This is a genomic window from Hymenobacter busanensis (assembly GCF_008727865.1).
GTDB classification, from domain to species: Bacteria; Bacteroidota; Bacteroidia; order Cytophagales; family Hymenobacteraceae; genus Solirubrum; species Solirubrum busanense.
Genome location: NZ_VTWU01000007.1, coordinates 1 through 57,671, shown reverse-complemented (window position 1 = coordinate 57,671; position 57,671 = coordinate 1). Strand labels below are relative to the sequence as shown.

Genomic DNA, 57,671 nt, shown 5'->3' with positions numbered 1-57,671 from the left:
ACGCAACGCCGCTGGGCGCCAGCGCCTACAACGCGGCCAAAGCAGCTCGTTCTTGCACTACTTGGCGGCACCAGCGCCGCAGTGTAGTACCCGCAGCGCGCCCGCTGCAACCAGGAGGCGCCGGTTCGCGACTACCAGCTACCGTTGCGGGTTTGCGCAGGTGCTGCACCACGCACTTTGCGCCCATCGGTGCAGCCCGCCCGGCTCGTGGCTACGAACCGGGCGGTTACTTTTGCACTCCATGCCGTTTCCTTCCATGACCCTCCCCCGCCTGTGGCTCACGCTAGCCAGTTGCGCCGTGGCCGCGCCCCTCGCCGCCCAGTCCCTCACCGTCGGTAAAAAAGTGGCCCGCGCCCTGGAGCAGGTGCAGCCCGCCGACTTCAAAGCCCACGTGCAGTACCTGGCCGACGACAAGCTGCTGGGCCGCCAGCCCGGTCAGCCCGGCTACCAAATGGCCGTCGATTACGTGACGGCGCAGTTGAAATCCTTTGGCGTGCAGCCGGCCGGCGAAAACGGCAGCTACGTGCAGCGGGTGCGGCTGCGGCGGGCCTTCGTGAAGCCCAACACCCGGCTGGCGCTTCGCGATGCGCAAGGCCAGAGCCAGCCCCTGACGATGGGCACCGATTACACCGTGTACCCCAATCCTGAAGTACCGAGCCTGCCGGTGCAGGCGCCGCTCGTGTTTGCCGGCTACGGCATCAGCGCGCCCGAGCTGGGCTACGACGACTACCAGGGGCTGGACGTTACCGGCAAGATTGTCGTTGTCGTTGCCGGGGCACCGCGGCCGTTTCCCTCGACGGTGGCCGCCGCCAGCCAAAGCGCCCTGACGGTGATGCGCAACGCGGTGCAGCACGGCGCCGTGGGCGTCATCATTGCCGCCTCCAAACCGAAAGCCATGTTGTCCGACCTCAAACGCGGCGCCTACAGTGTGCTGGGCACCGATGGCAAAGTGGCGGCTTCGCGCAGCTACGTGCCGGGCGGCGCGTTCAAGCTGCTGGGCAACGTGACTGCGGCCACGTTTCAGCGGCTGCTGGCGGCCGCCGCCGTCGATACGGCGCAGGCGTTTGCGGCGCTGCGCAGCGGCAAGCCGGCTTCGGTAGCCCTGCGTCATTCCCTCGACGCCGCCGTGGAAGCCCGCTACGAAGAACTGGACACCTACAACGTGGTGGGTCAGCTGCCGGGCGCCGACACCCGGCTGCGCAGCGAGTACGTGGTGCACTCGGCCCACCTCGACCACATGGGCATTGGCGCGCCGGTGAAGGGCGACTCGATTTACAACGGCGCCCACGACAACGCCACCGGCGTGGCTTCGGTGCTGGAAATTGCGCGGACCTACGCGAAGCTGAAAGGCGCTGACCGGCCGAAACGCTCCATTCTGTTTGTGCTGCAAACCGGCGAAGAGCTGGGGTTGCTGGGCTCGGCCTATTTCGCGGCCAATCCCACCGTGCCCAAAGCCAACATTGTGGCCGACGTGAATACCGACATGCCCACCATCATTGCGCCGCTGCTCTCGGTGGTGCCGCTGGGCGCGCAGCACTCCACCCTCGACGAGCCCGTGAACCGCGCCGCGGCCTACCTGAACCTGGCCGTGGAAGCCGACCCCGAGCCCGAGCAGAACCGCTTCATCCGCTCCGACCAGTTCAGCTTCGTGATGCAGGGTATTCCGGCCCTGCACATCAAGTACGGCAACAAAACGGCCGACGGCAAAAACGACCTGGCCAAGACCGTGCAGGCCTGGCGCGCCGTTACCTACCACAAGCCGCAGGACGACATGAGCGGCACCTTCGACTTCGAGGCCGGCAAAAAGTACGTGCAACTCAACTTCCTCATCGGCTACCAGGTAGCCAACGCTCCGCAGCGCCCCACCTGGAAGTCCGGCGACTTTTTCGGCGGCCGCTACGGCGCTAAATAGCTCTAGCTTACCTCACCCTTGAAAAGCCAGAATGCAACGCGCATTCTGGCTTTTCTACTTCCAATTACTGGCCCGTCCAGGAAAACAGCTCCCGGCGATGCTCGGCGTACACGGTGTCGAGAATAGCGCGGCTGGGGTGCAGGCCCAGGGTGATGCGCGTGCCCCGCTCGCGGGCGTAGGGGTTCTGCACCTCGGCCATGCGCCGGTAACTGCTGAAGTGCGCGGCCAGGCTGTCGGGCTCGTCGTCGACGAGGATGAGCTGGCGGAAGGCCTGCCGGGGCGGAAACCAGAACAGGTAGCTGCCGTTGGTACTGGCCGCCGCGGGCATGGCGCGGTGGCGGTTGAAGTAGTTGATGGCGCTGGCCTGGCCGTAGTTGGCGCACAGAATGAGCGTGCGGGCGCGGGTGGAATCGGGCAGCGCCCGGTACACCTGGTAAGTTTTGTCGGCCATTTCCTGCCAGCCCACCATGTCGGCATAATCCTGCGGCAGGGCGTGGTTTTGGCCATCTTCCCAGCGCATGAGGCCCAGGCCGGCGTATTTCTTGCCCAGCTCCTGCATGCGCGCCGGCGGGTAGAGCGTGAATACAAACGGCAGCAGCGGCAGAATAATAAGCACCGGCACGGCCAGCAGTACCGGCTTCAGGTACAGGCCAAAACGCCAGCGGCGCAACAGGGCTTCCCACCAGGCCGCGCCCGCCGCAAACAACGGCGGGTAGTAGCCCAGCGCGTAGTAGTTTTTGCCGTGCAGCCCGGTGAGAATCAGCAAGCCTGCCAGCCACACCCAGGCCAGCACGCGGTAGGGCCGCAGCGGGCGGTAGAGCCACAGTGCCAGCAGCCCCGGCAGCCACACCCACACGGCCGGAAAGCACATCAGCAGCTGGTCTTTCCAGAAGTCGGCGGTGGCCACGTGCACCAGCTGCGACTCCTGGAGCTTGTGCATGTGGCGCAGAAACGGAATGCCGTGCGTGAGCTGCCACACCAGGCTGGGCGCAAACAGCAGCGCCGCCAGGGCCGCGCCGCCCCAGAAGTGCCGCGTGGCAAGGGCGCGGCGCAACGGGCTCAGCAGCAACGCCACGCCCAGCGCGGCAATGAAAAAGAACGTGGTGTACTTGTTCAGCAAGCTCAGGCCCAGCACCGCGCCCAGGGCGTACCAGTGGCGGGCATTGGGCTGCTGTACCTCGCGCACCAGCAGGTAGCAGGCCAGCGTGAAGCCCAGCACTTCCAGGGAATTGGGCTGAAACAGGAAGTTCAGCCGGGCGTAGCCCGCCACGAGGTAGCACACCCCGGCCAGCGCCTGCCCAAACCAGCCCGCCCCCAGCCGCTGCGCCAACCGCACCACCACGTACACCGTGAGGGCGCCCCAGAGCAACGGCCAGAACTTCACCCACACCCAGTCGCCGCCGAGGGCGTGGGTAATGGCAGCCTGCACAGCCGTAAGCGGCGGCACTTCCAGAAAGCCCCAGGCCAGGTGCCGGCCTTCTTCGAGGTAGAGGTATTCGTCGCGGTGCAGCTCGTAGGCGCGGCTGGCCAGCCCGTAGCCGGTTAGGAACTTGAGGACCAAAAACAGCAGGGGAATGGCTCTTTTCATGAATGCGGCGCGGGTGGGCGACGCAAGAAAGACAGAAAAGCACCATTCCTCGACCCGGAGCTGCGCGAGGAAGATTCGCTCATCTGGTCATTGCCCGCACATCGGTTAATACCTAGTCACTTGCAACACAACTGCATGCAACAATTTAAATTGTTGCATGCAGTTGTGTTGCAAGTCAGACTGAGTTCATCCGCATAAAACTGGCTGAGGCTATTGCTACGTGTGACCGGCGGATCGGCGGGCTTTGCCAGAGTTTTGGGCCAGACCTCTACCACTCGGGCAGGCGCACGGCGTCGAGCCAGGGGTGCAACACGGCGGGCTTGCGGAAGAGGTGAATGAACAGCACGCGCTCCTCCCCTACCAACCGCCACACTTCGGCGTAGAAATCCTCCAGCGCATACAGCTGCAGTCGGCAGCCGTGCTCGGCGCGGTCGGCCAGGTGGTGGCCGGTGCGGAGCAGGTGGTCGGTTTGCTGACCGAGCGTGAGTTGGGTGAAAGCAGCGAAATTCATACAGCACGGGGCGCCCACGGCGCCGGTAGTCGAAGATACAAAACCCGGCCGGGCTAGCTGGCCGCTGACCCGGCGAAACAGGGCCGAAAGTGCGTCAACACCCAGCACAGGCCCCGCGTGCCCATTCCGGCAACGGTTTCTTTTGTAACCTTGACGCGCGGCTCGTTCGCCGCCCACGCCCGCCGCCGATGCCTACGTTCCGCTTTCCGCACCCGCTGGTGCTGTTGTTTGCCTTCATTCTGCTGGCCGTGGCCGCCAGCTACGTGCTGCCCGCCGGCCGCTTTGCCCGCCGCCACGACACCGCCACCGACCGCGAAGTAGTGGTGCCCGGCTCCTACCAGCGGGTGGCGGCCACGCCCGTTTCGCCGCTGGCCGCTTTCACTGCCATACCCAAAGGCCTGCAGGAAGCCGCCGACGTGATTTTCCTGGTGTTTTTGGCCGGCGGTGCCTTCACCGTCGTCGACCAAACCGGGGCCCTGCGCCGCGGCGTCGATTGGCTGCTGCTCAAGCTCAGCGGCCGCGAGGTGCTGGTCATTCCGGTGGTGGCGCTGCTGTTTGCCACCATGGGCGCCCTCGAACACATGCAGGAGGAAATTGTGCCGCTCGTGCCGGTGCTGCTGGTGCTCATGCGCCGCATGCGCTACCCCGCCATTACGGCCGCCGCCGTGAGCCTGGGTGCCGCCGCCGTGGGAGCCGCCTTCAGCCCCATGGACCCGTTTCAGGTGGGCATTGCCCAGAAGCTGGCGGGCCTGCCGCTGCTGTCGGGCGCTGGGTTCCGCCTGGTTTTTCTGGCCGGGGCCTTGCTCATCTGGATTGGCGGCACAATGCGCTTCGCCCTAAAGCACCGCGTGCCCGCCGCCGCCGACCCCATTACGAGTACCGACGAGCAGGCCGATGCCGCCGAGCACGAGCAGGGGCACCGCCACGGCCTCGTGTTGTTGCTGCTGCTGGTTACGTTCGCGTTTTTCACCTACGGCGTGCTGGAGCTGGGCTGGGACTTTGGCCAGATGACGGCCCTGTTTCTGGCCCTGGGCATTGCCGCCGGCCTCGTGGGTGGGCTGGGCCTCACCGGCACCGCCGAGGGCTTCATCAGCGGCTTCCGCGACATGGCGTTTTCGGCCGTGCTCATTGGGTTTGCCCGCGCCATTTTTGTGGTGCTGGAGCAGGGCCAGATTGTCGATACCATCGTCAACGGCCTTTCGGCGCCGCTGGCGCAGCTGCCGGTGGTGCTATCGGCCCTGGGCATGCTGGTGGTGCACACGGCCCTGCACCTGCCGGTGCCCTCCACAAGCGGGCAGGCGGTGCTCACCATGCCTATTCTCACCCCGCTTTCCGACTTGCTCGGCCTTTCGCGGCAGGTAACGGTGCTGGCCTACCAATACGGGGCGGGCTTGTGCGAGCTGATAACGCCCACCAACGGCGCCCTCATGGCCATTGTGGCGGCCTGCGGCGTGCGCTTCGACCAATGGTGGAAGTTTGTGCTGCCGCTCTATCTGCTGTTGATTGCGCTGGCCATTGTGGCCATCGTGCTCGGTATTGCGCTAGGCATTTGACGGGCCTGTGGCCCTGTTTCCGGCGCCTAAAAACGGGTAGAAAACGCCCATTAACGCAACGGCCCGGCTTCGTACGAAGCCGGGCCGTTGCGTTGAAGTAAAGACAGGGCGCTACTGGTTTCTCAGCTCGTCGGCCTCGTACACTTGCGGCACCTTCTTTTTGCGCACTACCATCTGGTAGCGGGCACGGTGGGCGCTTTCGTCCCAGAAAATATCGGATACCACGCCGCGCAGGCGCGGTTGGCCGGGTTCCCAATTCACGGTTTCCACGGCGTCGCCGAAGCCAAAGGGTGGCCGGTCGATGGGCCGAAACAGTTCGGGGCGCACCAGGTAGTTGCGCTCGTCGTAGCGCAACGTTATCCATTCTTCGTCCTCCCCGATTTTCTCGAACACCTTGTCCAACGGCTCCACCCACTCAAAGGAGCGGCGGTTGGCAGGGTGAATGTAGGAATACCCGTAGGCGGGCGACCAGCCGTAGAGGCCGTACTGAAGCATGGGACGAGGCACAGGCAGCGAAGCAAAAAGGATAGATACCCGGAAAACACCCAACCGCGCGGGTGAGTTCGGCCGCGAAAATAGTACGCAGTGGCTGCCTCATCGAATTATCGGGGCTGAAATGGAGGCAGGAAGCCAGCTGGGACTGCACTGGTCAACGGCCCGGTTGCGGACCGCACGCAGCCGGGTGGGTTGGCCTTTCCCGGTTTTCACGGACGGGTTTTCCCAACTCACGACAATCTTCAGCAAGGGGCTCATTATGAGATAATACTGATTAATATCTTATTTTAACAATATCAATATTCGTTTTTCCTTTACCCCTATTCGCCATGGATGTCAATGCCGAAATAGCGGCCCGGGCTGCCGCGCACCTCACCCTCGTGCAGGATTGGCTCGAATGGGTGCACCTAGTTCGACCCATTGGCAAGGCGCCGGCCACGCTCCTCGATTTCTGCAACGGCCAGCCCGCCGCTTTGCCGCCGTGGGACGACTTGCCCCAGCCGCTGCGCCAGCGCGCCGCCGAGCTGCACGGCCAGCTGGTGGAAGCCTCCGAAGCGACGTGGAATGAGTTTATTGAGCGGACCCAGGAACTCTTGCACCTGCTGCTGGAACTGTCTTCGGAAGTAGGTTTCGCTCCCGACGACCACAAAAACCTGCTGCACGCCCTGAAATTATCTTCCGAGAAAGGCACCCCTTCGCTTTGGCGGCGCGAGTTGCGGCTGCTGCTCTACGCCTATCCCGCCCTGCGCTACCATATTGGCAAGGTGCTGAGGTTTCGCCCAACGCTGGTGGCGGAGCTGATGCACACGCTCGAAGACGGCAAACGTGCCGGCACGCTGCCCGAAAAGGCGAAGCACTGGCTCAGCACCCACGCCGCCCACGCCGAGGACGTGCTCATGCGCGAACCCCGGCAACTGGCCGATATGCTTGATGCCATGCAAGCCGCCGTGCCCTTTGCCCACGTGCTCAACAAAGAGCTGGCGGAAGTAGCCGCACGCCGCACCCTGCTTTGGCCCCACACCGCCCCGGCTGCCCCGGCCCCTACCACCGGCGAACCAAACCCGTGGGAGCGGGCGCGGGAAATGAACCTGCTCGGGCTGGCGCTGTCGGGCGGCGGCATTCGCAGCGCAACGCATAGCCTGGGCATTCTGCAGGCGTTGGCGGAGCGCGGCTGGCTGGCCCACTTCGATTACCTCTCCACCGTATCGGGCGGGGGCTACATTGGCTCGTGGCTCACGGCCTGGATCAAACGGAGCGGGTCGGTCCATCAGGTGCAGTCCCGCCTCAACCCGGCCCAGGCCCCCAATCCTCGCGGCGAAGAAGTGCGGCCCATCCGCTGGCTGCGCAGCTACAGCAACTACCTCTCTCCAGAAGCCAGCATTCTATCGACCGATGCCTGGACGGTGGGCGCCACGTGGCTGCGCAACGCCCTGCTCAACCAGCTGATTCTCGCGCTGGTGCTCGGCGGGCTGCTTTCCCTGGTCTGGACGCTCTACCGCGCCTGGGTGAGCAACCTTTTTCTACCCACAAACTCTGCGCAGCGGCTGGTGGTTGGGCTGGCCCTCACCGCCGTGCTGATGCTGGCGGGCGGCTTGCTCAACGGGCTGCACATGCGCGCTGGCTACAACCTCGATGCCACGGCCGCGCGCGGTTCGCGCCACAGCGGCTGGTGGTTTTCGCTCACGCTGGCCATGATGGCACTCGTCGGGCTGATGGCTACTTACCAGGGGTATTTTTTTCAGCCGCTGCCGTTTGGGCACATCGGCTACTGGTACGTGTGCGGGCTGGCTACCGCCATGCTGGTGTTGGTGGCCTTGGTGGGCCGCTACCACCGCTGTTTCTTCTCCCGGCCGGTAGCCGGAGCACTAGCCTGGGCGCTGTATGTGGGTGCGGTGTTGGTCAGCAGCTTCGTGGCGGCATATGTGGGCACGGGGGCCTGCGTGGCGGTGTGGCACGTGCTTCGGAACATTCACAGCCCTTACGTCGCGTTTGTAGTGGGCCCGCCGCTGCTGGTGCAGGTACTCTCCATCACGGCTATTCTGCGCATGGCGCTGCTGGGCCGCAATTTTCCCGACGAGCGGCGCGAGTGGTGGGGCCGTTTCGGGGCCATGACGCAGCAAGCCGCGCTGGCGTGGCTGGTGCTGGCTGGCGGCACGCTGCTGGCCCCGGTAGCAGTGCAGTGGCTGAGCGGCGAAGTGCGCTCGGCAGCGCTGTGGCCTGCTACCACTGCCGCGTGGCTGGCGCTGGTGGGCAAAGGCGTGCAGATGGCCCAAAGCGCCGCCACGCCCTCCCAGCCGGGTGCCAAAGGCACCGGCAGCTGGCACGATGTGGTGGCGCGCACCGTGCCCTACGTGTTTCTGGCCGGCGTGCTGGTGCTGCTGGCCTGCGGCGTGTCGGCGGTGCTGGCGCGCCTCGATACCTACTGGCCTACCGAGCACAGCACCATCCGCGCCCTCATTTCCACGGTTGTGCTGCTGGCGCTGGGCGCACTGCTGGCCTCCCGAATCGGCGTCAACGAGTTTTCGATGCACCATTTCTACAAAAACCGGCTCATGCGCGCCTACCTCGGCGCTTCGCGCCGCCGCCCCGAGCGGCGGGCCCATCCTTTCACCGGCTTCGACATCCGTGACGACGTCAAAATCAGCAGCCTGCGCACCCAGCCGGCGGTAACCGACCCAGTGGCAGCGCCCGACCTGCCCTATACCGGCCCGCTGCACATTCTGAACACCACCCTGAACGTGACCCGCAACGGCGAGTTGGCCCAGCAAGACCGCCAGGCCGAGTCCTTCGTGTTTACGCCGCTGTACTGCGGGTTCGATTTCTCCCGCGACGTGCCGGTGGCGGGCAAAGCCGGCGGCGTGCACCGCCCTGAGTACGGCTTCCGGCCTACCGAGCATTTCGCCTACGCCGACGACAACGGCCCCGGCCTGGCCACGGCGCTGGCCATTTCCGGGGCCGCCGCCAACCCCAACCAAGGCTTCCACTCGTCGCCGGTCACGGCATTTCTGCTCACCGTGTTCAACGTGCGGCTGGGCTGGTGGATGGGCAACCCGCACGGCACGGCCTACCGCCAAGCCGACCCGCCCACCGGTTTGTCGTATTTGCTGGCCGATTTGTTTGGCCGCGCCAAGCCCGACGACCAGTATGTGAACCTCTCCGACGGCGGCCACTTCGACAACCTGGGCCTCTACGAGCTGGTGCGCCGCCGCTGCCGCTACATTGTGGTGAGCGACACCGAAGAAGACGCCGATTACCGCTTCGAGGCCCTGGCCAACGCCATCCGGCGCTGCCGCGTCGATTTTGGGGTAGAAATCAGCCTCGCCCCCGAGCCATTGGCCCGCCGCCCCACGCAGGAGCAGGCATTGGCCCACGCCGTCATCGGCCACATCCGCTACCCCGACTGGCACCCCGACCACCCCGAAGCTCAGGGCTGGCTGCTGTATTTCAAGGCCACCCTCACCGGCAACGAATCGGCCGACGTGCGCGAATACGCGGGCCAGAACCGCACCTTCCCGCACGAAACCACCGCCGACCAGTTCTTCTCCGAGCCCCAGTTCGAAAGCTACCGCCGCTTGGGCTACTGCGCCGCCCGCGACATTCTGCCCGCCGTGGATGCCGGTGCCGTGCACGACAAGGCCGAGTGGTTTCGGCGCGTGCGGCGCACCCTGCAGGGCCACGACTTCTTGGCGCGGCAGCAGCACCGCCACCCCGCCCCGCACGGGCACAACGGCCACCACGGCCACTAGCGGCCTGACTATGCCTGCGCTGAAGTGGCCTGGTAGCGCGCCGCGTGGGCCAGTACGTTGTCGCGCAGGGCGGTACCGTCGTGCATGGCACTCAGCGCAATGCGGCGGTGGCGGCCGTCGTGGTAGTGCACCAGCAAGTCGGCCTCGCCTACGGGCTCGATAGCGGCCACTTCGATCCAGCACAAATGAGTGGAGCGCGAAAACGGCTTCAGCCGGTAGCTGATGCCGTCGTCGTGCAGGTGCAGGTAGCGGCGGGCATCGAGGCGGGGCATGTGAAACGCGAGCAGCACAAATAGCACCGCTACCGCCCCATACACCCACGGCAAGGCGTGAAACCGCACCGCAGCACCGGTCAGCTCGGCCTCGTGGTGGCGGTGCCAGATGTGGTATCCTTCCAACGCGAGGATGCCGGCGGCGGCCAGTTCCAGCCACGCCACTCGCTCGCGCAAGTGTGGGTGGCGCCGCAAGTGCCACAACTCCCGCACCAGCAGCACCAAGTAGGCCGCCCCCACCACGCACTCGGCCGCCGCTACCCACGTCCAGGCCTCGTGGCCGCTGAGCAGGTTGGGCAAGGCACCGATCAGGACCAGCGCCGGCGCTACGTGCATGAACCCCTTGGCCAGTTGGCGGCGGGCATGGCGACGATGGAAAAGCGTTAGCCGCTCGTCGGCGGGTGCGGGGTGGGTGGAACTCATGGCGCCGAAGCACGGCAAAATCGGTGGCTTGCACAACGACCCGGACTCGCTTCGGCCCCGGCAAGCCGCTTTTCTCAGTTGTAGAGCCGGTAGAGGCGGAAAAATGGATGCTCGATGGGCAGAATTTCGGTACGCGAAAAGCCAGCCTGCTGGGCGTAGCGCGCCAGCGTAGCCGGGCGCATCACGGTGCCGGTTTCGGCCGAAGGCGCGTCGGCCCGGCCCACGGGCAGGCAGTGCAGGATGCTGAACCCGTACATCAGCCGCTCGATGTCGTCGGCCTGCGCCGGGTCGAACGTCTCGGCCACCCGCTCGTCCATCACCAGCACGGCGCCGTGGCTGCCGGCCAAGCGGCGCATGGCCTGCAGCACGGCCACCGGCTGCGCCATGTCGTGAATGCACTCGAAGGCCGTAACGAGGTCGTAGCAGCCGCCGTCGAGCGGGGCCTCGGCGGCGTCGCGCAGGGCCACGTGCACGCGGTCAGAGAGGCCGGCGGCGGCCACGTTGGCCTGGGCCAGCGCCACCGAGTCGGCGTCGAGGTCGTAGCCGTCGACGTAAACGGTGGGGTAGCTCTGGGCCATGCCGATGCCCGACCACGCGGCGCCGCAGCCCACGTCGGCCACGCGGGCCGGCGGACTGCCCTGCAAACGGGCATGGATGTCGGCAATGCCGGGCAACCATTCCTGGCCTAGCTGCTGCAGGAAAAGAGTACGGTTTTGGGCGGCCTGACCGTCGCGCAGGTCGGGGCCATACGCGGCAAAGGCAACCCCGCTACCGTGGCGGTAGGCGTTGAGCAGCGCCGGCAGCGGGTGCACAATGCCGGCCATCAGCAAAGCCAGGGGCGCGAGGTAGTGCGCACTGTCCTCGCGGGTCAGCACTTCGGCCTGGGCTGCGGGCAGCGCAAAGCGCCGCTGGGCTTCGGGGGCGGCAGCATCGTCTACTTCCAGCAGTTTGGCTACGGCTTGCTGCTCCAGCCACTCGCGGGTGTAGCGGGCGTCGGTGCCGGTGCGGGCGGCCAACTCGGCAGCCGTTAAAGGCCCGTGTGCCAAAGCGCGGTAGTAGTTCAGCCGCACGCCCAGGTAAATGCTGAACATATCCATGGTGCTCAGCGTGGCTTGCAGCAGGCGGTCGGCAAAAGCTTCGGCACTGCCGACGGGAGCGGCGAGGGTTTCCATAGCGAAGCAGAAAGTGGGCGCCGTCTTCGGCCCGACGCGGTGGCCTGCTACCGATCGGCAGATTATATTCAATTTAACTAATATCAATTCCAGCACCAAGCGCACTTACCGAAGGCTAATGGCCGTCGTACACAACCTAAGGTCGAGCTTGGGAGTTAGATGGAGCTCCGCAACACTTCAACACCCTCATGCCTCTTCCTACTCCCCAAGCGCCGCGCCGCAAGGCGGCCGCGCCCGTGGCGGCCCTTGCCCCTGGCATGGGCGCCATTTTGCACCCCGCCGGCACCACCTTCCGCGTGTGGGCCCCGCACGCTGCCGCGGTAGCCGTGGTCGGCCCCTTCAACGACTGGAACCCCACTGCCCACCCGCTGCAGCACGAAGCCGATGGCTACTGGGCCGCCACCGTAACCGGCCTGCCGGCCGGCACCGAGTACAAGTTCTGGTTGAAAACCGCCGCCGGCCACGAGCTGACGCGCCACGACCCCTACGCCCGTGAGGTGACCCACTCCAACGGCAACTCGGTGGTGCACGACCCGGCCTTCGACTGGGGCGACAACCAGTTTCAGATGCCCGCCTGGAACGAGCTGATGATTTACGAGCTGCACGTGGGCACCTTTCACGCCCCCGACCCCACGCGCCCCGGCACGTTCCTCGACGTGGTGGACAAGCTGCCTTACCTGCGCGATTTGGGCATCAACTGCCTCGAAATCATGCCGGCCACCGAGTTTCCGGGCAGTCGCTCCTGGGGCTACAATCCCGCCCACCCCTTCGCCCTCGAAACCGACTACGGCGGGCCCCAGGCCTTCAAGCAGCTGGTGAAAGCCGCCCACGCGCACGGCATGGCCGTGGTGCTCGACGTGGTGTACAACCACTTTGGGCCCGGCGACCTGGATCTGTGGCAGTTCGACGGCTGGCACGAAAACGAGGGCGGCGGCATTTACTTCTACAACGACTGGCGCGCCGAAACGCCCTGGGGCCACAACCGCCCCGACTACGGCCGCGAGGAAGTGCGCCGCTACATCCGCGACAACGCCCTGATGTGGCTCGACGAGTTTCGGGTAGACGGCCTGCGCGCCGACGCCATTGCCCACATCCGCAACGTGGACGGCAGCAACGACCCCGCGCGCGACTTGCCCGAGGGCTGGGCGCTGATGAAGTGGATCAACGAAGACATCCGGGCCCGCATGCCCTGGAAAATCACCATCGCCGAAGACCTGCTCGGCAACGAGTACATCACCAAAGCACCCGAAGACGGCGGCCAGGGCTTTTCGGCGCAGTGGGACGCGGCCTTTGTGTACCCGGTGCGCGAGGCCCTCACCACGCCCCACGATGCCGACCGCTCGATGGCGGCCGTGGCGGCGGCGCTGCTCCAGACCTACAACGGCGACGCCTTCCAGCGCGTCATCTACACCGAGTCGCACGACGAGGTGGCCAACGGCAAGGCGCGGGTGCCGGAGGAAATCATGCCCGGCGACGCGGCGCACTGGTTTCCGAAAAAACGCGCCACGCTGGGCGCGGCTTTGGTGTTTACCGCGCCGGGCATTCCCATGATTTTTCAGGGCCAAGAATTTCTCGCCGACGGCTCTTTCTCCGACGACCAGGCCCTGCACTGGCCCCGTGCCGACGAGCACGGCGGGCTGGTGCAGCTCTACCGCGACCTGATTTCCCTGCGCCGCAACCGGCACGGCCATTCCCGCGGCCTGCTCGGCCAGCACACCCAGGTGCTGCACCTCAACGACGAGCAGAAGGTGCTGGCCTTCCAGCGCTGGGCCGACGGCGGCCCCGGCGACACCGTGGTGGTGGTGCTCAACTTCGCCGACCAGACGCTGGAAAACTACCGCATTGGCCTGCCGGCCGCCGGCCGCTGGCGGGTGCGCTTCAATTCCGACTGGCAGGGCTACGACCAGCAGTTCGGCAATTTCGAGTCGTTTGACACCGAAACCGAGCCCGGCGACTACGACGACTGCGCCCAGTTTGCGGAGGTTGGGCTGGCGCCTTATTCGGTGCTGATTCTTTCGCAGGAGCCCGGCTAAGGAGCCCGTGCCGGGCTTCGGCCAAACGAAACGCGGGATTTTACCGAGTGCGGAACCCGGTAAAATCCCGCGTTTTTTCCTGCGCAACACTGCCGGAAATCCTCCATCTTGCTGCTGATCCGCCTTACCCCCGTTCTGAATGCAGCTTCCTTCTTCCGCGCCCGAGTCCGTTGCGCCCAATACCCTGCTGGTAGAAGCCGCCTGGGAAGTGTGTAACCAAGTCGGCGGCATCTACACCGTTATCCGCTCCAAAGTACCTGCCACCGTGGCCGGCTGGGGAGACCGGTACTGCCTGCTCGGCCCCTATTTTCCGCAGGCAGCGCAGGCCGAGTTCGAGCCCTTCACCGATACCCAGGTGGCCGCCGGCCGCGACCCGGTGGCCCGCGCCGTGCGCCAACTGCGCGAGCAGGGCTACGAGGTGCACTACGGCCAGTGGCTCATCACCGGCAAGCCGCGCGTGGTGCTGCTGTCGCCGTTTCAGGCCTACTCGCGCCTCGGCCAGCTCAAAGCCGACCTCTGGCAAAACCACCACATTCCTACCCCCGACCACGACGACCTCCTGCACCAAGTGGTGGCGTTTGGGCACCTGGCCAAGGTATTTGTGCAGGCGCTCTGCACCGAAGTGGCCGAGGCCGACACCATCGGCAACCAGCCGCAGCAGGTGCTGGCGCATTTTCACGAGTGGATGACGGGCGGTGCCATTCCGGCCCTGCGCCGGGAGCAGTCTACGGCGCGCTTGGTTTTTACCACCCACGCCACCCTGCTGGGCCGCTACCTGGCCATGAACGACCCCAATTTCTACGAGCACCTGCTGCACGTGAACTGGGAGCACGAGGCCCGGCACTTCAACATCGAAACTGCCGTGCGCCTGGAGCGCGCCGCCGCCCACGGCGCCCACGTGTTTACCACCGTGAGCGAGTTGACGGTGCGCGAGTGCATGTACCTGCTCGACCGTATTCCCGACGCGGTGCTGCCCAACGGGCTGAACATCGAGCGGTTTGTGGCCCTGCACGAGTTTCAGAACCTGCACCAGAAGTACAAGGCCAAGATTCACGAGTTCGTGATGGCGCACTTCTTCCAGTCGTATTCCTTCGACCTCGACAAGACGCTGTACCTCTTCACCTCGGGCCGCTACGAGTACCACAACAAGGGTTTCGACCTCACGCTGGAAGCCCTGGCCCGGCTCAACTACCGCATTCAGCAAAGCGGCATTGAGGGGCAGGTGGTCATGTTTTTCATCACCAAGCGCCCCTACCACAGCATTAATCCCGAGGTGCTGCAAAGCCGCGCCATGCTCGACGAAGTGCAGGACACGTGCAGCGCCATTGAGCAGCAGTTGGGCGAGCGGCTGTTTTACCAGGCCGCCAGCAGCACCGATTACCAGTTGCCCAACCTGCTCGACCTTGTGGACGACTACTGGAAGCTGCGCTACCGCCGCACGCTGCAAAGCTGGAAAACCTCGCGGCTGCCGCCGGTGGTTACCCACAACTTGGTCGACGACGCTACCGACGACATTCTGGGCTTCGTGCGCCGCGCCAACCTGGTGAACAACCGCCACGACCGCGTCAAAATCGTGTATCACCCCGATTTCGTGTCGAGCACCTCGCCCCTGTTTGGCCTCGACTACGGTCAGTTTGTGCGCGGCTGCCACCTGGGCGTGTTCCCGAGCTACTACGAGCCCTGGGGCTACACCCCGCTCGAGTGCGTGGCCCGCGGCGTGCCCGCCGTTACATCGGACCTCTCCGGTTTTGGCGACTACGTGCAGCAAACCGTGCCCGACCACGAAGACAAGGGCATTTTTGTGGTCCGGCGACAGGAAAAGAGCTTCGACGAATCGGCCGAGGAGCTGACCAACATGCTCTGGCAATTCGTCATCCAGAACCGGCGGGAGCGAATCAACCAGCGCAACCGCGTGGAAAGCTCCGCCGAGCAGTTCGACTGGCGCCACCTGCGCCAGCACTACGACCACGCCTACCAGCTGGCCCTGCAAGAAAGCTAAGCCGTGCATCTTTGTGGCCGCCTGATTTCCCTTTAGCCCCTTGCCTTTTTCTGTCGTGCCCTCTGCCCGCCCCCGCCGCCTGCTTCTTGCGGCACTGGCCTTGCTTGCCTCTGCCGCCACGGCCCACGAGTTCTGGCTGCGCCCGGCGCGGTTTGTGGTGCAGCCCGGCGCCCGGGTGCACGTGGGCCGCTGGGTGGGCCAGGATTTTGCCGGCGCGCGGTGGCCGGGCCAGAGCAGCCGCGTCGAAGAATTGGTACACCTCAAACCGGGCAACCTGCGCACCGACCTCACCGGCGCCGCCACCCAAGCCGATTCGCTGCAAACCACCGTGGCCCTCGACCTGCCCGGCACCCACGTGCTGGCCTTGCGCACCAACGAGGCGCTCATCAGCATGAAAGCCGAGGAGTTTACCGCGTACCTGAAAGAAGAAGGCCTGGAGGATATTCTCTACCTGCGCACCCGCCGCAAGCTCACCGACAAGCCCGCCAAAGAAGCCTACCGCCGCTGCGCCAAAACCCTGCTGCTGGCTGGCTCCTCGCCCCGCGCCGATACCACGTGGCGCACCCGCGTGGGGCACCCGCTCGAAATTGTGGCCGAGCAGAACCCCTACGCCCTGCGCGTGGGCGCTTCGCTCACCATTCGGGTGTGGCGCAACCACCTGCCTGCCGACCGCCAACTGGTGCAGGCGTGGGTGCGCCCCCTCGACGGCAGCCCAGTGCAACATTTGCAGCTGCACACAAACCTTAATGGCCGCGCCATGTTACGCTTATCCCAACCGGCTACCGTGCTGCTGGCCGCGGTGCACATGGCGCCGCACCCGGTGCCGGCCACCGCCGACTGGCAAAGTATTTGGGCCTCGCTCACATTTGCATTTCCGGGCTAGTTTCGGTAGTTTTTCACTCCGTTCGGTAGAAATACTGAATTGCCTTTTGCAGACTTCACCTGAAATTCAAACATCTTTTTTTTCTTTACCTTCGCATCTCGCCCATACCGACCGAACCTGCTTGGCATGAAGTACTCCATCGATAAAAAAGAAAACTACACGATCATCACGATTGACGAGAAAAAGCTCGACACCACCGTCGCGCCCGATCTGAAATCGGAGTTCGTGAAGCTCAATGCCGAAGGCATCAACAACCTGATCCTGGACCTGCAGAACGTCAAGTACACCGATTCGTCGGGGCTCAGCTCGATTCTGATTGCCAACCGCCTCTGCAATTCCACCGGCGGCCTGCTGGTTCTCACCGGCCTGCAAGACCACGTGATGAAGCTCATCACCATCTCCAAGCTCGAATCGGTGCTGCACATCCTGCCCACCGTGGAAGAAGGCATCGACCGCATCTTCCTGCACGCCATCGAGCGTGACCTGACGAGCAAAGAGTAATTTCCTTTGGCCGCGGATAACGCGCCGTTAGCCGTTGGCCGTCAGTAGCTGTACTGACGGCCAACGGCTAACTTTTTTCCCGGTGGCCGCCAAGCGAAGCTGCCGCTCTCCGCTCCTTTTGCGTAGAACCACCTCCCGCCTCCGTTTTCCATTGCTTCCCCGCATTTCGCCGCTTCGTGGACTTTGACCTGACAATTCTGGGCAGTGCTTCGGCCACCCCCATGCTGGGCCGCCACCACACAGCGCAGGTGCTGGCCGTGGGCCGCAAGCAGTACCTCATCGACTGCGGCGAAAGCACCCAGGAACGGCTCATCGAGCAGAAAATTCGCTTTTCGCGCACCGACTGTATCTTCATTTCGCACCTGCACGGCGACCATTTTTTCGGGCTCTTTGGGCTGCTGGGCACGCTGCACCTGCAAGGCCGCACCGAGCCGCTGCGCCTCTTCGGTCCCGCCGGCCTCGACGAAGTGCTGACCACCCAGTTGCGCTGCTCCGGCACGCCTCTCTCCTTCGATGTGCAGTTCACCTGCGTGGACACCACCCAGCACCAGCAGGTGTATGAGGATGCCGCCGTAACCGTAAACACGCTGCCCATGCGGCACCGCATACCGTGCTGTGGCTACTTGTTTCGGGAAAAGCCCGGCCGCCGGCGGCTGGTGAAGGACCTGTTGCCCACCGGCCTTGTGCCCGAGCAGCTGCAGGCTCTCACCCGCGGCGAAGACCTGCGCGACGACGTCGGCCACGTGTGGCTGCGCCACCTCGACGTGACCGAGCCGCCGCCCGCCCCGCGCAGCTACGCCTACTGCTCCGATACCGTCTTCACGGAAAGCCTCGCCGACCTTGTGCGCGGCGTGGATTTGCTCTACCACGAAAGCACGTTTCTGCACGAAATGCTCGAGCGCGCCGTGCAAACGGGCCATTCCACGGCTCGTCAGGCGGGCCAGCTGGCCCGGTTGGCCGGAGCGAAGCAGCTGCTCATCGGCCACTTTTCCTCCCGCTACCGCGACCTGGAGCCCCTGCTGGAGGAAGCCCGCCGCGAGTTTGCCGACACCAATCTGGCCCTGGAAGGCCTCACCGTAGGGCTGTAATAGCCCGCGGCCAATATCTTTCGCCCCGACGCGGCCACCTACACGGCCCGCCGGCTATTGCCTTGCATGGAAACCACCACTACGCTCACCTCGCGCTTCGCCCACAAAAAGCAGCAGCTGTATCTGGTGCTGAGCGCCATTTTCATCGTCAACGCCCTGCTGGCCGAAATCATCGGCGTCAAGATTTTCTCCGTCGACAAGCTGCTGGGGCTGCCCGGCAACCTCACGGCGGGCGTGCTTATCTGGCCCGTGGTTTTTATCACCACCGACATTCTGAACGAGTATTTCGGGCGGGCCGGCGTGGTGCGCGTGAGCTTGCTCACGGCCGCACTCATTGCCTACGCCTTCGTGGTCATACTGGCTACCACCAAGCTGCCACCGGCCGCCTTCTGGCTCGATGTGAACAAGACCGATGCCCAGGGCCGACCGTTCGACATCGAGTTTGCCTACGAGAGCATTTTCCGCCAGGGGCTGGGCATCATCATCGGTTCGCTCGTGGCGTTTCTCATCGGGCAGGTGCTCGACGCTACCGTGTTTCAGGCCCTGCGCCGCGTGACGGGCAGCCGGCTCATCTGGCTGCGGGCCACGGGCTCCACGCTCATTTCGCAGCTCGTCGATTCGTTTGTGGTGCTGTTCGTGGCGTTTTATCTGTTCGGCAACTGGTCGTTTGAGCAGGTACTGAGCGTGGCTAACACCAATTACTGGTATAAATTCGCGGCCGCCATTTTGCTCACGCCGGTGCTCTACCTCGCTCACGCCCTCATCGACCGGTACCTTGGCAAAGAAGAAACCGTGGAGCTGCAGCAGGAAGCGGCGGCGAATGTGAGCGTGTAAAAAGCAATTAGCTGTCGGCTGACAGCCAATTGCTTTTTCATCATTCAATCCTTTGCTCAAAAGCTAACAGCCAACCGCTGGCAGCTAATAGCTTAAAAAAATATGTCCCGCATCCTTACCGGCATTCAGAGCACCGGCCGCCCGCACTTGGGCAACCTGCTCGGCGCCATTTTGCCCGCCATCGAACTGTCGAAAAGCAGCACCAACACGTCCCTGCTCTTCATTGCCGATCTGCACTCGCTCACCCAGGTGCGCGACGCGGAGCTGCTGCGCCACAATACTTACTCGGTGGCGGCCGCATGGCTGGCCTGCGGTTTCGACACCGACAAGAACCTGTTTTACAGGCAATCCGACGTGCCGCAGGTGACGGAGCTAGCCTGGTACCTCTCCTGCTTCACGCCCTTCCCGATGCTGGCCAACGCGCACTCGTTCAAGGACAAGTCAGACCGGCTGGCGGACGTAAATGCTGGCCTGTTCACCTACCCGGTGCTCATGGCGGCCGACATTCTGCTCTACGACGCCGACTTTGTGCCCGTGGGCAAAGACCAGATTCAACACCTGGAAATTGCCCGCGACATTGCCTCGGCCTTCAACAACCGCTACGGCGAAACCTTCGTGCTGCCGCAAGCCCGCGTAGACGAGCAAATCCAGACCATTCCAGGCCTCGACGGGCAGAAGATGAGCAAGTCGTACGGCAACATCATCGACATCTTCCTCGACGACAAAGCGCTGCTGAAAAACATCCGCGGCATCGTGTCGGACAGTACCCCGCTGGAGGCCCCCAAGAACCCCGATACCGACACCACCTTCAAGCTGTTTTCGTTGCTGGCGTCGCCGGCCGAGGTGGCAGAAATGCGCCAGAACTACCTGAACGGCGGCTACGGCTACGGCCACGCCAAGCAGGCGCTGTTCGAGGTTATCCGCACGCGCTTTGTCCAGGAGCGGGAGCAGTTCAACTACTACATGCAGCACCTGCCCGAAGTGGACCGCCGCCTTGCCGAAGGCGCCCGCAAAGCGCAGGACTACGGCACGAAGTTGCTCAATAAAGTGCGCGAAAAAGTGGGCTACCTGCCGCGCTAAAAACCGCCTTCTTCAGGTGTCATCCTGAGCTAAAAGCAAAGGACCTTCTCACTGCCGAACGGATTATTCTGGAATGAGAAGGTCCTTCGCTTTTGGCTCAGGATGACAGAAAAACGAAGAATTAGTAGCTCAGCCCGTCGAAGGCGCTGCGCTGCTCGTTGCGGAAACTGAAGCCGACTTTGCTGCCACGGCTCACCTGCTGGTTTTCCACTTTCTGCTTGACGCTGATTTTCTGAATGTCCTGGATGGGCGGGGCAATCAGGTCGTTGTTGACGGCCGCAATCATGGCGCTTTCCACGAAGAGGCGCATGGCGTCGTCGGTCACGGGGTCGTCGGCCATGTCGTGGTCGGGCATTTCCAGCTGCTTCACGCCCTCAATGAAGTAGTGGTGGTCGATGTTCACCAACAAACGGCCCACGAGGTAGCCGGGGTCGTTCATGCGCTGGTACTTGATGCTGTCGGCCATGAAGTTGTAGGCCATGATGTGCCCGAAAAACCGCCGCCGGAAGTCGTCGAGTACGTATTTGGTGTTGAAGAGCGGGAAGTCGTCGGGGAAAGTGATGATGTTCGAGTGCATCACGAACACCAGCAGGTCGCCGGAAAACTTGATGTGAAACTCCAGCTCGTTGATGGGCCGGTACTCGATGAGCACGCTCGAATCGAGTGGCGAAAGGCGGCGCGTGAGTTCCACCACCAGCTCCTGCGACACCTTGCGCAGGCAGTCGAAGGTGGCCTCAGTGTTGCGGAAAATCGACTGCTTGGCCGACGACTTCTGCTTCAGGCCTTCGAAAATGATGTCGAGCTTGTCTTCCGGCTCCTCCTGGGCCTTCGCCTCGGAGGTGTTGGGCGCCGGCGCGTTGGCTAGCTGGCTCTGCTGCCCGCTGCTGTCAACAGCCGCTGACTTGGCGGCTTTCTTGGTCGTTTTCGCGCCAGCAGTTTGCGAAGCGGCAGGCTTATCAGTTGCTGCCTTCTTGGGCTTGGCGGCGGGCTTAGGAGGCTTAGCCGCTTCTTCAGTGGCTTTGGCGGCGGTAGGAAGCGTGAATTCGGAGGAAACAGGGGTCGAGGAAGTGCTGTCGTCTGCCATGCGTGAAGGCCCGGCAGGGCCATTAGGGAGTCCAGGGTGTCGAAAGCCGCGCGGGCATTCCCGGGCGGCAACCTAATGGTACGCAGCTTTACTTGGCTGTGGTTTGATTTTCGGCAGAAAAGGGCGTTGGGTCTACCAATTCGGCGGTTTGCGCGCCCAACGCCGGCGGCGCGGCCAGCGCCTCGGCGGCCGGCCACTGCGGGCTCCGAAACGCTACCGTGCGCAGCCCCGGATGCGGAAACACCGCGGCCGGCGGCAGCAGCATGGCCTGCGCCGGCGGTTGGCGCAGGGCCTCGCCCGCCGTGCGCACTGCTCCAGCCGGCACGGCGCGGCGCTCCAGCTCCACCAGCAACGCTTCGCCACCTATTTCGCCGATGCGCGTCGTCAGCAACGCTTCCAAGGCCTCGCGGTGCTGCACGCGGCGGCCGTTGGTATGAAACCGCTCGTCGGCAGCCCATTCCGGCCGCGCCAGCGCCTCGCACAGGTGCTGAAACTGACGGTCGGAACCCACGGCCAGCACCAGTTGGCGGCCGTCGGCAGCGCGGTACACGGTGCCGTAGGGCACGATGCTGGGGTGGCCCGAGCCCAGCGGCTGCGGGTCGTGGCCGGTGACGAGGTAGGTGCTGCCTTGGTTGGCCAACGAGGCCAGCGCGGCATCGTGCAGCGACACGTGCACCACGGCGCCGCGGCCGGTACGCTCGCGGCGGTAGAGGGCCGTGAGCAAGCCTTCCTTAAGTTGGTGAGCGGCCAGCAGGTCCATCAAAGCCACAGGCATTTTCAGCGGGCCGCTGTCGGGCAGGCCGTTGAGGTGCATGAAGCCGGTTTCGGCCTGCAGTACGGCGTCGTAGCCGGCGCGGGGGGTGGCCGGGCCGTAACCGGTAATCTGACCGTAGATGAGGCGCGGGTTGGCGGCGCTCAGGGCGGCATAGTCCATGCGCAGCTTTTCGGCGTCGCCGGGCTTGTAGCTGACCAGCACGATGTCGGCTCCGGCCACGAGGCGGTGCACGGCGGCCTGCCCTGCGGGCGTGCGCAAATCGACCACCGCCGACTGCTTGCCCCAGTTGGCGCAGGCAAAATAGGCCGACACGTCGATATCCGGGCTTTCGGCCGGGGTTTTCCAGGTGCGCGTCACGTCGCCGCCGGGCGCTTCTACTTTGATGACTTCGGCGCCCAGTTCGGCCAGAAACTGCCCCACTTGCGGGCCGGCCAGCACGCTGGCCAGCTCCACCACGCGCAGGCCGTGCAGGGGCAGCTCTGCATCAGCGGCTGGTTCGTCGGACATGTTCAGCATCACAAACAAGAAAAATATCGGTTGGATTACCGGCGAAACACCGACAACACTTTCAGGCCGCCGGCCCGAATGGCGTGCACCTCCTGCCCCACGCTGTCGGCGTAAGATTGCGGGTGCCAGCGGTAGCCGGTGATGAAATAGCGGTAGCTGTTGGATTCGCGGGGCATGAACTGCAGGCGGTTGCGCTCGGCTGGGGGCAGAATCAGCGTGTTGTTGTAGAAGGGCGCGTAACGCGGGGCGGCCACCGCAACGCGCGGGCTGGCGTCGTGGGCCAGTATCCACTCCAGCCCCTGGCGGTACGAGAGGGCCCAATAGTCGCGCTCGAAGAGCCGCTCGGCCGTGGCGGCGGGCACGCAACTGAAATACACGTTCTGAAACGGATGGAGCTGCACCATGCGCACTACCGTGTGGCCCACTTCGGCCGCTGCTACTATACCTAGCCCCACGGCCACTTTGCGCCACCGCGGCCGCGCCTTGGCGGCTGCCCACAGGGCCTGCGCCCCACGCACGGCCATCAGCAGCAGGGCCGGGTACACGAAGTACAAGTGTCGCCAGCCGTCGTAGAGGGTGGAGCCGAACGCTACCACAAACAGCCAAGGCGCCAGCAGCCACAGCAGCAGCAACACGTCGAGGCGGGCGGCGCGGTCCCGTAGCGCGCCGCGCTGTAGCAGGCCGCGGAACGCCGCCACCACGCCTCCCACGGCCGCCAACGTGTAGGCCAGTGGCGTGGTAATGAGCACCCACACCGGAATGTAGTGCCACGGCACGTGCCGAGCAGGAATGAACTGCCCCAGATACAGCACGCTGTGGGTCCAGCGGTAGGCCCGCAGCCGCTCGCTGAAATGCAGGAGGTCGGCCCACGAAGCTGCCCACAAATAGGGCCAGCCAACGAAGGCCAAAACCAGCGTGGCGGCCACGTACACGAGTGCCGCGCGCCCCCAGTGCCGGGGCAGAACAGGCAGCACGGGAGAGGTTTCAGGCTGAGCAAAGCGGGCTTCCAGCGCCATCATCAGCAGGCTGAGCACCACCAGCTGCAGGCCCTGCGCCCGCACGTCGATAGCGGCGGCGGTGGCCAAGGCGTGCCACCCGGCCCGCGCCAGCGTGGGCCGGCGCAGCAGCCGCACCAGGGTGTAAACGGCCAGCGTGAACAGGGCCATGTACACGATGTCTTTGCCGTTGTAGAAGGCTTCGGCGAAAAACCGCGGCGACACCACCAGCGCGGCGGCGGCGGCTAGCGCCAGCGGCCAGCGGCCAAAGCGGAGCTGCCCGATTCGGTAGAGCGCCCACACGCCGGCGGTAAACGTGAGGAACACGCACAAATGTCGGAAGAAGTAGAACGGCCGCGAATCGTCGCGGGCTACTACCTGGCCGAGCACCGTGGTCAGCATTTCGAAGGCGGCGCCGTGGTCCCGGTCGCGGTACACGTGAATGTCGGGAATCCAGGACCGATTGAAGGCCGGCTGCCGGGCCAGCTGCGGCGCCAGCGTCTGCACCACGTACTTGAGGTTGACGAGCCCGTTGAGGTGGTTGTTGACCTCGTCCCACGACACGCCGTAGTCGCGAAATACGGCCAGCCCGACGCCCAGCAGCAAAACGAAAAACAGCGCTACGGCGAGGCGGCGCGGCCACGGCGGGCGGGAGGTGACCGAAGGAGAAGCAGACAACAAAGGCGGCAAAAGCGGACGCGCGGCGGCCGGTGCGAAGGCGGCGCGCGGCGCAAGTTTCTTAGAATTGCGGATTCAACGCGCACGGCCCGGCAAAATTCAGCTGCCGGCCGCGCCCCTTTTTAGCCGAATATATGCCCCAGCCCATCCAAACCGGTTTGCTCGCCTACGGCATGTCGGGCCAGATTTTTCAGGCGCCGTTTCTGACGGCCCACCCCGGTTTTGCCCTGCGGGCCGTGGTAGAGCGCAGCCAGAAACGCATTCAGGCCCGCTACCCGGCGGTTGTCAGCCACGATTCGGTGGAGGCCCTGCTGGCCGACGACGCCATTGAGCTGGTGGTGGTGAACACGCCCAACGACTCGCATGTGGCCCTGGCCCGGCAGGCTTTGCAGGCCGGCAAGCACGTGCTCATCGAAAAGCCCGTGGCCACTTCGGTGGCCGAAGTGGACGCGCTGTGGCAACTGGCGCGCCAGATGAACCGGCACATTTTTGCCTACCAAAACCGCCGCTGGGACTCCGATTTCCTGCAAGTGCAGCAGCTCGTGGAAAGCGGTCAGCTTGGGCAGCTGGTGGAAGTCACGTTCCGCTTCGACCGCTACAAAATGCCCTTGCACCACAAGGTGTTCAAGGAAACACCCGAGCTACCCGGCAGCGGGCTGTTGTTCGACCTCGGCCCGCACATTCTCGACCAGGCCCTGAGTTTGTTTGGGCGGCCCGCGCAGGTGCGCCGCACACTTGGCAGCTTTCGGCCCGGCTCCCAGGTCGACGACTACTTTCAGCTGCAGCTTCACTACCCCGCCGGGCCGCTGGTCACGCTGGCGTCGGGCCTTGTCATTGCGCAGCCCCTGCCCTCCTATGTGCTGCACGGCACCCAGGGCAGTTTCAACAAGTCCCGCGCCGACGTGCAGGAAGCCCAACTAACGGAGGGCCTCTCGCCACTCGATGCGTCGTATGGCATTGAGCCCAACGCGCTGGCCGGCGAACTGACGCTGGTAGACGCCGAGGGCCAGAAAACCACCACCGTGCTGCCGGCGCCCAAAGGCGACTACCTGCAACTATTCGAGGCCGTGTTTCAGGCGCTGCGCCACCACGTGCCCTACCCCATTACCGAAGAGCACATCCGCTGGCAGCTGGAGATTCTGCAGCCGTCGGCCGATACGTGGCAACTGCGCCGGACAGCGTAACACTGTTCCTTCGCAAGTTCCTGGTTGGCGGCGAGAGTTCCGCTAGATAACGCACCGAATAGACAGACTGATCTGGCTGCTACATCCATCTACTTTCTGTCATGTCTGCCATACAAACCCATCCACTCGACTGCAGCAAGCACCGGATTCTTTCTCTCGACGCCAATGAACACGGTCAGTTTGTTGCCTTACTAAACCACGGCGAAGTATGGTCGAACGACTGGCGGCTGCCATTGCGGCAATCATTTCGGTTTCCGTTAATCCGCCGCGTTGATGCCGATTCTTTCCTGGTTGTAGAATGTCGGCGCACCCTGCGCAACAATGGATTCCTGTTTTCTACTGCCGGCGAACTGCTGCACATTTTCGACGCCGGCGACGCCGTGGAGGACGTGATGATACAGGCCGGACGCATCGTCGTTTCTCACTTTGATGAAGAACCCGGCGACGGGTTGGCGGTGTTCGACCTGACCGGCCGTCAGCTGTTCGGCTTTAATTCCCGTCAGCAAGAGTTTATTTTCGATTGCTATGCCATGTGTCCGTCGGGCGCCGAAAGTGTGTTGTTTTACGCTTACACCGAGTTCCATCTGCACGAGTTGCGCTTAACGGATTTTCAACTTCGGCAGTGGCCCACGCCTCCCGATTTTCTGGGTTCTCACGCCCTCACGGCTAGCCACGACAACGTCATTTTCTGGGGCTCTTATGCAGACAACACCGGGCTCTTCTGGTGGAATCGTCACAACCGGGTTACTAGCTTCGGTAATGTTCCCTGTGTTCTAGAAGCCCGGCCGAGGGGCTTGGGAAATGGCAAGTTTCTGACCCACGATGACCGGGGTTTCACCATTATCGATGCTATGGAACTGATGCGTATGGACGCTTTGCAACAGTGGCGAGGCTAGTTTAGCACCGTAATGCCACTAGCCTGGGCCACCGAACGAAAAAAGAGCAGAGTCAGGCGCAAATGGCGCCACCAAAACAGCATAGCAACCGCGAATCAGGCGAAACGAACCATCCAACGTTGCACCCTGTTGATTTCGCGTACCTTTGGGTACTACGCTGTTAGTGCTGACCAATGAGAAACGCTGGGTCAGCCTCTTGTTCACCTCATCCCGCTGAACCCTTGACGTTCGAAGATTTTCAACTGCACCCCGACGTACTCGACGGCGTGCACATGATGGGCTATACCAAGCCCTCCCCCATTCAGGAACAGGCCATTCCCTCGGCCCTGCAAGGCAAAGACCTCATTGCCTGCGCCCAAACCGGTACCGGCAAAACGGCTGCCTACCTGCTGCCCATTCTCGACCACATTGCCTACGACCGCCCGGCCCACACCGTGGCCCTGGTGCTCTGCCCCACGCGCGAGCTGGCCAAGCAGATTGACGAGCAGGTAGAAGGCTTCGGCTACTACGCCGGTGCCAGCAGCATTGCCATTTACGGCGGCGGCAAAAGCGAAAACTGGGAGCAGCAGAAGCGCGCCCTTACCCAGGGCGCCGACATCATCGTGGCCACGCCCGGCCGCCTGATTGCGCACATGCAGCTCGGCTACGTGAAGCTCGACCAGATCGACTACCTCGTGCTCGACGAGGCCGACAAGATGCTGGACATGGGCTTCTCCGACGACATTCTGCAGATTGTTGCCCAGCTGCCCACCCAGCGCCAGACTCTGCTCTTTTCGGCCACCATGCCGAACAAGATTCGGGACTTCTCGAAGAAGATTCTGCACGAGCCCGACGAAATCCGCCTGGCCGTATCGAAGCCCGCCGAAAACATCAACCAGCAGCTCTACATGGTGTACGACACCATGAAAATTGCGCTGCTGGAGCACCTCATCGGCCAGCTCGACGTGCAGAGCATGATTCTGTTCACCTCGCGCAAAATGAACGTGGGGCCCATTGAGCGCGCCCTGCGCAAGAAAGGCTTCAACGCCCGCGGCATCACCTCCGACCGCACCCAGGAGGAGCGCGAACAGGTGCTGCGCGAGTTCAAAAACAAGCAGTTCCAGATCCTCGTCGCCACCGACGTAATGAGCCGGGGCATCGACGTGAGCGAGCTGAGCCACGTGGTGAACTTCGACCTCCCGCGCGACGCCGAGGACTACGTGCACCGCATTGGCCGCACGGCCCGCGCCGGCGCCGACGGCATGGCCATTACGTTCGTCTCGGACCACGACCAGGACGCGGTGGTGAAAATCGAGAAGCTGATTGAGAAGGAGCTGGTGAAAAACCCCACGCCCGAGGAAATCGGCCCCTCGCCGGAATTTGACCCGAAAAAATACCGCGGCCGCCCGCACGGCCACGGCGGCAAGCCCACCGGCCGCGGCGCCCGCTCGCCCTACGCCGCATCGGCGTCGTCGGAGCGCAGCCACGACCCCAACCGCCCCGTACGGCCCGCCCAACCGCGCCCTGCCGCGCCGGTAGCCGAAGGCGAAACGGCTCCAGAGGCTATTTCTGCCGAAGGTCAGGAAGCCAAGCGCCGCAAGAAGCGCCGCAGCGGCCGCGGCCCCAAGCCCGAAGGCTCGGCTGCTACTTCTGCCGTTGATGCGGCCTTGCCCGCTGGCGAAACCACTGGTTCGGTGGCGGCCGAAGGTGGTGAAGGCTCCACCGGCGAAGCGGCCAAGCGGCGTCGCAAGCGCGGCGGGCGTAACCGCGGCGGCCGCGCTGCCCAAGCCGAGGGTTCGGCCGTGGTGGCAGAGGCCCCGGCATCGGCGGGCGAATAATTTTTCCGCATTTTAAAACGCCCCGGTGCTTGCGTGCCGGGGCGTTTTTGCGGTTGATTCGAGCCCAACAAGTCCCCGTCAAGCTCGACCATTTGACCATTTCGCCAACCGAGGCGTAGAAGCACCGGCTTGCCCTTGTTGCGGCAACTGCCCTACTCGCTTTCTTTCCTTGCCTATTTTCGCTTTTATGCCGGTAGCCACCACCGACATTCTCGCCCAACTCCGCCAGCAAACCCGCCCCTACCACGAGGCCCTGGAGCAAAACCGCTTCAATCAGCAGCTGGCGGCCGGCACGGTATCGGTTGACACGACGGCGTGGTTCCTGGCCAAGCTCTACGGGTTTCTGGCTCTCTTCGAAGCCCGGCTGCAGCAGCACGCCGCCGGGTTTGGGCCTGCATGGGAAATCGACCAGCGCCAGCGCAGCCACCTGATTCTGGACGACTTGCGGCGCTACTCCCCGACCACGCCACTGCCGCTGTGCCCCGCTATGCCTGCCCTAGACACGCGTGCGCAGCTGCTGGGTGCGTTCTACGTGCTGGAAGGCTCCACGCTGGGCGGGCAGGTGATTACGCGGCAGCTGGCGCAGGCAGGTATTCCATTGCGTAGCTATTTTAGCGGTTACGGCACCCAGACCGGCCCGCGCTGGAAGCGCTTCGTAGAGCTGCTGTCCGCCGAAGCCCACGCTGCGCCAGCCGCTTTTCAAGCGGCCGTGGTCGAGTCGGCCAGCCTCACGTTTCAACGCCTTGCCGCATGGATCAACCACGCCTGAATTACACCGACGAAAGCCTTTTTGGCAAGGAAATAACGCTGACCAACTGCGACCGGGAACCCATTCACATTCCCGGCTCGGTGCAGCCCTACGGCTTTCTGCTGTGCCTCGACCCCAAGACGCACCGCGTGGTGCAGGTCAGCGCCAACGTGCAGGACTACCTGGGCCTGCCGCCCCAGGAGCTGATTGACGCGGGCCTCGACCGCCTGCTGGGACCCGAGCGGCTGGCCGAAGTAGAGACGCTGCTGCCCACGCTCAACGAAACGCCCAAGCTGCACGGCGTGCGCCTCGACCACGTGGCCGGGCAGCCGTTCTTCAAGTTCATTCTGCACCGCTATGACGAGCTGCTGTGGGTAGAGCTGGAACCCGTGGCCGACGACCCCGCCGGAGCCATCAACCTGCCCGTGCTCAACACCACGCTGAGCCAGATGATTGAGGCCGACACACTGCAGGCGTTTTGCCAGCACACCGTCGAGCAGGTGCGCGGCATCATTGGCTTCGACCGCGTAATGATGTACCGTTTTGGTGCCGACGAGAGCGGCGAGGTAGTGGCCGAGGACCACGCGCCGGGCCTGGAGCCCTTTCTGGGCCTGCACTACCCCGCCACCGACATTCCGCAGCAGGCGCGGGTGATGTACCTCAAAAACTGGCTCCGCTTTATTCCCGACGTGAGCTACGCGCCGGTGCCGCTGGTGCCCGTGCGCAACCCCGATACCGGCCGCCCGCCCGACATGACCCACGCCGTGCTGCGGAGCGTGTCGCCCATTCACATCCAGTACCTGCAGAACATGGGCGTGACGGCCAGCATGTCGATTTCCCTGATTCAGGACGGCAAGCTGTGGGGCATGATTCTGGGTCACCACTACAGCGGGCCGCGCCTGGTGGGCTACGAGCTGCGCGACATGTGCGTGTTCGTGGGCAAGACGTTTTCGGCCCTGCTCAAGGGCAAGGAAGAGCGCGAAGACCAAGCCTATCAGCTGCGGATTCGCGAAAACCAGCTGCGGCTCTTCGACCTGCTCACCGAAAGCCCCAACTTCATCGAAGGCCTCTACCAGCACCGCCCCAACCTGCTCGACGTCATCGACTGCGGCGGGGCGGCCATCTGCTTCGAGGGCGAAATAGTGCTGCTGGGCAACACGCCCACCCGCTCGCAGGTGCAGGAGCTGGCCCACTGGATGCAGGAGCACGTGACCCAGGACGTGTTCTACACCAATTCCTACGCGCAACAAAACCCGGCCGGCCGGGCGTTTCGGGCGTCGGCCAGCGGCATTCTGGGCATTTCGCTGGCCAAGCAGCCCGGCGACTACGTGTTCTGGTTCCGGCCCGAGCTGATTCAGACTGTGACCTGGGCCGGGCAGCAGCAGAAGGCTGAAGTGCTGCAAGACGGGCAGCTGCACCTCTCGCCCCGGCAGTCGTTTGAGTCGTGGAAGCAGTCGGTGGAAGACACCGCGGCGCCGTGGAAGCCCATCGAAATTCGGGCGGCCCGCGAAATCCGGCTGCACATTTCCGACATCCGCCTGAATGTGTTCAACGAGCTGCAGGCCCGGGCCATCAGTCTGGCGCGGCTGAACACCGAGCTGGCCCGCAGCAACGAGGAGCTGGACTCCTTCGCCTACGTGGCCTCCCACGACCTGAAGGAACCGCTGCGCGGCATCCACAACTACTCGCTGTTCCTGCTCGAAGACTACACCGACAAGCTCGACGCCGACGGCACGGCCAAGCTGCAAACCCTGGTGCGGCTGAGCCAGCGCATGGAAGCCCTCATCGACTCGCTGCTGCAACTCTCGCGCGTGGGCCGGCTGGAGCTGGCCGTGGAAGACGTGGACGTGAACCAGGTGCTGGCCGGCGTGGCCGACTTGCTGCAGCCGCGCCTTGAGCAGACGGGCACCACCCTGCGCGTGGAAGGCCAGCTCCCCACCCTGCGGGCCGATCGGGTACGCCTTGGCGAAATACTCAACAATTTGTTGACCAACGCCATGCGCTACAACGACAAGCCCGAAAAATACGTAACTGTTGGGCTGGCAGCTGGCGAAGTCCGTTCCCCCAAAGGCCCCCTGAACCTGGCTGATTTCCACGTGTTGTACGTGCGCGACAACGGCATCGGCATCGACCCCAAACACTTCGAAACCATCTTCCGCCTGTTTAAGCGCCTGCACAGCCAGGAAAAATACGGCGGCAGCACGGGCGCCGGGCTGGCCATCGTCAAGAAAATGGTGGAGAAGCACGGCGGCGAAGTGTGGCTGGAATCGGTGCCGGGCCGGGGCACCACCTTCTTTTTTTCCCTTTCCAAGCATTTATAAGTGATTACGCCCCTCAAACCCGTACTGGTGGTCGAAGACAGCGCCGAGGATTTCACGGCCCTGGGACGCGCGTTTCGCAAACACGCGCTCCAAAACCCAGTGCTGCGCTGCGAAGACGGCGACCAGGCCCTCAACTACCTGCAAGGCTACGGCAAGAACCCGGCCTGGCCGGCGGTGCTGCCGGCCATCATCCTGCTCGACCTGAACATGCCCGGCACCGACGGCCGCGCGGTGCTCGAAGCCCTCAAGCACGACCCGCAGCTGCTCTCGATTCCGGTCATCATCTTCACCACGTCCTCGAACGCCAAAGACATTGAGGACTGCTACCGCCTCGGGGCCAACAGCTACCTGACCAAACCCGTGGGCTACTCGGAGCTCGAAGAAAAAGTGCGGCTCATCGTCCGCTATTGGCTGGAATCCTCGGAGCTCCCCTCGCAGAACTAGTTGCCCTTGAAGACCATACTCCTTGTCGACGACAACGAGCAGGACCGCGCCGTCTATCGTCGTTACCTAACCCCCTACCTCGGGGCACCGCAGTACACCATTTACGAAGCCAACTCGGGCGAGGAAGCCTTGTCCGAATACGCGCGCCTGAAGCCCGACTGCGTACTGCTCGACTACAGCTTGCTTGATACCGACGGCCTCACGCTGCTGCAGGACTTGCAGCACCTGGGGCCGCCCGACAGCCTGTGCGCCATCATGATTACGGGCAGCGGCAACGAAGCCTTGGTGGTGCGGGCCCTCAACAACGGCGCGCTCGACTACTTGGTGAAAGGGCATTTCGACCGGGAGCTGCTGGTAAAAACGGTAGCTCATGCCATCGAAAAAAACGAGTGGCGGCAGTATCAGGCGCGCTTTCACGCCGAGCTGCAAACCATCAACCAGCAACTGCGCGACTCCCTGGCGGAGCTGACAGCCACGCGCCAGGAGCTAGACCAGAAAAACCAGTTGCTCACGGCGGCTCACGGGCAAGTGCAGGTGCGCAACGGCGAGCTGCACGCCGCCAACCGCCAACTGGCCCGCACCAACGCCGACCTCGACAACTTCGTGTACGCGGCCTCGCACGATTTGCGCCAGCCGGTGCACAACCTGCGTGGCCTTTTCGAGGAGCTCCGCCGCTCGGCCACCTTCAACGACCCCGACGAGGCGCAGCTGCTGCACCTGTTCGACGCGTCGCTGCACGCCTTGGCTACCACCATCGACGACCTGGCCACAGTGGTGCAAACCGGGCGCGAACCGGGCGAACAAGCCACCGAGCGCGTGGTAGTGCAGGAAGTAGCCGACGAGGTGCTGCAGACGCTGCTGCCGCAGATTGTGGTAGTGCAGGCCGACATTCAGACGGATTTTTCGGCCTCGCCCAGCTTCACGTACGTGCGCAGCAACCTGCGCACCATTCTGCTGAACCTACTAACCAACGCTCTAAAATACCGCCACCCCGCCCGCACGCCCCAAATACAAGTCCGTACCTACCTCGCTGCCGAGCAACCCGTGCTCGAAGTGCAGGACAACGGCTTGGGTATTGATATGGAGCGCCACGGCGCCGAGCTGTTTCAGCTGTTTCGTCGCTTTCACCCGCACGCCGGCGAAGGCACAGGCGTAGGGCTGTTTCTGGTCAACCGCCTCGTGCAGGCCCACGGCGGCCGCATCGAGGTAGAAAGCCAGGAAGGTCAAGGCACTACGTTCCGGGTGTTTCTGCAGGGCTAACCGCTGCCTGGCCAACCGCTAAAGAGTCGGGGTTTCACTCTACTAGGCGGTAACCTGCGCTACGGTTTCGGCAATGCGCCGAGCGCGCGTCTCCGGCCGTTTGGCGCTGCCGATGTAGTACAGCGCGTTTTTCTTGGCCGATGGTGCCAGCGCCTCAAACCGCTGCCGGGCCCCGGCAATAGCCGCCAAGGCCGCCGCCAGATCATCGGGCACCACCAAGTTATCCGAATCGTTGAGCGTGTCCCAGGAGCCGTTCTGCCGCGCCACATCAATTTTGGCTTGACCGGCGGGCGTCATCAAGCCGGCTTGCACCAGCTGCGCCACGCGCTGCTTGTTGAGCTTCGACCACACGCTGCGCGGCTTGCGGGGCGTGAAAAGCAGCATGGCCCGCTCGGCGTCGAGCTTGCGCGGCAACGAGTCAATCCAGCCGAAGCACAGCGCTTCTTCCACGGCCTCGGCGTAGCTGACGCGCACCCTGCCGCTGGCCTTCTTGTCGTAAATCAACCAGATACCCGGCGCCGTGCCGTGGTGCTGCGCCAGCCACTCGCGCCACTCGGCGCGGCTGTGGGCGTGAAAGGAATCGTATTGGTCGATAATGCGGGCCATAGTTGCTACCTCACTTCTACAACAGCTGCCCCACGCCAAAGAGCAGCACAAATAGCAGCGTGCTCATGGCCATTTGTTTGAGCAGCGGGTCGAGTTGCATCGACTCCTGGCGCTTCCACACTTGCAGGCCGTTGAAGCCGAGCAGCGGCCCTGCTCCCAAAAACAGCCACTGCCACGGCGAGTGGTACGTGAGGGCCACGTAGAGCACGGCACTGCCCAGCCCCAGCAGCAGCAGCAGCCAGTGGTAGCCGCGCGCACGACGCGGCCCCAGCCGCACCGGCACCGTAATTTTGCCCGCCAGCCCGTCGGAGCGAATGTCGCGGATGTTGTTTACGTTCAGCACTGCCGCCGAGAAACAGCCAAGGCTGGCGGCCGGCAGCAGCATTTCCAGCGGCAAGGCCTCGGCCCATCCCTGCACGTGGCTGTAGGCCTGCAGGAAATACGTGCCGCACACCCCCACCACCCCAAAAAACAAGAACACCGACACGTCGCCAAGGCCGGCGTAGCCGTAGGGCCGCGACCCGGCCGTGTAGTTGACGGCCGCCCAGATGGCTGCCAGACCCAGCACCAGGAACGTACCGAACACCCACAGCCCCGCAAAACCCAGCGCCACCCACAGCAGCGCAATGCCCACCACCAGGGAAGCCGCGCCAAATACCACCATGCCCTGCTTCATTTGCGCCGCCGAAATGGCCCCGCTCTGCACCGCCCGCTGCGGCCCTTCGCGGTGCACGCTGTCGGCGCCGTTCTGCGAGTCGCCGTAGTCGTTGGCTAGGTTGCTCAGGATCTGGAGCAGAATGGTGGTGAGAGCCGCAAGGGCCACCACGGCCCCGTTGAAGCGGCCGCGACTGGCCGCCAGAAACGCGCCCATCAGAATGCTGGCCAGGGCCAGCGGCAAGGTACGAGGGCGAAAAGCCGATACCCAGGCTTTCCAGATGGGGCTGGGCGCGGCGGCAGGAAGGTTGGAAGAAGTCATTGCGGGGGCAATGCGGGCAGATAAAAAACCGGACATCCTTCGCCGGGCACCCTGCATGCCGGATGCCTGACGAAGGATGCAAAGAAACGGGTTGGCTCGCGCCGCCCGGTTATTTCATGATGGCGGCAATCAACTCGTCGCTCATCGGGTTGACTTTCGACTTGTAGAAACCGACCACGTGGCCCTGCTCGTCGATGAGGTACTTGCAGAAGTTCCAGTCGGGCTTGTCGTCGGTCACGCCGTTTTTCGACTTGTCGCCCAGAAATTTGTAGAGCGGCACGGTGTCGTCGCCCTTCACCGATACTTTGGCGAAGAGCGGGAAGCTCACCCCGTAGTTTTTCTCGCAGAAAGTGGCAATCTGCTCGTTGGTACCGGGCTCCTGCCCGCCAAAGTTGTTGGCCGGAAAACCCAGTACCGTCACCCGGTCGCCGTGCTTTTTGTAGAGCTCTTCCAGCTCTTTGTACTGGGGCGTGTAGCCACACTCCGAAGCCGTATTCACAATCAGCAGCTTCTTGCCTTTGTACTGGCTCAGCTTCACGGGTTTGCCGTCGATGCTGGTCAGCGTAAAGTCGTACACGGAGCCTTTGGCGGCAGCGGGTTGCGTAGTGGTTTCGGTCATGGCAGCGGCGGTGGCTTGGTTGGCACTGGGTTTGGTGAGGCCGCCGCAGGCGGCCAGAAGCAGAGCAAGCGGAAAAAAGGTCATAGAGTTCATGGCAAGAACGGTGGTTAGGAACCGTTGCCGTTGGGCAAACCAGCGGCAAGCGGCGTTTGTTCGGCTGCACCCGCGGGAAAGGAGGGTGCGGCCAAGCGGAGCTAGGTAAGCGGAGGCGTGAGCCATTTTTCCACGCTGGGGGGTTGCCAGGCGTGCATGTGGGTCAGCAGGGTTTCAATGTCGTCGGCCACCAGAAGCTGGTGGCGGTGGTCGGGACGCAACAGGCCTTGGTGGGCCATGTGGTCGAGCAGGGTGAGCAGGCCGTCGTAGAACCCGGCCACGTTCAGCAGGCCAACGGGCTTGCGGTGCAAGCCCAACTGGCCCCAGGTCAGTACTTCAAAGAGCTCTTCCAAGGTACCAAATCCACCGGGCAAGGCAATAAATCCTTCGGATAGTTCTGCCATGCGGAGCTTGCGCTGGTGCATGTTGTCGACGACCTCCAGGGTGGTAAGGCCCAGGTGCGCCACTTCCTTTTGCTCCAGAAAAGCGGGAATGACGCCGATGGCGCGGCCACCGCCTTGCATCACGGCATCGGCCACGACGCCCATCAGGCCCACCTTGCCGCCGCCAAACACGAGCGTGATGCCGCGCCGGGCGAAGGTTTCGCCCACGAGGGCGGCCTGCTGGGCAAAGCGCGGGTCGGTGCCGGCGCTGGAGCCGCAGTACACGGCAATGGATTTTATCGGTTCTGTCACTGGGGAGCGTGCGCGGGGCGCGGTGCTGAATGGGCAAAAAGAAAGCGCCACCGGCGCTTTCTCAAATATACTTACATCCGCTCGGGGGCCGCAATACCCAACAGCTTCAGCCCCGCTCGCAGCGTGTCGGCCACCTGGGCCGACAGCGCCACCCGCAGGCTGCGCTTGGCCTCGTCGGGCTCGGCCAGCACCTGCACTTCGCTGTAGAAGCGGTTGTAGGTTTTGGCTAGGTCGTAGACGTACTGGGCCACTACGGCCGGCGAGTAGGCGCGGGCGGCATCGGCCACAGCGGCGCGGTAGCCGGCCAAGGCCTGCACCAGCTCCTGCTCGGTTTCGTGCAGCTCGGTGAGGGTGTTGCTCACGTCGGCGGCAATGCCCATTTCGGCAGCCTTGCGGCGCAGCTGGGCAATGCGGGCATGGGTGTACTGAATGAACGGACCGGTGTGGCCGTGGAAGTTGATGCTTTCCTGCGGGTCGAAGAGCATGCGCTTCTTGGGGTCGACTTTCAGCAGGAAGTACTTGAGCGCACCCAAAGCCAGGGTGTGGTAAAGCTGCTCGGCTTCCTGCTCGCTCAGGCCTTCAATTTTGCCCAGCTCCTGGGTGGTCTGGCGGGCAGTGTCCATCATTTCGCGCACCAGCTCGTCGGCATCCACCACGGTGCCTTCGCGGCTTTTCATCTTGCCCGAGGGCAAATCCACCATGCCGTAGCTCAGGTGGTGAATGGCGTCGGCGTAGGGCTTGTCGAGCTTGTGGAGCACGGCCTTGAGCACCTGCATGTGGTAGTTCTGCTCGTCGGCAATGACGTAAATCGACGAATCGTAGCCGAACTGTTCGTACTTGAGCTCGGCCGTGCCCAGGTCCTGGGTGATGTAGACGCTGGTGCCGTCGGCGCGAAGCAGCAGCTTCTCGTCGAGGCCTTCCTCCTTGAGGTCGACCCACACCGAGCCGTTTTCCTTGCGGAAAAACACGCCTTTCTGCAGGCCTTCCTCCACGTGCTTTTTGCCCAGCAGATAGGTTTCCGATTCGTAATAAAACTGGTCGAAATCGACGCCGATGGTGCGGTAGGTCTCGTCGAAGCCCTCGTACACCCAGCCGTTCATCTGGCGCCACAGGCCCACTACTTCTGCGTCGCCGGCTTCCCACTGCTGCAGCATTTCCTGGGCGTGGCGCATCAGCGGGGCCTCGCGTTTGGCTACGTCGGCGGCCACGCCTTCGGCCTCGAGCTGCTTGATTTGCTCGCGGTAGTGCTTCTCAAACAGCACGTAGTACTTGCCGATGAGATGGTCGCCCTTGATGCCGGAGCTTTGCGGCGTTTCGCCCTGCCCGTACTGCTGGTAGGCCAGCATCGACTTGCAGATGTGGATGCCGCGGTCGTTTACCAGGTTGGCTTTGGTGACGGTGGCGCCGGCTGCTTTCAGAATCTCGGCCACCGAGTAGCCCAGGAAGTTGTTGCGCAAGTGGCCCAGGTGCAGCGGCTTGTTGGTATTCGGCGACGAATACTCCACCACCACGCGCTGCGGTCCGCCGGCGTTCTGCGGCTGGCTCACGTCCTGCTCGCGCAGGGTGCGCAGCTGCTGCAGCCATTCGGCGTCGGCTATTTCCAGGTTCAGGAAACCCTTCACCACGTTGAAGCCCTTCACGCGGGGTTCGTGGGCGGTCAGCCACTCCCCCAGCGCCTGCCCGATTTGCTCGGGGCCTTTGCCCAGCGGCTTGGTGAGCGGAAACGTGACGAGGGTGAAGGAGCCCGCGAAATCCTTGCGCGTGGGCTGAATGGTGAGTTGCTCGGCGGCTACGGCGGCGCCAAATGCTTGCTGAATAGCGGTACTGAGGGCCGCTTTGAGGTCTTGTTCGAGTTGTTGCACGAGGTGCGGGGGTTTGTGTTGGCGGGCCGGAGCGCGCTCAAAAACAAGTGAAAGGAGACGAAAACGACTACAGCGTAAACCCGGCCCGCGGCAGCCGTGGCTGCCGCGTCGGCCCGAGGCTTACGCTACATTCGTCGCTCGTTCCGGCTCCGAAACGACCGCACTACTGGATTCAATACGAAGAAAGGCAGCGGCTTCACGGCGGCAAAGATAGTCCACGGGCCCGACGGATTTTGCGTATTCGCTGGATTTTGTGAAGGGCTGCCTGTTTGACCGCCGCAGAAACCGAACAACGATAGTGGTACTACAACTCGGTGTCGTAGTACCACTGCGGGACAAGCTCCTAGCGCCGTTGAAAGCTACCGCCCCGTTACGGTATCGAGCCGCAGGCGCTCCTCAATGGCTTCGGTGGCCACTTCCAGAATCTCGAAGGCATTGGAGGCCATCGTGTTTTCGGAGTCGAGCGTGGGGTTAATTTCCACCATTTCGAAGCACACCACGCGGTCGTTTTCGAGCAGGGCGCGGCACAGGGCCTTGGCTTCGGGCACGTCGAGGCCCAGCTCTACGGGCGTGCCGGTGCCCTTGGAGAAGCGGGAATCGAGGGAATCCACGTCGAACGAGATGTAGACCAAGTCGCAGAAGCGCAACTGCTCGTAAATCTCGCGGGCTACCTGGCGCGGGCCTTTGGCGCGGAACTCGTCGAGCTTGAAGTTGCGGATGCCTTTCTGGGCAATGATGGCGTCTTCCTCGGCTTCGGTGTCGCGCACGACCACGTACACCAAGTGGTCGGGGGTGATTTTGGGGCCTTCTTCGCCCAGGTTTTTCAGGCGGCGCCAGAAGAACTCGGTTTCGGGCTCCACCGTGTTGCGCTGCAAGTCGAGGTGGTCGGCGCCGAGGGCCATGGCCAGGGGCATGCCGTGCACGTTGCCCGAGGGCGTGGTGTAAGGCGAGTGAATATCGGCGTGGGCATCGATCCAGACGACGCCGATGGTTTTGTGCGGATAGGCCGCTTTGATACCGGCCAGGGTGGCGGCGGCGTTGGAATGGTCGCCGGCCAGCACCAGGGGAAATTCGCCGAAGCGCAACGTTTGCTCCACCGAGTTGGCAATGGCCTTCTGCACGGTGTAGATGGCGTCGATGTGCTTGGCGTAGGGAAAGTGGTTTTTGTCGAACAACACGTGGTTCTGGTCGGGCACCACCACCGAGTTGAAGCGGCGGAAATAGTCCGAGCCTTTGTTCAGACAAGCTACTTTGAGGGCGTCGATGCCCAAGCTGGCGCCACGGGTGCCAGCGCCGAGTTCCGACCGAACTTCGATCAGCTTAATGCGTCGCATATCTACTACATCGCAGAAAATTTAAGGTGTTGTATGCCGATTGAAGGGGGCCGGCGGGGCCGCCCGGAGCGTGCTCAACGGGTGGCGCGGCGCGGCAACGCCCAGCTAGGCTCGGCCGCCGGTGGACCTTCCACGGCGAGCCGACGAACAATCAACAACCAAAACACCCCCGAGGGGGTATCTTTGTTGTCCGCAAGTTCGGAAAAAAACGCCGTAAATCGGCCTTTCCGGCGGTAATTCTCCCTTTTTCAGCCGTTTGTCCACGCGCCCCGCCGCGCGTACCATCCCCCCTTTTGCCCGCCGATGGACACGTACCACGACCTGATCAGCCAAACCTTTGATTTTCCCACGCAGGAATTCACCGTAGAGAACAACGAGCTGCACTTTCACGGCATTCCGATGATGGGGCTGATTGAGAAATACGGCACGCCACTGCGCCTGACGTACCTGCCCAAAATCAGCTCCCAGATTCAACGGGCCAAGCAGTGGTTTGCCGACGGCATCCAGAAAATCGGCTACCAGGGCACCTACACGTATTGCTACTGCACCAAGGCCTCGCACTTTGCCTTTGTGGTGGAAGAAGCCCTGAAAAACGACATCCACATCGAAACCTCGTCGGGCTACGACATGCACATTGTGCGGGCGCTCTACGGCAAGGGCAAAATCGACAAGCAGACCTACATCATTGCCAACGGCTACAAGCGCGAGCGGTACAAGCGTTACCTAACCGAGTTCATGAACGACGGCTTCGTGAACTGCATGCCGATTCTGGACAACCTGGAAGAAGTCGATTACTACAAGGAGCACGTGCGCGACGACGTGCGCGCCAACCTGGGCATCCGCCTGGCTTCCGACGAAGAGCCGCGCTTTCAGTTTTACACCTCGCGCCTGGGCGTGCGCTACGCCGACGCCATTCCGCTCTACGAGGAGAAGATCAAAGAGGACCCGCGCTTCGAGCTGACGATGCTCCACTACTTCATTAACACGGGCATCAAGGACACCAGCTACTACTGGTCGGAGCTGCGCCGCTTCGTGCACAAGTACTGCGAGCTGCGCAAGGTGTGCCCCACGCTGCACACCATCGACATCGGCGGCGGGCTGCCCATCCAGACGTCGATTCAGAAGGAGTACGACTACCCATACATGATTGAGGAAGTGCTGCGTACCATCCAGCGCATCTGCCGCGAAGAAGGCGTGCCCGAGCCGCACATCTTCACCGAATTCGGCATTTTCACGGTGGGCGAGTCCGGCGCGCACGTGTACAAGATTCTGGGCGAGAAGCTGCAGAACGACAAGGAGCTGTGGTACATGATTGACGGCTCGTTCATCACCAACCTGCCCGACACCTGGGCCCTGAACCAGCGCTTCATCATGCTGGCCCTGAACGGCTGGGAGAAGAACTACAAGAAGATTCAGCTCGGCGGCATGACCTGCGACTCGCAGGACTACTACAACGCCGAAAAGCACATCTACCAAGTTTTTTTGCCCGAGCAAGGCCCCAAGCAGCCGCTGTACGTGGGCTTCTTCCACACCGGCGCCTACCAGGAGCAGCTCTCCGGCTACGGCGGCATCAAGCACTGCCTGATTCCGGCGCCCAAGCACGTCATCCTCGACAAGAACGAGGACGGCACCGTGCGCGACTGGGAATTTGCAGCGGAGCAAGACCCCGAATCGATGATGCGGATTCTGGGCTACGTGTAAGCCTTCCGGCATCTGCCGCTCGACAGCCCGCGGGGTGGTTTCGGCCGCCGCGCGGGCTGTTTGTTTACGTGAGCGGTCAGGGCTGTTGCAAGCCACTCTGAATCAGCGCCGGGCCGCGCAAAAATTAGTGAGGCAGAATCGGCGGGGCTTTGCTAAATTTGTAGCCATCCTAATTCCATCCTTCTGCATCACATGAAACGAGTTCTGCTTTTGACCGTGGCTGCGGCCACCCTCGGCCTGGGCGCTTGCAACCGCACCAAGTGCCCGGCCTACACCAAGGCCGCTACCCGCGTATCGGAGCCGGTAACGGCTTCGGCTGCTACCCCGGCCGAGCGTCAGTAGTCCTCGGCTCTAGCTTTTGCCCCGCCCGTTGTTTCTGCTACAGGAACAACGGGCGGGGCTTTTTTAGGCCTGACGAGCCGAATCGTGCCGCAGAATATAAGCCGCCGCCGCAGGCAAATTGGCAAGGTGAGGCGCGCCGGCTACCGGCTCGGTTTCGCCAACGAGAATGCCGCGCACCCCGGCCCGGGCGCCGGCCTCCAGGTCGCGGGCCCGGTCGCCCACCATCCAGCACTGGCTGGGGTCGAGGCGGAAACGGGCAATGGCGCGCTCCAGCATCAACGAGCCGGGCTTGCGCATCAGCGACTCCGACACCGACGGGTGACCGGGCGCGTAGTAGAACGCGTCGATGATACCGCCGCAGGCTTCCTGGAGCTTCTGGTGGCAGGCGGCCACGTCGGCGGGGCCGTAGAGGCCTTTGGCAATGCCGGCTTGGTTGGTCACCACAATCAGGCGGTAGCCGGCGGCGTGCAGGGCGTGCAGGGCTTCGGGTACGCCGGGCAACACCACAAAATCGGCAGGGCGCCACACGTAGTCGCCTATTTCGGCGTTCAGAACCCCGTCGCGGTCGAGGAAAACAGCCTTGGCTGAGGCAAAGTCGTTCATGGCCGGCAAAGGTAGACCACGGATTCCCGCGAATGGTGGTCTACCTTTGCGCTTCGGCTGTTTTTCCACCGAGTATGAACGTAGCAATTCTGGGGGGCGGCATCACGGGCCTCGCCACCGCGTGGCACCTGCAGCAGGGCGGGGCCACCGTCCACGTATTCGAAGCGGGCCCTACGCCGGGCGGCAACATGCGCACCCAGCACCACCCCGCTGGCTACGTGCTGGAGTTGGGCCCGAACTCCCTCCAGCTGAGCGCCGAGCTAGAGGAACTGCTTACGCGGCTCAACCTCACCGAGCAGATCCAGGAGCCTGCCGCCGTGAGCAGCCGCCGCTACGTGGTGCGGGGCGGCCAGCCCCGCGAACTGCCTGGCAAACCGCAGCAGTTGCTGTTCAGCTCGTTTTTCAGCCTGAAAGCCAAGCTCAGCGTACTGCGCGAGTTGCGCCGCCCCGCCGCCCCGGCCAATCCGCGGGAAACCATTGCAGCGTTTTTCCGTCGCCGCTTCGGGCAGGAAATTCTCGATTACGCGGTCAACCCGTTCGTGTCCGGCATTTATGCCGGCGACCCGGACCAGCTGCTGGTAGCGAAAACCTTTCCGCAGCTGGCGGCCCTGGAACAGCAGCACGGCTCGGTACTGAAGGGTTTTGCCCGCAGCATGAGCGGTGCGGCGCGCCGCCGCATTATTTCACTGCGGGGCGGCTTGCAAGCATTGACCGACGCCCTGGCTGCCCAACTGCCCCACCTGCACCTGAGCACCACCGTAATGGCTATTCAGCCCACTGCCGACGGCCGCTACCTTCTGCAGATAGCCGAGGCGGCCCCGGCCGGACCCTTCGACGCCGTGGTGCTGGCCTTGCCCACCTACGCGGCTGCGCCGCTGCTGCCCGCCGCCCACGCGGCCTCGGCCGCGGCATTGGCCGCCGTGCACTACCCACCCATGACGGTGGTGCACACCGCCTACAACCGCGCCGACGTGGCCCACCCGCTCAACGGTTTTGGGGCCCTGAGCCCGCGCATCGAACAACCCGTGGCTGCTGGCACCTTGTGGACCAGTTCGCTGTTTCCCGATAGAAGCCCCGCCGATCAGGTGCTGCTGACCACTTTCGTGGGCGGGGCGCAGTACGAGCAGGCTGCCCGCCAGCCCGACGACCAGCTGACGGCCGCCGTGCGCCAGGAGCAGCAGCGCCACTACGGCATCCGGCCGGGTGCGCAGCCGCGCTTTCAGCAGGTATACCGCTGGGAGCACAGCATTCCGCAGTTCGACGCCCGTATTCTGGCGGCGCACGCGGCGGCCGATGCGCTGGAAACGCACGGCATCTGGTCGGTGGCCAACTGGCGCGCCGGCGTGGGCATTCCCGATTGCCTGCGCCGCGCCAAGCAGGTGGCTGAAAAAATAAACTCAGCCCGCCGGGCGTAATTGTTACTTTTGAGTTAATGAACGATTCGCTCGTCATCATACCGACCTACAACGAGCGGGAAAACGCCGAGCTAATCATTCGGAAAGTGTTTTCGCTGCCCAAGGCCTTCGACGTGCTCATCATCGATGACGGCTCGCCGGATGGCACCGCCGCTATTGTTCGGGGCCTGATGGCGGAATTTTCGGGGCGCCTGCATTTGGAGGAGCGCCGCGGCAAGCTGGGCCTGGGCACGGCCTACATTCACGGTTTCCGGTGGGCGCTGCAGCGCGGCTATGGCTACATCTTCGAGATGGACGCCGACTTTTCGCACAACCCCGACGACTTGGTACGCCTCTACGAGGCCTGCGCCGCGGAAGGTAACGACATGGCCATCGGCTCGCGCTACATCACGGGGGTAAACGTGGTGAACTGGCCCATGGACCGCGTGCTGATGTCGTGGTTTGCCTCGGCCTACGTGCGTTTCATCACCGGCATGCCCATCATGGATGCCACGGCGGGCTTTAAGTGCTACACGGCGCGGGTGCTTCGCACCATTCCGCTGGAGCGCATTCACTTCGTCGGCTACGCTTTCCAGATCGAAATGAAGTGGCTGGCCTACAAGTACGGGTTCCGGCTCAAGGAAGTACCCATCATCTTCACCGACCGCACGCGGGGTGCCTCCAAGATGTCGAAAGGCATTTTCAAGGAAGCCCTGCTGGGCGTGGTGCAGATGAAGATGGAAAGCTGGTTTCGGCGGTTTGAACATCCCGCGGCGGCCGAAAGCGCGTCGGCCGGCCCGGCGTACTCGGCGTCGTCGGCAACCCCAGCCCCCGAAACTCGGTAAGGCCTCCAACGGTGCTGTGCGGCTTTCCCTAAGCTGCAGCCGGCGCCTCCTCTGCTCCGCATGAACAATACCTGGTTCTGGGTCGGCTTCAACGTGTTTGTGCTGGCCATGCTGCTGCTCGATTTGCTGGTGTTCAACCGCAAGGCCCACGTGGTGCGCATGCGGGAGGCCCTGAGTTGGAGCGCCTTCTGGATTGCCCTGTCGCTCACGTTCAACTACCTCGTGTACCGCTACCTGGGGCGCGAAGCGGGCATGAACTTCTTGACGGGCTACCTGCTGGAAAAGGCCCTGAGCGTGGACAATCTGTTCGTGTTCCTGCTCATTTTCACCTACTTCAAAGTACCCGGTGAATATCAGCACCGGATCCTGTTCTGGGGCGTGCTGGGCGCGTTGGTGCTGCGGGCCACGTTCATTGTGCTGGGCGCGGCCCTCATTGCCAAGTTCAGCTGGACGCTCTACCTGCTGGGCGCTTTCCTGGTGTATACCGGCGTGAAAATGGCCACCAGCAGCGGCGACCCGGACATTGACCCCGAATCCAACCCGGTGGTGAAATTTCTGAGCCGCCACTTGCCCATCACCAACAAGTACGAGGGGGGCAAATTCTTCGTGCGCAAGGAAAAGCTGCTGTTTGCCACGCCCCTGTTTGTGGTGCTGGTGATGGTGGAAACCACCGACGTGGTATTTGCCGCCGACTCCATTCCCGCCATTCTGGCCGTTACGCAGGACAAGTTCATTGTCTACACCTCCAACGTGTTTGCGCTGCTGGGTCTGCGGGCGTTGTACTTCGCCTTGGCCGGCCTCATGCAGCTGTTTCATTACCTACACTATGGCCTCTCACTCATTCTCATCTTTATCGGCGGCAAGCTGCTATTGCACGACTTTTTCGCCATTCCCACCGAATGGGCCTTGCTTACGGTTGCGTTTCTGCTGGCTATGTCGGTAGTGATGTCGCTGATTTTGCCCAAGAAGGAGGAGGAAATTGACGAAGCCGCCGAATAGCTGACGCGTACGGAAAAGTCTAACATCAAAAAGCCCGCGCCAGATCTGGCGCGGGCTTTTGGTTTATCGGGCGGTTGGGCCGGCAAAGCCTACTTGCCGCCGTCTTTGCCTTTCTTGTCGCCTTGCGCGGGCTCTTCGTCCTGGCGCGGGGCGGTGGTGTTCACGCCTTCGTCGGGGCTGGCGCCGCCGGTGTTCAGCAGGTCGATGAGGTTGATGGGCTCAAACTGGCTGCTGTCGGCCACGGCGGTGGTGCGCGTGGTGTCGGGGCGGGCGGCGAAGCTCATGAACTGCCGGGCCGGGCCGGTAAGGCTCACCGAGCGGCTCAGGTTGTCGGCCTCGTCCTGCGGAATGTAGCCGCGGGCGGCCATGATGTCGGCAATGAGGCGGAAGAAGTAGCGCGTGCTGCGGCGCAGGTCACCGTAGGCATCGAAGGAGTAGCGGGCGTACTTGGGCTTGGGAATGATACTGGCTAGGTACAGGCTTTCCTGTAGATTCAGGTTGCGCGGCTCCTTGCCGTAGTAGAACTGCGCAGCCTCGCCTACGCCGTACACGCCCCGCTCGCCGTTGGGCCAGCGGTACCGGCTCGGGCCCCACTCGATGATGTTTAGGTACACCTCCATCATGCGCTGCTTGCTCACGAGGCGGTTGTTTTCGATAATCCAGACGATGAGGGCTTCCTCAATCTTGCGGGCCACCACCTTCTCACGGGTCAGAAACACATTTTTTACCAGCTGCATCGAGAGCGTGCTGCCGCCGCGGGCGAAGCGCTTCTCCTTGATGTTCTGGATGGCCGACTTCACGAAAGCTTTTTCCATAAAGCCTTTGTGGGTGAAAAAGCGCGGGTCTTCGGCCGTTACAATGGCGTATTTCAGGTAGTTGGAAACCTGATCGAACGGCACAAAATCGGGATTCGACGGGCCCACGAGGAAGGTTTTCACCGAGTCGCCCTTGTCGTTGTAGGCGGTGTAGGGAAACTCGGTGTTGAGCTTGCGCAGATCGACCTGGCCGAAGCGCGTGATGCTGAAATCGGCGCTTTTCTTCAGGCCCGAATCAAATTGCAGGCTGTCGATGCGGGTCATGTCGAGGGCCGCGCTCATGCGGTATTGCAGCGTGCCGGTGCCTTGCACGCCCTGCAGCACATCGAATACGCCCTCGGGCAGCGACGCGAAGAAGTCGTTGGTCTTGGTTTCGGCTGACTCCACTTTCACGGCCACTTCCAGCCCCGCCAGCTTGCCGGTGTAGGGCTTGGCCGTGGGCATGCGCGGGTCGGGGTTGATGCGCTTGATTTCGGGTCGCAGACGCACGCTCAGCTGCGGGTACAGCTCCATGCGGTTCAGCCGAATGACGCTGCCCTTGTCGAGCGAGGCGTGGTTGCGGCCCAGCGTAGCCACAAAGTCGAGCCCGCCGCGGCGCACTTTGATGTCGGCCGTGGCCAGCTTGGGGTGGTTCACGGCAAAGTTGGCGGCCGAGGCGGCCCCTCGCACCGTCAGGTTTTCGTCGTCCATTTCCTTGCCCGTCAGGCTCAGGCGTAGCGTGTCGAACTGCACGCGGGCGCCGTAGCGGCGCTGCACGTAGGGCACCAGCACGGGCCGGCGGTTCTGGCCGTACACTTCCACCTGGGCTTCGTAGTCGCCGGGCTCCACGTGGCCGCGCAGGCCAATGCGGTTGCTCACCGAATCGAGCACCACGGCCAGCTCACCGGCCAAATCCCCGTCGTCGATGGTGAGCTGGGGCATGGTGAGGCGGGCTTGGTGCCGGGGGCTGTCGTAGGTCACCAGGAAGTCGCGGAAATCGGCTTCGTCGGGCAGGTTGTCGAAGCCGGCTTCCAGCAGCTGATTGGCCAGCAGGCCGTAGTTGGTGCCTTGGGTGGTGTCGCGGGCCACGGCAGCCTGGCCGCGCTTCTTCAGCAGAAAGCCGTAGTTGTCGGCGCCGGCTTCGGTTTTGTGGGCCGTGAGGCGGGCGCGCACGATTTGCAGGTTGCTGAACACCGGCCGGCGCGCAAACAATGACCGCAGACTAATGCTGGCGTTGACGCTGCGGGCGGTGAGCAAGGTATCGGCCGAGCCCTTGGGCACCAGCGCAATGCCGTCGATTTGCACCGAATTCAGGTCTGTAAACCGGGCCGGGCCCAGCGTGAGCGTGACCGGGTAGCGGCGTTCGATCTTCTGCTTGGCTTGGCCGAGCGCGTACCGGAGCAGCTGCTCGCGCTTCAGCAGAAACACGCCCAGGCCTACCAGCAGTAGCACCGCCAGGGCGCCCAAGGTCCAGAGTACTATTTTCTTGGCTTTCGGATTCACTCGCGAAACGGGAAGGTAAGCGCGGGGCGCAGGCCACTTTCGTGCCGAACCCCAAGCGCGCATGCTACAAAAGTACCACAATCTGCCCCTACGCCGCTGCCGAGTTAGCGTTGCCGGTGCCGCAGCCCGTTCGCTACCTTTGGCCGACCAAGCCTCGCTCCTGCTTCTATGATTCACGACGCCCTCACCCCGCTCAACGCCCTTTCGCCGCTCGACGGCCGCTACCGCCGCCAGTCGGCGCCGCTGGCCGCTTTTTTTTCCGAGCTGGCCCTGATTCGCTACCGCGTGCTGGTGGAAGTGGAGTATTTCATTGCGCTCTGCGAGCTGCCGCTGCCGCAACTGCAGGGCGTAGACGCCGCCGTGTTCGAGCGCCTGCGCCTGCTCTACCAGGAATTTACCGAGGCCGACGCCGAAGCCGTGAAAGCCCACGAGCGGGTGACCAACCACGACGTGAAAGCCGTGGAATACTGGCTGCGCGACCAGTTTGCGGTGCTGGAGCTGACCGATTTTCAGGAGTTCATCCACTTCGGTCTCACTTCGCAGGACGTCAACAACACGGCCGTGCCGCTGAGTTTGCGCGAGGCGTTGCACCGCGAAATCGTGCCCGCCTACGAGCAGTTGGCCGACCAGCTGCTGGCCTTGGCAAGCCAATGGGCCGCCGTGCCGATGCTGGCCCGCACCCACGGCCAGCCGGCGTCGCCCACGCGGCTGGGCAAAGAAATTCAGGTGTTTGTGGCGCGCTTGCAGGCCCAGTTGGTCTTGCTGAAGCAGGTGCCGTTTGGGGCCAAATTTGGCGGCGCCACCGGCAACTTCAACGCCCACCACGTGGCCTACCCGCACATCGACTGGCACGCGTTCGGCAACCGATTCGTGAACGAGCAGCTGGGCCTGCACCGCTCCTACCCCACCACCCAAATCGAGCACTACGACCACCTGGCCGCCACCTGCGACGGGCTCAAGCGCCTCAACACCATCCTCGTCGACCTGGCCCGCGACGTGTGGCAGTACATTTCGCTCGGGTATTTCAAGCAAACCATCAAGGCCGGCGAAGTCGGTTCGTCGGCCATGCCGCACAAGGTCAACCCCATCGACTTCGAAAACGCCGAAGGCAACCTGGGCTTGGCCAACGCCGTGCTGGAGCACTTGGCGGCCAAGCTGCCCATCAGCCGCCTGCAGCGCGACCTGACCGACTCCACCGTGCTGCGCAACTTGGGTGTACCGCTGGGCCACACGCTCATTGCCCTCAATGCGCTGCAGCGCGGCCTGGGCAAGCTCGCCCTCGACGAAGCGGCCCTGCACCGCGACCTGGAAGCCAACTGGGCCGTGGTGGCCGAGGCCATCCAGACCATTCTGCGCCGCGAAAACTACCCCGACCCCTACAACGCGCTCAAAGCCCTGACCCGCACCGGCGAAGCCATTTCAGAAAGCACGATCCGGACGTTTGTGGACACGCTGGCGGTGCAGGAGAGCGTAAAAGCCGAACTGCGGCAGCTCACGCCCTGGGGCTACACCGGCGCCTGATTGGGCGCGGTGTTCCTGGTAGTCCGGCCCGTGCATAAGCATATTGTGGGAGCCACTGCCCCTGAAGCAACAAAAATAGCGCCTTGATTGTCATGCGCTTCGCTGCGAAGCGCCCCACCACACATTCCTTGCTGTCTTCCTTCTCTTGAACTGCCAATAATTCCCTATATATTGATACGCTATTGAGCTTGTACTTTGCCGAGTCGGCTCGACCAGAAGAGGAGCGCGGATGAAGGGGTAGACTGCCACTTTTGTCCGCGTTTTTTTTGCTGCCGCCCTGCCTTCCACTCACCGTACCTGCCCCTCGCTGCATGAGTTTTCAGCATGTTGTTCAAGCCAAAATCGACGAAATAGCCGCCACCGCCGACCAGCATCCCGGCATCATCATCATCCACCACGTTCACCACCGCACGGTGGAATACATGTCGGCTATGGGGCTGGCGCTGCTGCAAACCACGCAGGAAGAGCTGCTGGCCCTGGGTGCCGACTACCACAGCCGCTTTTTCAACGCCGAAGAATCGGCGGAGTATGTGCCCAAAATCTGGGCCTTGGTGGCTCAAAACGACTTCAACCTGATTGTGTCGTTTTTCCAGCAGGTTCGCACCGCCGGATGCACTACCTGGAGCTGGTTCATGAGCACCGTTCGGCTGCTGCTGCGCGGGGAAGACGGGCTACCGCTGCTGATTATTTCCTACTCCTGCCCCATCGACGCCGACAGCCACGTGACGGCCAAGGTGCAGCGCCTGCTCGACGAGAACAACTTCCTGCGGCAAAACGGCGCGGCCTACTCGCGGCTCACCCTGCGTGAGCGGGAAATTCTGCGGTTGCTGGCCCTGGGCTACAGCGCCCGGGAAATTGCCCAAGGGCTGTTTATTTCGGTGCAAACGGTGGAAACCCACCGGCGCAACCTGCGCCAGAAGCTCGGCGCCGATTCCCTGTTTGAGCTTGGCCAGTATGCCCGCGCCTTCGACCTGATTTGATTTCCGGCTGCCGGTTGCCACCCCGCTCCCGGCTATTCCGCCAAGTCCAGAAACCAGCCGGTACACTCTCCACCGTTCCCCTTACTGCATGTCCGACGAAGAACGCATCGACCAGAAAATAGCGGAGATTGCCGCCACCGCCGACGAGTACCCTGCCGTGGTCATCATTCACCACGTGCCCACCCAAACCGTGCGATACTTGTCGAAATGGGGGCTGGAGCTGTTGGGGGCCACGCTGGAAGAGTTGCGGGCCTTGGGGCCGGCCTTTTCGCCCACCTACTTCAATGCCGTCGAATCGGATGAATACATGGCGCGGGTGTTCCAGCTCATGTATGCCAACGACGTGCCCGAAGTCCACACTTTTTACCAGCAAGTGCGCACCACCGAGCGGGAAGGCTGGAGCTGGTACCTCACTTCCATGCGCCGGCTGCTGTGCGATGCACACGGCGGGCCCTTGCTGGTAATGGGGTTGGCGGTTCCGCTCCACCCCGAAAACCACTTTGCCGCCAAGGTGCAGCGCCTGATCGACGAAAACCAGTTTCTGCGGCAGCATTCGGATATGTTTGCGCGCCTAAGTGCCCGCGAACGGGACGTGCTGCGCTTGTTGGCCTGGGGCCACACGGCGGCAGAAATTGCCGACAAGCTGTTCATTTCGGTTCAAACGGCCGAAACGCACCGCCGCAATATCCGCCAAAAGCTCGATGCCACTTCCGTGTTTGAGCTGATGGAATACGCCCGGGCTTTCGATTTGATCTAGCACGAGCAGCTCAAAATACCAGAAAGCAGGTATTGCAACACCAGGCTTGGCTTAGGACATTTAGAAGTATCATCTGGACTGCCTTATGCCTACCGTATCTGCCCTCCCATGGTCTTCGCCCCTCCCCAAAGGGCCGGTTAGCAGCGCGCTACCGGCGGCCACGCAGTTCACCGATTTAGCTGACAGCGGCCAAAGCCGCCTTGGCTCTGGCGTGCCGAAGCACCACTCACAACCCGAGGCCCAACGGGTGCTTTTCTCCCGGTCTGCGGCAACCAGCCCTGCGTTTTTCGCCGCCGACTGATTCGGCAGGCCTTCCGGGGAAGCCCTATCTTCGCGGCGTCTTCCCAGTTTTGCCTGCTTTATGCCCGACCTCCACGGCGTCACCGTTCACCCCGACTGCCGCCATTTCCGTGGCGACTTGCCCTGCCGCCCCAACAAAGAGCACGGCTACGTATGCCAGGACTGCCCCGTGTATGCCCCCGTGCAACACCGCATCCTCATCATCAAGCTCGGGGCCATTGGCGACGTGATTCGGACCACGCCGCTGCTGCGCCGCCTGCGGCAGGAATTTCCCGGCTGCTTCATTACCTGGCTCACGCACACCCCCGCCATTCTGCCTGCCACCGACGGCCCCGACGAGGTGCTGAAATTTGAGCTGAGCAGCATCGTGCAGCTGCAGGGCCGCGAGTTCGACCTGCTCTTCAACCTCGACAAAGACAAGGAAGCCGGCGCGTTGCTCAACTGCATCAAGGCTGCGCAGAAGTTCGGCTATGCTCTGCGCCCGCACGACGGCGTGGTGTGGCCCGCCAACGACCTGGCCAACCACAAATTCCTCACCGGCGTCTTCGACCAGCTCAGCCTCGATAACCGCAAGCCCTACGTGCAGGAAATCTTCGAGCTGTGCGGCTTCGATTTCCGGGGCGAAGAGTATGTGTTCGACACCCACGACGACAAAGGTTTTCAGTGGCCGATGCTGCCACCCGCCGGCCGCCGCGTGGGCCTGAACACCGGCTGTGGCGACCGGTGGACCACCCGCCTGTGGTCCGACGAAAAGTGGATTGAGCTCATCGAGCAGCTCCGTGGCGCCGGCTACCAGCCCGTGCTGCTGGGCGGCGCGGCCGAGGACGAACGGAACCAACGCCTGCACGCCGCCACCGGCGCGGCATACCCCGGCACTTTCCCGCTGCAGCAGTTCATCAACCTGGTGCACCAGATGGACCTGGTGGTGACGCAAGTGACCATGGCCATGCACATCAGCATTGCGCTGCGCAAGCCCACGGTGCTGATGAACAACATCTTTAATCCCTACGAATTTGACCTCTACGGCCGGGGACAGATTGTGCAGCCCGACCGGCCGTGTGTGTGTTTCTACCGCGGCACCTGCAAGCTGGGCACCAGCTGCATGGAGGAATTGCCGGCCGAGAAGGTCTTCGCAGCGGTGCAGGAAAGTCTGCCACTGTAGCCTAGGCTCCCCGTTAGCAACACCTGTTTCCAGGCTCGGTGGAAGTTTCCGAGCCTGGAAACAGGTGTTTTTGCCCTGGGTGAACATCGACCGAGCACAGAAACAAACGTTTTTGCCCTGGGTGAACATCGACCGAGCACCAAAACGATTGTTTCTGGCCACGTTGAACGTCCACTTGGCACGGAAACGAATGGTTTCAGCTTCGTTAAACGTCTACTGAGGTTGGAAACACCCTGTTCAGCTATGGGCTGAACCAGCCACGGCTTTCAGGGCCTTCACCATCTCGCTCCACGAGAATTGCTGCTTGTAGCGACGCGTGCCTTCCTCGAAGTGCGCCTGCCGCTCGGGGTGCGTGGCAAAATCCGCTAGCGCATCGGCAATAGCCCAGGGCGTGGGTGGAACCACGTAGCCCACCTCGCCGTCAGGAATCAGCTCGGCCAAACCGCCCACGTCCGTTACCAGCATCGGCCGCTCGAAGTGGTAGGCAATCTGCGATACGCCGCTCTGGGTGGCGTTTTTGTAGGGCTGCACGATGAGGTCAGCGGCGCAGAAGTAGTCGGCTACCCGCTCGTTGGGAATGAAGTCGGTGGCCCGCACGAGACGGTGTTCCAGGTTGTGCTGCCGGATGAGGGCCTCGTAGGGCGCGGCGTCTTCGTAGTACTCGCCGGCCACAATGAGCTTGAGCGGTAGCTCGCGCAGCCGCTCGTCGGCAAAGGCCTCCAGCAATACATCAAGGCCCTTATAGGCGCGGATGAAGCCGAAGAACAACAGGTAGCGGTAGGCGGGGTCGAGACCGAGCGTGCGCAGCGCCTCAGCCTGCGGCCGGATGGGGCCGAAGTTGTCGTAGAGCGGGTGGGGCTGGTACTGCGCGGGCTGGCGGAAGTGCAGGCGGCGCAAATCGGCCAGGACGGCGCGGCTCATCGTCACGAAACCGTGGCAAGCGCCCAGGAAATAGCGCGTGAGCGGCCGGTCGCCGGGGCGCTTTTCGTGCGGAATGACGTTGTCGGTTATGGCTACCACGCGGGTGTGGCCGTTGCCGCGCACCAGCCGGGCAATGGTGCCCAGCGCGGGCCCCATAAACGGCAGCCAAAAGCGGAAGATGACCAGATCGGGCCGTTCGCGCCGCAGTTGCCGGCCCACCTTCAGCCATGTGAACGGGTTCACCGAGTTGATGCTGACGTCGATGCTGAGGTCGGCCGGACCGGGTTCGGTGCTGAACTGGGTTTGGCCGGGGAACAGGAAGTCGGGGTATTGCAGCGAAAACGTGACGAGGTGCACCTCGTCGCCGGCTGCGCGGAAAGCCCGCGCCAGCCGCTCGTTGTAAGTAGCCAAGCCCCCCCGCAGCGGGTACGCCGGCCCGATGATGACGACGCGGATGCCCACTAGCTAACGGTGTTCACGGTGTCGCGCACCAGATACTGGTTTTTCTTGCGGCCCGTCAGCGACACCATTTCGGCCAGAAAACCCGTCAGAAACAACTGCACACCCACAATTACGGCTACCAGCGCCAGGAAGAAAAGCGGCTGATCGGTAACGTTGCGGGCCCGCAGACCGTGCGCCAGCAGCCACGCTTTGTCGTGGGCCGCCAGCCACAGCTTCTCGCCCACCAGCCACAGCGTGATAATGGCGCCGAACAGGAACGAAAGCGTGCCCATGGTGCCAAAGAAGTGCATGGGCCGCTGCCGAAAGCGGCTCACGAAGGTGATGCTCAGCAGATCGAGGAAGCCGTAGACAAACCGCTCCAGACCAAATTTGGTGGTACCGTATTTCCGCTCCTGATGCTGCACCACCTTCTCGCCAATGCGCCGGAACCCCGCCCATTTGGCAATGACGGGAATGTAGCGGTGCATCTCGCCGTACACCTCAATGCTCTTCACCACGCGGTGGTCGTAGGCTTTCAGCCCGCAGTTGAAGTCGTGCAGCTGAATACCCGAGAGCTTGCGCGTAACGCCGTTGAAGAGTTTGGTGGGAATGGTTTTGGAGAGCGGGTCGAAGCGCTTTTTCTTCCACCCGCTCACCAGATCGTATCGTTCCTCGGTAATGAGCCGGTAAAGCTCCGGCAGTTCCTCGGGCGAATCCTGCAAGTCGGCGTCCATGGTGCACACCACGCGCCCCCGAGCCGCCTTGAAACCGGTGTCAAGGGCGGCTGACTTACCGTAGTTGCGGTTGAACCGAATGCCGCGTAGGGCAGGGTCGGCGTCGGCCAGGTCTTCGATGACGTCCCAGGAGTTATCCGTCGAGCCGTCGTCAATCAAAAGGACTTCGTAGCTGAGGCCGTGCTGCTGCAGCACACGCTGGATCCAGCTGGTCAGCTCGGGCAAGGATTCGGCTTCGTTGAGCAGGGGAATAACCACCGATAGCTCAACCGGGAACGAATGCGGGGTGCGTTTACTCAAACTCGGGGCGGTTGTGCTTGGTAATGGCTGAAACGATTAGGCTGATCAGCAATCCGATAATCAGGGCACCTAAAATGCCGAACACCAAGGTCATCGGCCCGCCCGAAAATTTATTCATCATGCTCATAGCCTGGTCAATCTGCTCGTCGCTCATGGTGCCTTTGGCTTCCATCTCGGTGCGCGTCTTTTCCATCAGGCGCTCCATGTAGCTCGGGTCGATGAAGGTCATGTAGATGTAGCTGAAAATGCTGCTCAACACGCCCGAAACAACCGACATGACCAAGCCAATGGTCAGGCCTTGGCCAAACGACATAAACCCGCCGTTGTGCTTTTTGAAGTACCCGTGCGCCAGCCAAATAGCCGCCACCGAAATAAGCAAGCCCGCCCAGCGCAGTGGCGACTGGTCGCTGTTGGTCATAAACAGCAACAACGAAAAGATGATGCTGACAATGCCTAGTAGCACGCCGTAGCGGATGCCAACCGATGAAGGAGTAACTGCAGGCGTAGTGGTGTTTTCCATGGTGGTTTGGTAGAAGTTTGGACGCAGCAAGAAAGGACTTATTTCCGGAAGAATATGCCTCCCGGAATAGCCAGGAGTAAACCCAGCAGCAGTTTTTTCTGAAAATCGTCGGCGGCCAGGGCTTGAGGCGTGGCCGCAATTCCCAGTCGGTGGGTTTCGTAGAGTTGGGCACCGTTTTGCAGCTTCAGGTAGCTGGCCTTTTCGGCCGCCAGCATCTTCTCCATCTGCACGCGGTTTTCTTCGATCAGGCGGGGGCCGCTCCAGCGTCCCAGCCCGTACAGCGCCCCGGCCGAAAGCACGGCCGCTACTGCCGCCGTCAGGGCTCCTGTTAGCAATGCCTTTTTCAACCCAGGGCCGTCGGGCTGGAAATACCGGCGCACGTACCACTGGCTCAGCAGCACCGCAATTGGCGGCCAAAAAGCGGAAATCAAACGTTTGGGGCCAAACGGGTTCTGCCCCGTCCAATATAAAATCAACGACCACACGAGGCACAGCACCGCCACGCCAAAGCCAAACCGGAGTGCCGTTTGGACAACAGGATTCTTTTTCATGCACGCATCTGCCGCTGGGCGGCTACGGGCAGCAAGTTAGGCATTTGACAGCCCTTCTGGCTAGGCAGCAACGGCGTGTGCTGGTACAGCCGCAGCACGCCGCCCGAAGCGCAACGTAAGCACTTCGCCTAGCAACCCTAGCAACGCCAGCAGCAAGCAATAGCGCCACAGTGTGGTGCCCATACTGGTTTCGCACAACCCGGTACTTATCGCCTGCGGGTTCCGAGCATCATAAACGTGGATGTTGCTGTGCTTGGCAGCCAGCTGTTGCAACTCAGCAACCGAGTAGCAAGCCAATTCCGACTCACGCTTATCCAAGTTGAATGCCAACGTCGTTACCGGTTTGTCATCGAGCGTAAGGGTGTAAAACCCGGGCTTGCGCATCGCAGGTGGCACTTGCAACACCAACCGCCCGGCACGTATTTGCTGGGTGGGCACATAAGTAGCGGTGTCGCCTACCAGTTTGTATACCGCTTCTTCAGCGCCGCGTGCTTTCACTGCCAGCACATCTATCGCGCGGGCCGTTAGTCGATAAGCAGGCGCCTGAGTAGCCAAAGAACTCATGGCGGCCAGCCGATACATAACCGGAACAAACAACGGATTATCCAATAAGGTGGAGTATCCACCGCTAAGAGGCGCCGCAAATACATACACCATTCCGGCCCCACTGCTAAACCCAGAGAGAAAAGCATCTCCTTCACGGAAACTCAACACGTCCGAAGTAGCTCGGCTCCAAGTGAGTACAGGAGCCGCCTTGGGCATATCTGGTCGCCGTGTCTGCTCGGCAAATACATTCTGGAAGAAAGGATTCTGACTGCTAGGAGCTGCCAACTCGCGCAATTCTTTGGGTTCGGCTCCCTGTCGAAATCGGATGGACGATAACCCCAAATCAGCAAATAGCCTTTGATAATTGTCCTTCGATTTAACATCAGACGAAGGAATTATTACCAATTTCCCGCCATTCCGCACAAACGCAACTAAGTCAGCTCGTAAATACGAACTAATTGATTTTGCCTCCTGCAGAAAAACCAAGTCAAAATTCTTTTGGCTTACCCCTCTTACTGAAGATGAAGGATTATTAGAATACGTAAAACTAGGCTCATTGGAATAAGCATTCCGTAGCGCAGATTGCTTATCTACAATGTCCAGAATACCAACCTTGGCTGCAGGCTGCAGTGTAAAATAAAAGTCATTATCAAAAGCCACAGCATCATCTACAAGTTCAACTTTGCACAGTTGCGTATCTGCATTGGGCACGTTGATTTTGGCTTCTGTTGTCAGCCCTGAATTAGCGGGGATATCAACCGTAGAGGAAAAAACCTGCGTCTTACCAACCAGCACGCGGACCCCACACTTGCTGGCATTTAATGCTCCACCATTACGTAAATTAATAGTTAGGTGAAGTTCGTCTCCAACACGTACCACTTCATCACCCAAGCTTACACTATCGACATACACATTAGCAACCGGTTTATTACCAGCAGCAACCAAATAAACATCGCCTACTCCATTTAGATACTCGATTTCCGAAGCCGAGAAATCAGAGCGCTGAAAGTCAGAGAAGATAAAAGTTGTTTCCCTTTTATTGTGGATCAGCTGCTGCCGCAGCCTTGCCAAACTGCTTGACAATTCTTCTCTACCGCCAACGGCTAATTGATTTAATTTTTCAATGTACTCAGCCCCTCCAACTGCTCTAGGAGTTGCCGTAGAAAATAATTCATAACGAGCTGCCGGAAAAATCTCTGGAAGCCTTGTAGCATTAGCCAACACCGCATCCCAAGCCGTTTCATCGACTGATGCCCCTACCTGCATACTTGCTGAGGCATCTACTATTACATTGAGCCCATTAGAGCTTATTTTTCTTGTATCCTCAACAGGGATGATTGGCTGACAGAAGCATAGTACCAGACCAATAACAAACAAGCAGCGGAAAAGCAAAACCAACAAATGCTGTAGCCTGCGTTGGCGAGCAGTAACCAGTTTTACCTCACGGATAAATTGAAGATTTGTAAACAGTATTTTTTGCGGTCTGCGCAATTCGAATAAGTGCAGAGCAATTGGAATTATGACAAGCAGGCCGGTTAACAAGGCCCAAGGGTAAGTTAAAATCATGTGAGCAGAGCTAGTTACAACAAGGTAACACCATTTAATGCAGAAAAGCTGCACCGCTTGTGTAGCAATGCAGCTCACTTAAGAGTTGGATTAAGAGAACTTAGCCCTAGCAGAACATACCGCCGGGCTGCGCTGCGGGGGGTGGGTGGGTATAAACGGGCCGCGCCCCCCCGCTCGGGTCCGGGCGGGACCAGCGGGGGGGCGCGG

General features: G+C 62.5%; 47 protein-coding genes. 26 read left to right on the top strand and 21 right to left on the bottom strand.

The window, feature by feature from the left end; genetic code table 11:
* Positions 1-241: 241 nt before the first annotated feature.
* Entirely contained in the window at positions 242-1,912 is a 1,671-nt protein-coding gene (locus tag F0P96_RS17500; protein ID WP_235917517.1) for a M28 family peptidase, read from the top strand.
* 64 nt (positions 1,913-1,976) lie between these two features.
* On the opposite strand, the gene F0P96_RS17495 is transcribed toward F0P96_RS17500, so the two are convergent.
* Positions 1,977-3,500 (bottom strand): glycosyltransferase family 39 protein, encoded by a 1,524-nt coding sequence (locus F0P96_RS17495; RefSeq protein ID WP_151080219.1) that lies wholly within the window; start codon positions 3,498-3,500, stop codon positions 1,977-1,979.
* A 268-nt stretch (positions 3,501-3,768) separates the two neighbouring features.
* Positions 3,769-4,011: a hypothetical protein gene (locus F0P96_RS17490; RefSeq protein WP_151080218.1), complete on the bottom strand. Its 243-nt coding sequence runs from the start codon at positions 4,009-4,011 to the stop codon at positions 3,769-3,771.
* A 188-nt stretch (positions 4,012-4,199) separates the two neighbouring features.
* On the opposite strand from F0P96_RS17490, the gene F0P96_RS17485 reads away from it, so the two are divergent.
* Positions 4,200-5,564, top strand: a complete 1,365-nt coding sequence (locus F0P96_RS17485) for a YfcC family protein (protein WP_151080217.1) — start codon at positions 4,200-4,202, stop codon at positions 5,562-5,564.
* A 111-nt stretch (positions 5,565-5,675) separates the two neighbouring features.
* Here F0P96_RS17485 and F0P96_RS17480 read toward each other — a convergent pair whose 3' ends face one another.
* Positions 5,676-6,071: a DUF6960 family protein gene (locus tag F0P96_RS17480; protein WP_151080216.1), complete on the bottom strand. Its 396-nt coding sequence runs from the start codon at positions 6,069-6,071 to the stop codon at positions 5,676-5,678.
* A gap of 317 nt (positions 6,072-6,388) precedes the next feature.
* Between F0P96_RS17480 and F0P96_RS17475 the strand changes: the two genes are divergently transcribed.
* Entirely contained in the window at positions 6,389-9,805 is a 3,417-nt protein-coding gene (locus F0P96_RS17475) for a patatin-like phospholipase family protein (protein WP_201743867.1), read from the top strand.
* A gap of 8 nt (positions 9,806-9,813) precedes the next feature.
* On the opposite strand, the gene F0P96_RS17470 is transcribed toward F0P96_RS17475, so the two are convergent.
* The gene (locus tag F0P96_RS17470; protein WP_151080215.1) at positions 9,814-10,500 is read right to left on the bottom strand and encodes a hypothetical protein; all 687 of its coding nucleotides are present in this window, start codon (positions 10,498-10,500) and stop codon (positions 9,814-9,816) included.
* A 74-nt stretch (positions 10,501-10,574) separates the two neighbouring features.
* On the bottom strand, positions 10,575-11,672 hold the full coding sequence (locus F0P96_RS17465; RefSeq protein ID WP_151080214.1) for a class I SAM-dependent methyltransferase: 1,098 nt from the start codon (positions 11,670-11,672) through the stop codon (positions 10,575-10,577).
* A gap of 188 nt (positions 11,673-11,860) precedes the next feature.
* On the opposite strand from F0P96_RS17465, the gene F0P96_RS17460 reads away from it, so the two are divergent.
* From F0P96_RS17460 to trpS, 7 genes are all read left to right on the top strand, one after another.
* Positions 11,861-13,705, top strand: coding sequence for an alpha-amylase family glycosyl hydrolase (locus F0P96_RS17460; RefSeq protein WP_235917516.1), 1,845 nt, complete (start codon positions 11,861-11,863; stop codon positions 13,703-13,705).
* Between the two features lie 139 nt (positions 13,706-13,844).
* Positions 13,845-15,704 (top strand): glycosyltransferase, encoded by a 1,860-nt coding sequence (locus F0P96_RS17455; RefSeq protein WP_151080213.1) that lies wholly within the window; start codon positions 13,845-13,847, stop codon positions 15,702-15,704.
* 55 nt (positions 15,705-15,759) lie between these two features.
* The gene (locus F0P96_RS17450) at positions 15,760-16,587 is read left to right on the top strand and encodes a DUF4198 domain-containing protein (RefSeq protein ID WP_160620464.1); all 828 of its coding nucleotides are present in this window, start codon (positions 15,760-15,762) and stop codon (positions 16,585-16,587) included.
* Positions 16,588-16,713: 126 nt separating this feature from the next.
* On the top strand, positions 16,714-17,088 hold the full coding sequence (locus F0P96_RS17445) for an STAS domain-containing protein (RefSeq protein WP_078012567.1): 375 nt from the start codon (positions 16,714-16,716) through the stop codon (positions 17,086-17,088).
* 176 nt (positions 17,089-17,264) lie between these two features.
* Complete coding sequence (locus F0P96_RS17440; protein WP_151080211.1) at positions 17,265-18,176, top strand: ribonuclease Z; 912 nt, start codon at positions 17,265-17,267, stop codon at positions 18,174-18,176.
* Between the two features lie 66 nt (positions 18,177-18,242).
* Positions 18,243-19,010: a queuosine precursor transporter gene (locus tag F0P96_RS17435; RefSeq protein WP_151080210.1), complete on the top strand. Its 768-nt coding sequence runs from the start codon at positions 18,243-18,245 to the stop codon at positions 19,008-19,010.
* Positions 19,011-19,112: 102 nt separating this feature from the next.
* Positions 19,113-20,090, top strand: a complete 978-nt coding sequence (trpS, locus tag F0P96_RS17430) for a tryptophan--tRNA ligase (protein WP_151080209.1) — start codon at positions 19,113-19,115, stop codon at positions 20,088-20,090.
* Between the two features lie 121 nt (positions 20,091-20,211).
* On the opposite strand, the gene F0P96_RS17425 is transcribed toward trpS, so the two are convergent.
* The 3 genes from F0P96_RS17425 to F0P96_RS17415 all read right to left on the bottom strand — a co-directional run bounded on the left by F0P96_RS17425 (position 20,212) and on the right by F0P96_RS17415 (position 24,129).
* Positions 20,212-21,174, bottom strand: coding sequence for a hypothetical protein (locus tag F0P96_RS17425; protein ID WP_235917515.1), 963 nt, complete (start codon positions 21,172-21,174; stop codon positions 20,212-20,214).
* A gap of 88 nt (positions 21,175-21,262) precedes the next feature.
* A complete protein-coding gene (locus F0P96_RS17420; protein WP_235917514.1) occupies positions 21,263-22,465 on the bottom strand; it encodes a CaiB/BaiF CoA transferase family protein in 1,203 nt (400 codons plus the stop codon).
* Between the two features lie 26 nt (positions 22,466-22,491).
* Positions 22,492-24,129 carry a hypothetical protein gene (locus F0P96_RS17415; protein WP_151080208.1) on the bottom strand — a complete coding sequence of 546 codons (1,638 nt, stop codon included), beginning with the start codon at positions 24,127-24,129 and terminating at the stop codon, positions 22,492-22,494.
* 134 nt (positions 24,130-24,263) lie between these two features.
* Between F0P96_RS17415 and F0P96_RS17410 the strand changes: the two genes are divergently transcribed.
* The 7 genes from F0P96_RS17410 to F0P96_RS21470 all read left to right on the top strand — a co-directional run bounded on the left by F0P96_RS17410 (position 24,264) and on the right by F0P96_RS21470 (position 32,799).
* Complete coding sequence (locus F0P96_RS17410) at positions 24,264-25,313, top strand: Gfo/Idh/MocA family protein (protein WP_151080207.1); 1,050 nt, start codon at positions 24,264-24,266, stop codon at positions 25,311-25,313.
* Between the two features lie 101 nt (positions 25,314-25,414).
* A complete protein-coding gene (locus F0P96_RS17405) occupies positions 25,415-26,209 on the top strand; it encodes a hypothetical protein (protein WP_151080206.1) in 795 nt (264 codons plus the stop codon).
* A gap of 221 nt (positions 26,210-26,430) precedes the next feature.
* A complete protein-coding gene (locus tag F0P96_RS17400; RefSeq protein ID WP_338074402.1) occupies positions 26,431-28,026 on the top strand; it encodes a DEAD/DEAH box helicase in 1,596 nt (531 codons plus the stop codon).
* A 169-nt stretch (positions 28,027-28,195) separates the two neighbouring features.
* A complete protein-coding gene (locus F0P96_RS17395) occupies positions 28,196-28,795 on the top strand; it encodes a biliverdin-producing heme oxygenase (protein WP_151080205.1) in 600 nt (199 codons plus the stop codon).
* The gene (locus F0P96_RS17390) at positions 28,777-31,095 is read left to right on the top strand and encodes an ATP-binding protein (protein ID WP_151080204.1); all 2,319 of its coding nucleotides are present in this window, start codon (positions 28,777-28,779) and stop codon (positions 31,093-31,095) included. Before F0P96_RS17395 ends, F0P96_RS17390 begins: the two co-directional genes overlap by 19 nt.
* Positions 31,096-31,539 carry a response regulator gene (locus tag F0P96_RS17385; protein WP_151080203.1) on the top strand — a complete coding sequence of 148 codons (444 nt, stop codon included), beginning with the start codon at positions 31,096-31,098 and terminating at the stop codon, positions 31,537-31,539. It begins immediately after the preceding gene.
* 6 nt (positions 31,540-31,545) lie between these two features.
* A complete protein-coding gene (locus F0P96_RS21470) occupies positions 31,546-32,799 on the top strand; it encodes an ATP-binding response regulator (protein ID WP_160620462.1) in 1,254 nt (417 codons plus the stop codon).
* Between the two features lie 42 nt (positions 32,800-32,841).
* Here the strand turns inward: F0P96_RS21470 and F0P96_RS17375 are convergent, their stop codons facing one another.
* The 6 genes from F0P96_RS17375 to F0P96_RS17350 form a co-directional block, all read right to left on the bottom strand.
* The gene (locus tag F0P96_RS17375; RefSeq protein ID WP_151080201.1) at positions 32,842-33,405 is read right to left on the bottom strand and encodes a YdeI/OmpD-associated family protein; all 564 of its coding nucleotides are present in this window, start codon (positions 33,403-33,405) and stop codon (positions 32,842-32,844) included.
* A 16-nt stretch (positions 33,406-33,421) separates the two neighbouring features.
* On the bottom strand, positions 33,422-34,381 hold the full coding sequence (locus tag F0P96_RS17370; RefSeq protein ID WP_151080200.1) for a 1,4-dihydroxy-2-naphthoate polyprenyltransferase: 960 nt from the start codon (positions 34,379-34,381) through the stop codon (positions 33,422-33,424).
* A gap of 109 nt (positions 34,382-34,490) precedes the next feature.
* Entirely contained in the window at positions 34,491-35,093 is a 603-nt protein-coding gene (locus F0P96_RS17365; protein ID WP_420840978.1) for a glutathione peroxidase, read from the bottom strand.
* Between the two features lie 101 nt (positions 35,094-35,194).
* On the bottom strand, positions 35,195-35,788 hold the full coding sequence (locus F0P96_RS17360; protein ID WP_235917513.1) for an LOG family protein: 594 nt from the start codon (positions 35,786-35,788) through the stop codon (positions 35,195-35,197).
* A 71-nt stretch (positions 35,789-35,859) separates the two neighbouring features.
* On the bottom strand, positions 35,860-37,650 hold the full coding sequence (gene argS, locus F0P96_RS17355) for an arginine--tRNA ligase (protein ID WP_151080199.1): 1,791 nt from the start codon (positions 37,648-37,650) through the stop codon (positions 35,860-35,862).
* 359 nt (positions 37,651-38,009) lie between these two features.
* On the bottom strand, positions 38,010-38,984 hold the full coding sequence (locus F0P96_RS17350; protein WP_151080198.1) for an arginase: 975 nt from the start codon (positions 38,982-38,984) through the stop codon (positions 38,010-38,012).
* A 303-nt stretch (positions 38,985-39,287) separates the two neighbouring features.
* On the opposite strand from F0P96_RS17350, the gene F0P96_RS17345 reads away from it, so the two are divergent.
* Both F0P96_RS17345 and F0P96_RS21070 read left to right on the top strand, forming a co-directional pair.
* Complete coding sequence (locus F0P96_RS17345; protein WP_151080197.1) at positions 39,288-40,685, top strand: type III PLP-dependent enzyme domain-containing protein; 1,398 nt, start codon at positions 39,288-39,290, stop codon at positions 40,683-40,685.
* 192 nt (positions 40,686-40,877) lie between these two features.
* The gene (locus F0P96_RS21070) at positions 40,878-41,027 is read left to right on the top strand and encodes a hypothetical protein (RefSeq protein WP_160620460.1); all 150 of its coding nucleotides are present in this window, start codon (positions 40,878-40,880) and stop codon (positions 41,025-41,027) included.
* A 63-nt stretch (positions 41,028-41,090) separates the two neighbouring features.
* Here F0P96_RS21070 and F0P96_RS17340 read toward each other — a convergent pair whose 3' ends face one another.
* Positions 41,091-41,630 carry a D-glycero-alpha-D-manno-heptose-1,7-bisphosphate 7-phosphatase gene (locus F0P96_RS17340; RefSeq protein ID WP_151080196.1) on the bottom strand — a complete coding sequence of 180 codons (540 nt, stop codon included), beginning with the start codon at positions 41,628-41,630 and terminating at the stop codon, positions 41,091-41,093.
* 74 nt (positions 41,631-41,704) lie between these two features.
* On the opposite strand from F0P96_RS17340, the gene hemG reads away from it, so the two are divergent.
* Genes hemG through F0P96_RS17325 form a run of 3 tightly spaced genes read left to right on the top strand, consistent with a single transcriptional unit; the run spans position 41,705 to position 44,868 of the window.
* Positions 41,705-43,045, top strand: coding sequence for a protoporphyrinogen oxidase (gene hemG / locus F0P96_RS17335; protein WP_160620458.1), 1,341 nt, complete (start codon positions 41,705-41,707; stop codon positions 43,043-43,045).
* Positions 43,046-43,062: 17 nt separating this feature from the next.
* Entirely contained in the window at positions 43,063-43,869 is an 807-nt protein-coding gene (locus F0P96_RS17330) for a polyprenol monophosphomannose synthase (RefSeq protein ID WP_151080194.1), read from the top strand.
* Between the two features lie 60 nt (positions 43,870-43,929).
* Positions 43,930-44,868, top strand: coding sequence for a TerC family protein (locus F0P96_RS17325; RefSeq protein WP_151080193.1), 939 nt, complete (start codon positions 43,930-43,932; stop codon positions 44,866-44,868).
* Positions 44,869-44,957: 89 nt separating this feature from the next.
* On the opposite strand, the gene F0P96_RS17320 is transcribed toward F0P96_RS17325, so the two are convergent.
* Positions 44,958-47,165 carry a biosynthetic peptidoglycan transglycosylase gene (locus F0P96_RS17320; protein WP_160620456.1) on the bottom strand — a complete coding sequence of 736 codons (2,208 nt, stop codon included), beginning with the start codon at positions 47,163-47,165 and terminating at the stop codon, positions 44,958-44,960.
* A 168-nt stretch (positions 47,166-47,333) separates the two neighbouring features.
* Here F0P96_RS17320 and purB point away from each other — a divergent pair, with 168 nt between their 5' ends.
* The 4 genes from purB (at position 47,334) to F0P96_RS17300 (ending at position 51,885) form a co-directional block, all read left to right on the top strand.
* Positions 47,334-48,686, top strand: coding sequence for an adenylosuccinate lyase (gene purB / locus F0P96_RS17315; RefSeq protein ID WP_151080191.1), 1,353 nt, complete (start codon positions 47,334-47,336; stop codon positions 48,684-48,686).
* A 311-nt stretch (positions 48,687-48,997) separates the two neighbouring features.
* Positions 48,998-49,666: a LuxR C-terminal-related transcriptional regulator gene (locus F0P96_RS21360; RefSeq protein ID WP_151080190.1), complete on the top strand. Its 669-nt coding sequence runs from the start codon at positions 48,998-49,000 to the stop codon at positions 49,664-49,666.
* A gap of 88 nt (positions 49,667-49,754) precedes the next feature.
* Complete coding sequence (locus F0P96_RS17305; RefSeq protein ID WP_201743866.1) at positions 49,755-50,423, top strand: LuxR C-terminal-related transcriptional regulator; 669 nt, start codon at positions 49,755-49,757, stop codon at positions 50,421-50,423.
* Between the two features lie 361 nt (positions 50,424-50,784).
* On the top strand, positions 50,785-51,885 hold the full coding sequence (locus F0P96_RS17300) for a glycosyltransferase family 9 protein (RefSeq protein WP_151080189.1): 1,101 nt from the start codon (positions 50,785-50,787) through the stop codon (positions 51,883-51,885).
* Between the two features lie 237 nt (positions 51,886-52,122).
* On the opposite strand, the gene F0P96_RS17295 is transcribed toward F0P96_RS17300, so the two are convergent.
* The 5 genes from F0P96_RS17295 to F0P96_RS17275 are packed head-to-tail and all read right to left on the bottom strand — an operon-like array spanning position 52,123 to position 57,464.
* Positions 52,123-53,268 (bottom strand): glycosyltransferase, encoded by a 1,146-nt coding sequence (locus F0P96_RS17295; RefSeq protein ID WP_235917512.1) that lies wholly within the window; start codon positions 53,266-53,268, stop codon positions 52,123-52,125.
* Positions 53,268-54,281, bottom strand: a complete 1,014-nt coding sequence (locus F0P96_RS17290) for a glycosyltransferase family 2 protein (protein ID WP_151080188.1) — start codon at positions 54,279-54,281, stop codon at positions 53,268-53,270. The genes F0P96_RS17295 and F0P96_RS17290 overlap by 1 nt, the downstream gene beginning before the upstream one ends.
* Complete coding sequence (locus F0P96_RS17285) at positions 54,274-54,801, bottom strand: DUF4199 domain-containing protein (RefSeq protein ID WP_151080187.1); 528 nt, start codon at positions 54,799-54,801, stop codon at positions 54,274-54,276. Before F0P96_RS17285 ends, F0P96_RS17290 begins: the two co-directional genes overlap by 8 nt.
* 38 nt (positions 54,802-54,839) lie before the next feature.
* On the bottom strand, positions 54,840-55,352 hold the full coding sequence (locus tag F0P96_RS17280; RefSeq protein ID WP_151080186.1) for a DUF4199 family protein: 513 nt from the start codon (positions 55,350-55,352) through the stop codon (positions 54,840-54,842).
* 60 nt (positions 55,353-55,412) lie between these two features.
* A complete protein-coding gene (locus F0P96_RS17275; RefSeq protein WP_160620454.1) occupies positions 55,413-57,464 on the bottom strand; it encodes a BatA domain-containing protein in 2,052 nt (683 codons plus the stop codon).
* Between the last annotated feature and the right edge of the window lie 207 nt (positions 57,465-57,671).

Bases quoted from the DNA above. Each gene is read 5' to 3' on its own strand.
- F0P96_RS17470 (WP_151080215.1), bottom strand. From the start codon at position 10,500: ATGAGTTCCACCCACCCCGCACCCGCCGACGAGCGGCTAACGCTTTTC.
- F0P96_RS21360 (WP_151080190.1), top strand. From the start codon at position 48,998: ATGAGTTTTCAGCATGTTGTTCAAGCCAAAATCGACGAAATAGCCGCC.
- F0P96_RS17490 (WP_151080218.1), bottom strand. From the start codon at position 4,011: ATGAATTTCGCTGCTTTCACCCAACTCACGCTCGGTCAGCAAACCGAC.
- F0P96_RS17330 (WP_151080194.1), top strand. From the start codon at position 43,063: ATGAACGATTCGCTCGTCATCATACCGACCTACAACGAGCGGGAAAAC.
- F0P96_RS17500 (WP_235917517.1), top strand. From the start codon at position 242: ATGCCGTTTCCTTCCATGACCCTCCCCCGCCTGTGGCTCACGCTAGCC.
- F0P96_RS17455 (WP_151080213.1), top strand. From the start codon at position 13,845: ATGCAGCTTCCTTCTTCCGCGCCCGAGTCCGTTGCGCCCAATACCCTG.
- F0P96_RS17370 (WP_151080200.1), bottom strand. From the start codon at position 34,381: ATGACTTCTTCCAACCTTCCTGCCGCCGCGCCCAGCCCCATCTGGAAA.
- F0P96_RS17280 (WP_151080186.1), bottom strand. From the start codon at position 55,352: ATGAAAAAGAATCCTGTTGTCCAAACGGCACTCCGGTTTGGCTTTGGC.
- purB (WP_151080191.1), top strand. From the start codon at position 47,334: ATGATTCACGACGCCCTCACCCCGCTCAACGCCCTTTCGCCGCTCGAC.
- F0P96_RS21070 (WP_160620460.1), top strand. From the start codon at position 40,878: ATGAAACGAGTTCTGCTTTTGACCGTGGCTGCGGCCACCCTCGGCCTG.
- F0P96_RS17285 (WP_151080187.1), bottom strand. From the start codon at position 54,801: ATGGAAAACACCACTACGCCTGCAGTTACTCCTTCATCGGTTGGCATC.
- F0P96_RS17495 (WP_151080219.1), bottom strand. From the start codon at position 3,500: ATGAAAAGAGCCATTCCCCTGCTGTTTTTGGTCCTCAAGTTCCTAACC.
- F0P96_RS17420 (WP_235917514.1), bottom strand. From the start codon at position 22,465: ATGCTGAACATGTCCGACGAACCAGCCGCTGATGCAGAGCTGCCCCTG.
- F0P96_RS17390 (WP_151080204.1), top strand. From the start codon at position 28,777: ATGGATCAACCACGCCTGAATTACACCGACGAAAGCCTTTTTGGCAAG.
- F0P96_RS17340 (WP_151080196.1), bottom strand. From the start codon at position 41,630: ATGAACGACTTTGCCTCAGCCAAGGCTGTTTTCCTCGACCGCGACGGG.
- F0P96_RS17300 (WP_151080189.1), top strand. From the start codon at position 50,785: ATGCCCGACCTCCACGGCGTCACCGTTCACCCCGACTGCCGCCATTTC.
- F0P96_RS17325 (WP_151080193.1), top strand. From the start codon at position 43,930: ATGAACAATACCTGGTTCTGGGTCGGCTTCAACGTGTTTGTGCTGGCC.
- F0P96_RS17345 (WP_151080197.1), top strand. From the start codon at position 39,288: ATGGACACGTACCACGACCTGATCAGCCAAACCTTTGATTTTCCCACG.
- F0P96_RS17275 (WP_160620454.1), bottom strand. From the start codon at position 57,464: ATGATTTTAACTTACCCTTGGGCCTTGTTAACCGGCCTGCTTGTCATA.
- F0P96_RS17460 (WP_235917516.1), top strand. From the start codon at position 11,861: ATGCCTCTTCCTACTCCCCAAGCGCCGCGCCGCAAGGCGGCCGCGCCC.
- F0P96_RS17485 (WP_151080217.1), top strand. From the start codon at position 4,200: ATGCCTACGTTCCGCTTTCCGCACCCGCTGGTGCTGTTGTTTGCCTTC.
- F0P96_RS17305 (WP_201743866.1), top strand. From the start codon at position 49,755: ATGTCCGACGAAGAACGCATCGACCAGAAAATAGCGGAGATTGCCGCC.
- F0P96_RS17425 (WP_235917515.1), bottom strand. From the start codon at position 21,174: ATGGCAGACGACAGCACTTCCTCGACCCCTGTTTCCTCCGAATTCACG.
- F0P96_RS17435 (WP_151080210.1), top strand. From the start codon at position 18,243: ATGGAAACCACCACTACGCTCACCTCGCGCTTCGCCCACAAAAAGCAG.
- F0P96_RS17365 (WP_420840978.1), bottom strand. From the start codon at position 35,093: ATGAACTCTATGACCTTTTTTCCGCTTGCTCTGCTTCTGGCCGCCTGC.
- F0P96_RS17465 (WP_151080214.1), bottom strand. From the start codon at position 11,672: ATGGAAACCCTCGCCGCTCCCGTCGGCAGTGCCGAAGCTTTTGCCGAC.
- trpS (WP_151080209.1), top strand. From the start codon at position 19,113: ATGTCCCGCATCCTTACCGGCATTCAGAGCACCGGCCGCCCGCACTTG.
- F0P96_RS17375 (WP_151080201.1), bottom strand. From the start codon at position 33,405: ATGGCCCGCATTATCGACCAATACGATTCCTTTCACGCCCACAGCCGC.
- F0P96_RS17445 (WP_078012567.1), top strand. From the start codon at position 16,714: ATGAAGTACTCCATCGATAAAAAAGAAAACTACACGATCATCACGATT.
- hemG (WP_160620458.1), top strand. From the start codon at position 41,705: ATGAACGTAGCAATTCTGGGGGGCGGCATCACGGGCCTCGCCACCGCG.
- F0P96_RS17350 (WP_151080198.1), bottom strand. From the start codon at position 38,984: ATGCGACGCATTAAGCTGATCGAAGTTCGGTCGGAACTCGGCGCTGGC.
- F0P96_RS17410 (WP_151080207.1), top strand. From the start codon at position 24,264: ATGCCCCAGCCCATCCAAACCGGTTTGCTCGCCTACGGCATGTCGGGC.
- F0P96_RS17405 (WP_151080206.1), top strand. From the start codon at position 25,415: ATGTCTGCCATACAAACCCATCCACTCGACTGCAGCAAGCACCGGATT.
- F0P96_RS17475 (WP_201743867.1), top strand. From the start codon at position 6,389: ATGGATGTCAATGCCGAAATAGCGGCCCGGGCTGCCGCGCACCTCACC.